The sequence below is a fragment of the Algoriphagus sp. TR-M9 genome, assembly GCF_027594545.1.
Taxonomy (GTDB): Bacteria; Bacteroidota; Bacteroidia; order Cytophagales; family Cyclobacteriaceae; genus Algoriphagus; species Algoriphagus halophytocola.
This window is the reverse complement of record NZ_CP115160.1, coordinates 3,410,215-3,467,885: the sequence shown is the minus strand read 5'-3', so window position 1 is coordinate 3,467,885 and position 57,671 is coordinate 3,410,215. Positions and strand designations below refer to the sequence as shown.

General features: G+C 42.4%; 56 protein-coding genes and 1 CRISPR repeat array (2 of these 57 only partly in view). Of the genes, 29 read left to right on the top strand and 27 right to left on the bottom strand.

Translation table 11 applies throughout. The annotated features are described in order from the left end of the window. From PBT90_RS14435 to PBT90_RS14425, 3 genes are all read right to left on the bottom strand, one after another. Positions 1-811, bottom strand: the 5' portion of a protein-coding gene (locus PBT90_RS14435) for a lytic transglycosylase domain-containing protein (protein ID WP_270129789.1). Its footprint begins 782 nt before the window's first position; 811 of the gene's 1,593 nt are visible here — the first part of the coding sequence; the start codon lies at positions 809-811; its stop codon lies beyond the left edge, outside the window. Between the two features lie 66 nt (positions 812-877). Next, complete coding sequence (locus tag PBT90_RS14430) at positions 878-1,522, bottom strand: O-methyltransferase (RefSeq protein ID WP_264811293.1); 645 nt, start codon at positions 1,520-1,522, stop codon at positions 878-880. A gap of 2 nt (positions 1,523-1,524) precedes the next feature. Further along, positions 1,525-2,754: a M16 family metallopeptidase gene (locus tag PBT90_RS14425; protein ID WP_270129786.1), complete on the bottom strand. Its 1,230-nt coding sequence runs from the start codon at positions 2,752-2,754 to the stop codon at positions 1,525-1,527. A gap of 119 nt (positions 2,755-2,873) precedes the next feature. Here PBT90_RS14425 and PBT90_RS14420 point away from each other — a divergent pair, with 119 nt between their 5' ends. Beyond that, positions 2,874-4,166 carry an aminopeptidase P family protein gene (locus tag PBT90_RS14420; RefSeq protein WP_264811291.1) on the top strand — a complete coding sequence of 431 codons (1,293 nt, stop codon included), beginning with the start codon at positions 2,874-2,876 and terminating at the stop codon, positions 4,164-4,166. Positions 4,167-4,239: 73 nt separating this feature from the next. Here PBT90_RS14420 and tsf read toward each other — a convergent pair whose 3' ends face one another. The 8 genes from tsf to PBT90_RS14380 form a co-directional block, all read right to left on the bottom strand. After that, positions 4,240-5,070, bottom strand: a complete 831-nt coding sequence (gene tsf, locus PBT90_RS14415) for a translation elongation factor Ts (RefSeq protein WP_264811290.1) — start codon at positions 5,068-5,070, stop codon at positions 4,240-4,242. Positions 5,071-5,281: 211 nt separating this feature from the next. After that, the gene (rpsB, locus tag PBT90_RS14410; protein ID WP_264811289.1) at positions 5,282-6,043 is read right to left on the bottom strand and encodes a 30S ribosomal protein S2; all 762 of its coding nucleotides are present in this window, start codon (positions 6,041-6,043) and stop codon (positions 5,282-5,284) included. Between the two features lie 38 nt (positions 6,044-6,081). Continuing rightward, the gene (gene rpsI, locus PBT90_RS14405) at positions 6,082-6,468 is read right to left on the bottom strand and encodes a 30S ribosomal protein S9 (RefSeq protein ID WP_264811288.1); all 387 of its coding nucleotides are present in this window, start codon (positions 6,466-6,468) and stop codon (positions 6,082-6,084) included. Between the two features lie 11 nt (positions 6,469-6,479). Further along, a complete protein-coding gene (rplM, locus tag PBT90_RS14400; protein ID WP_264811287.1) occupies positions 6,480-6,923 on the bottom strand; it encodes a 50S ribosomal protein L13 in 444 nt (147 codons plus the stop codon). Positions 6,924-7,103: 180 nt separating this feature from the next. Next, positions 7,104-7,814, bottom strand: coding sequence for an RluA family pseudouridine synthase (locus tag PBT90_RS14395; RefSeq protein ID WP_270129774.1), 711 nt, complete (start codon positions 7,812-7,814; stop codon positions 7,104-7,106). Between the two features lie 78 nt (positions 7,815-7,892). Further along, complete coding sequence (locus tag PBT90_RS14390; RefSeq protein ID WP_264811285.1) at positions 7,893-8,969, bottom strand: sensor histidine kinase; 1,077 nt, start codon at positions 8,967-8,969, stop codon at positions 7,893-7,895. After that, positions 8,970-9,662: a response regulator transcription factor gene (locus PBT90_RS14385; protein WP_264811284.1), complete on the bottom strand. Its 693-nt coding sequence runs from the start codon at positions 9,660-9,662 to the stop codon at positions 8,970-8,972. It lies immediately after the preceding gene. 151 nt (positions 9,663-9,813) lie between these two features. Further along, on the bottom strand, positions 9,814-10,605 hold the full coding sequence (locus PBT90_RS14380; RefSeq protein WP_264811283.1) for a DUF3108 domain-containing protein: 792 nt from the start codon (positions 10,603-10,605) through the stop codon (positions 9,814-9,816). Between the two features lie 183 nt (positions 10,606-10,788). Between PBT90_RS14380 and recA the strand changes: the two genes are divergently transcribed. Then, entirely contained in the window at positions 10,789-11,820 is a 1,032-nt protein-coding gene (gene recA, locus PBT90_RS14375) for a recombinase RecA (protein WP_264811282.1), read from the top strand. 72 nt (positions 11,821-11,892) lie between these two features. Here the strand turns inward: recA and PBT90_RS14370 are convergent, their stop codons facing one another. Further along, entirely contained in the window at positions 11,893-13,140 is a 1,248-nt protein-coding gene (locus PBT90_RS14370) for an ABC transporter permease (protein ID WP_264811281.1), read from the bottom strand. A gap of 116 nt (positions 13,141-13,256) precedes the next feature. Between PBT90_RS14370 and queA the strand changes: the two genes are divergently transcribed. The 5 genes from queA (at position 13,257) to PBT90_RS14345 (ending at position 17,868) form a co-directional block, all read left to right on the top strand. After that, positions 13,257-14,306 carry a tRNA preQ1(34) S-adenosylmethionine ribosyltransferase-isomerase QueA gene (queA, locus tag PBT90_RS14365; protein WP_264811280.1) on the top strand — a complete coding sequence of 350 codons (1,050 nt, stop codon included), beginning with the start codon at positions 13,257-13,259 and terminating at the stop codon, positions 14,304-14,306. A gap of 105 nt (positions 14,307-14,411) precedes the next feature. Further along, on the top strand, positions 14,412-15,104 hold the full coding sequence (locus PBT90_RS14360; RefSeq protein ID WP_264811279.1) for a 2-C-methyl-D-erythritol 4-phosphate cytidylyltransferase: 693 nt from the start codon (positions 14,412-14,414) through the stop codon (positions 15,102-15,104). 122 nt (positions 15,105-15,226) lie between these two features. After that, on the top strand, positions 15,227-16,075 hold the full coding sequence (locus PBT90_RS14355) for a cell wall-active antibiotics response protein (protein WP_264811278.1): 849 nt from the start codon (positions 15,227-15,229) through the stop codon (positions 16,073-16,075). 30 nt (positions 16,076-16,105) lie between these two features. After that, entirely contained in the window at positions 16,106-17,146 is a 1,041-nt protein-coding gene (locus PBT90_RS14350; protein WP_270129773.1) for a sensor histidine kinase, read from the top strand. Next, positions 17,143-17,868, top strand: a complete 726-nt coding sequence (locus PBT90_RS14345; RefSeq protein WP_264811276.1) for a LytR/AlgR family response regulator transcription factor — start codon at positions 17,143-17,145, stop codon at positions 17,866-17,868. Before PBT90_RS14350 ends, PBT90_RS14345 begins: the two co-directional genes overlap by 4 nt. 189 nt (positions 17,869-18,057) lie before the next feature. On the opposite strand, the gene PBT90_RS14340 is transcribed toward PBT90_RS14345, so the two are convergent. Together PBT90_RS14340 and PBT90_RS14335 are read right to left on the bottom strand one after the other, a co-directional pair. Beyond that, entirely contained in the window at positions 18,058-18,279 is a 222-nt protein-coding gene (locus PBT90_RS14340) for a DUF2795 domain-containing protein (protein WP_024284896.1), read from the bottom strand. A 77-nt stretch (positions 18,280-18,356) separates the two neighbouring features. After that, positions 18,357-19,604: a DUF349 domain-containing protein gene (locus PBT90_RS14335; protein ID WP_264811275.1), complete on the bottom strand. Its 1,248-nt coding sequence runs from the start codon at positions 19,602-19,604 to the stop codon at positions 18,357-18,359. Between the two features lie 132 nt (positions 19,605-19,736). On the opposite strand from PBT90_RS14335, the gene ettA reads away from it, so the two are divergent. Both ettA and PBT90_RS14325 read left to right on the top strand, forming a co-directional pair. Then, a complete protein-coding gene (ettA, locus tag PBT90_RS14330) occupies positions 19,737-21,416 on the top strand; it encodes an energy-dependent translational throttle protein EttA (protein WP_270129772.1) in 1,680 nt (559 codons plus the stop codon). A gap of 168 nt (positions 21,417-21,584) precedes the next feature. Then, complete coding sequence (locus PBT90_RS14325; RefSeq protein WP_270129771.1) at positions 21,585-22,751, top strand: hypothetical protein; 1,167 nt, start codon at positions 21,585-21,587, stop codon at positions 22,749-22,751. Between the two features lie 154 nt (positions 22,752-22,905). On the opposite strand, the gene PBT90_RS14320 is transcribed toward PBT90_RS14325, so the two are convergent. The 5 genes from PBT90_RS14320 to PBT90_RS14300 all read right to left on the bottom strand — a co-directional run bounded on the left by PBT90_RS14320 (position 22,906) and on the right by PBT90_RS14300 (position 25,695). Next, the gene (locus PBT90_RS14320; RefSeq protein ID WP_270129770.1) at positions 22,906-23,550 is read right to left on the bottom strand and encodes a DUF6266 family protein; all 645 of its coding nucleotides are present in this window, start codon (positions 23,548-23,550) and stop codon (positions 22,906-22,908) included. Positions 23,551-23,847: 297 nt separating this feature from the next. Continuing rightward, positions 23,848-24,822, bottom strand: a complete 975-nt coding sequence (locus PBT90_RS14315) for a HEPN domain-containing protein (RefSeq protein ID WP_270129769.1) — start codon at positions 24,820-24,822, stop codon at positions 23,848-23,850. Positions 24,823-24,834: 12 nt separating this feature from the next. Continuing rightward, complete coding sequence (locus PBT90_RS14310; protein WP_264811270.1) at positions 24,835-25,071, bottom strand: hypothetical protein; 237 nt, start codon at positions 25,069-25,071, stop codon at positions 24,835-24,837. A gap of 81 nt (positions 25,072-25,152) precedes the next feature. Next, positions 25,153-25,431: a hypothetical protein gene (locus PBT90_RS14305; protein ID WP_264811269.1), complete on the bottom strand. Its 279-nt coding sequence runs from the start codon at positions 25,429-25,431 to the stop codon at positions 25,153-25,155. A gap of 3 nt (positions 25,432-25,434) precedes the next feature. Then, the gene (locus PBT90_RS14300; RefSeq protein WP_264811268.1) at positions 25,435-25,695 is read right to left on the bottom strand and encodes a hypothetical protein; all 261 of its coding nucleotides are present in this window, start codon (positions 25,693-25,695) and stop codon (positions 25,435-25,437) included. 433 nt (positions 25,696-26,128) lie between these two features. Between PBT90_RS14300 and PBT90_RS14295 the strand changes: the two genes are divergently transcribed. The 5 genes from PBT90_RS14295 to cas2 all read left to right on the top strand — a co-directional run bounded on the left by PBT90_RS14295 (position 26,129) and on the right by cas2 (position 33,584). Continuing rightward, positions 26,129-26,533: a helix-turn-helix transcriptional regulator gene (locus tag PBT90_RS14295; protein ID WP_264811267.1), complete on the top strand. Its 405-nt coding sequence runs from the start codon at positions 26,129-26,131 to the stop codon at positions 26,531-26,533. Between the two features lie 635 nt (positions 26,534-27,168). Continuing rightward, complete coding sequence (gene cas9 / locus PBT90_RS14290; protein WP_264811266.1) at positions 27,169-31,881, top strand: type II CRISPR RNA-guided endonuclease Cas9; 4,713 nt, start codon at positions 27,169-27,171, stop codon at positions 31,879-31,881. Continuing rightward, the gene (locus PBT90_RS14285) at positions 31,878-32,354 is read left to right on the top strand and encodes a nucleotidyltransferase (RefSeq protein ID WP_264811265.1); all 477 of its coding nucleotides are present in this window, start codon (positions 31,878-31,880) and stop codon (positions 32,352-32,354) included. Before cas9 ends, PBT90_RS14285 begins: the two co-directional genes overlap by 4 nt. After that, on the top strand, positions 32,351-33,244 hold the full coding sequence (cas1, locus tag PBT90_RS14280) for a type II CRISPR-associated endonuclease Cas1 (protein WP_264811264.1): 894 nt from the start codon (positions 32,351-32,353) through the stop codon (positions 33,242-33,244). The genes PBT90_RS14285 and cas1 overlap by 4 nt, the downstream gene beginning before the upstream one ends. Further along, on the top strand, positions 33,237-33,584 hold the full coding sequence (gene cas2, locus PBT90_RS14275) for a CRISPR-associated endonuclease Cas2 (protein ID WP_264811263.1): 348 nt from the start codon (positions 33,237-33,239) through the stop codon (positions 33,582-33,584). The genes cas1 and cas2 overlap by 8 nt, the downstream gene beginning before the upstream one ends. Positions 33,585-33,692: 108 nt before the next feature. Continuing rightward, positions 33,693-37,000: direct repeats of the CRISPR family, unit length 46 nt; unit sequence GCTGTGATTCTACTAGTAAAGTACTGATTTGAAAGCAATTCACAAC. A 6-nt stretch (positions 37,001-37,006) separates the two neighbouring features. Here cas2 and PBT90_RS14270 read toward each other — a convergent pair. Continuing rightward, positions 37,007-37,258 (bottom strand): hypothetical protein, encoded by a 252-nt coding sequence (locus PBT90_RS14270; protein ID WP_320055356.1) that lies wholly within the window; start codon positions 37,256-37,258, stop codon positions 37,007-37,009. 171 nt (positions 37,259-37,429) lie between these two features. On the opposite strand from PBT90_RS14270, the gene PBT90_RS14265 reads away from it, so the two are divergent. Then, on the top strand, positions 37,430-37,726 hold the full coding sequence (locus PBT90_RS14265; RefSeq protein ID WP_264811262.1) for a type II toxin-antitoxin system HigB family toxin: 297 nt from the start codon (positions 37,430-37,432) through the stop codon (positions 37,724-37,726). Positions 37,727-37,729: 3 nt separating this feature from the next. Further along, positions 37,730-38,089, top strand: coding sequence for a helix-turn-helix domain-containing protein (locus tag PBT90_RS14260; protein WP_184492546.1), 360 nt, complete (start codon positions 37,730-37,732; stop codon positions 38,087-38,089). A 255-nt stretch (positions 38,090-38,344) separates the two neighbouring features. Here PBT90_RS14260 and PBT90_RS14255 read toward each other — a convergent pair whose 3' ends face one another. Continuing rightward, positions 38,345-39,562, bottom strand: a complete 1,218-nt coding sequence (locus PBT90_RS14255) for a metallophosphoesterase (RefSeq protein WP_270129768.1) — start codon at positions 39,560-39,562, stop codon at positions 38,345-38,347. 304 nt (positions 39,563-39,866) lie between these two features. On the opposite strand from PBT90_RS14255, the gene PBT90_RS14250 reads away from it, so the two are divergent. After that, positions 39,867-40,154, top strand: coding sequence for a hypothetical protein (locus tag PBT90_RS14250; RefSeq protein WP_264811260.1), 288 nt, complete (start codon positions 39,867-39,869; stop codon positions 40,152-40,154). Between the two features lie 29 nt (positions 40,155-40,183). On the opposite strand, the gene PBT90_RS14245 is transcribed toward PBT90_RS14250, so the two are convergent. Next, complete coding sequence (locus tag PBT90_RS14245) at positions 40,184-41,605, bottom strand: sulfatase-like hydrolase/transferase (RefSeq protein WP_270129767.1); 1,422 nt, start codon at positions 41,603-41,605, stop codon at positions 40,184-40,186. Positions 41,606-41,689: 84 nt separating this feature from the next. Further along, positions 41,690-41,887, bottom strand: a complete 198-nt coding sequence (locus PBT90_RS14240; RefSeq protein ID WP_270129766.1) for a hypothetical protein — start codon at positions 41,885-41,887, stop codon at positions 41,690-41,692. A 151-nt stretch (positions 41,888-42,038) separates the two neighbouring features. Between PBT90_RS14240 and PBT90_RS14235 the strand changes: the two genes are divergently transcribed. Beyond that, the gene (locus PBT90_RS14235; protein WP_264811258.1) at positions 42,039-43,340 is read left to right on the top strand and encodes a pyridoxal phosphate-dependent aminotransferase; all 1,302 of its coding nucleotides are present in this window, start codon (positions 42,039-42,041) and stop codon (positions 43,338-43,340) included. Positions 43,341-43,392: 52 nt separating this feature from the next. Here the strand turns inward: PBT90_RS14235 and PBT90_RS14230 are convergent, their stop codons facing one another. After that, entirely contained in the window at positions 43,393-44,328 is a 936-nt protein-coding gene (locus PBT90_RS14230) for a zinc dependent phospholipase C family protein (protein WP_264811257.1), read from the bottom strand. Positions 44,329-44,540: 212 nt separating this feature from the next. Between PBT90_RS14230 and rpsT the strand changes: the two genes are divergently transcribed. From rpsT to PBT90_RS14175, 11 genes are all read left to right on the top strand, one after another. Further along, positions 44,541-44,795: a 30S ribosomal protein S20 gene (gene rpsT / locus PBT90_RS14225; protein WP_264811256.1), complete on the top strand. Its 255-nt coding sequence runs from the start codon at positions 44,541-44,543 to the stop codon at positions 44,793-44,795. 96 nt (positions 44,796-44,891) lie between these two features. Then, positions 44,892-45,587 carry a RadC family protein gene (radC, locus tag PBT90_RS14220; protein ID WP_264811255.1) on the top strand — a complete coding sequence of 232 codons (696 nt, stop codon included), beginning with the start codon at positions 44,892-44,894 and terminating at the stop codon, positions 45,585-45,587. A gap of 4 nt (positions 45,588-45,591) precedes the next feature. Next, on the top strand, positions 45,592-46,209 hold the full coding sequence (locus PBT90_RS14215) for a DUF1684 domain-containing protein (RefSeq protein WP_264811254.1): 618 nt from the start codon (positions 45,592-45,594) through the stop codon (positions 46,207-46,209). Between the two features lie 118 nt (positions 46,210-46,327). Then, positions 46,328-48,739, top strand: a complete 2,412-nt coding sequence (gene pheT, locus PBT90_RS14210; RefSeq protein WP_270129764.1) for a phenylalanine--tRNA ligase subunit beta — start codon at positions 46,328-46,330, stop codon at positions 48,737-48,739. A 2-nt stretch (positions 48,740-48,741) separates the two neighbouring features. Beyond that, positions 48,742-49,026, top strand: a complete 285-nt coding sequence (locus PBT90_RS14205; RefSeq protein WP_264811252.1) for a hypothetical protein — start codon at positions 48,742-48,744, stop codon at positions 49,024-49,026. A gap of 1 nt (position 49,027) precedes the next feature. Further along, entirely contained in the window at positions 49,028-49,312 is a 285-nt protein-coding gene (locus tag PBT90_RS14200; protein ID WP_264811251.1) for a cell division protein ZapA, read from the top strand. A 69-nt stretch (positions 49,313-49,381) separates the two neighbouring features. Next, entirely contained in the window at positions 49,382-50,947 is a 1,566-nt protein-coding gene (gene rny, locus PBT90_RS14195) for a ribonuclease Y (RefSeq protein ID WP_264811250.1), read from the top strand. A 136-nt stretch (positions 50,948-51,083) separates the two neighbouring features. Continuing rightward, complete coding sequence (locus tag PBT90_RS14190) at positions 51,084-51,854, top strand: zinc-dependent peptidase (protein WP_264811249.1); 771 nt, start codon at positions 51,084-51,086, stop codon at positions 51,852-51,854. A gap of 170 nt (positions 51,855-52,024) precedes the next feature. Continuing rightward, a complete protein-coding gene (locus PBT90_RS14185) occupies positions 52,025-52,450 on the top strand; it encodes a hypothetical protein (protein WP_264811248.1) in 426 nt (141 codons plus the stop codon). Between the two features lie 238 nt (positions 52,451-52,688). Next, positions 52,689-53,828, top strand: coding sequence for a glycoside hydrolase family 43 protein (locus PBT90_RS14180; protein WP_264811247.1), 1,140 nt, complete (start codon positions 52,689-52,691; stop codon positions 53,826-53,828). A 149-nt stretch (positions 53,829-53,977) separates the two neighbouring features. Beyond that, the gene (locus tag PBT90_RS14175; protein ID WP_264811246.1) at positions 53,978-54,586 is read left to right on the top strand and encodes a zinc-dependent peptidase; all 609 of its coding nucleotides are present in this window, start codon (positions 53,978-53,980) and stop codon (positions 54,584-54,586) included. On the opposite strand, the gene PBT90_RS14170 is transcribed toward PBT90_RS14175, so the two are convergent. The 3 genes in view from PBT90_RS14170 to PBT90_RS14160 are tightly spaced (at most 13 nt apart) and all read right to left on the bottom strand, a layout consistent with a single transcriptional unit that may run on beyond the window. Then, complete coding sequence (locus PBT90_RS14170; RefSeq protein ID WP_264811245.1) at positions 54,567-55,967, bottom strand: tagaturonate reductase; 1,401 nt, start codon at positions 55,965-55,967, stop codon at positions 54,567-54,569. The genes PBT90_RS14175 and PBT90_RS14170 overlap by 20 nt on opposite strands. Positions 55,968-55,977: 10 nt before the next feature. Further along, positions 55,978-57,402 (bottom strand): glucuronate isomerase, encoded by a 1,425-nt coding sequence (gene uxaC / locus PBT90_RS14165; RefSeq protein ID WP_264811244.1) that lies wholly within the window; start codon positions 57,400-57,402, stop codon positions 55,978-55,980. 13 nt (positions 57,403-57,415) lie between these two features. Next, a protein-coding gene (locus tag PBT90_RS14160) for a LacI family DNA-binding transcriptional regulator (RefSeq protein WP_264811243.1) crosses the window boundary here: on the bottom strand, positions 57,416-57,671 show its 3' portion. Its footprint extends 761 nt past the window's final position; only the last 256 of its 1,017 coding nucleotides appear in the window; its start codon lies off the right edge, out of view; the stop codon is at positions 57,416-57,418.

Below are 57,671 nucleotides of genomic sequence, written 5' to 3'. Positions count from 1 at the left end.
CTTTCACATAGACCACACTATACACCCGGTCGCCAGGGATCTTTCCATTCCTGGTCCACATGTTATATTCCTTCAGGTGATTTTCTGTAACCCCTAATTTCTTAGCCAGGCTACTCAGGGAAGTGGGACCTTGCACCCGTTCTTCGGCCAGGTATTGCTCATTGCTGGCTAGCACTCCTATCTGATTTTCGAAGGCGATTTTATGGGCCAGGTATTTTTTGAAATACCAGTGTGAGTTTCTGTCCACATCCACCACCTGCTTGCCATTATATTGGGTGCCAAAATAAGCTTTGGCTCCGCCTAATCCCATCTGATAGGAGACTAGTGCACACATCCAGTTGTCAAATGAATTGTTGTGTTTTTTGAGGTAAAGGGCAGCCCCTCTGGTGGAGGAAACTATGTTTTTTCGCTCATCTACCTGTCCATCCACTCTCAAGAATACCTCCTCGGCAGTTCCCTGTTTGAATTGCCAAAATCCCACTGCATTGGAGGTGGAGACTGCATCTGCGATCAAGCCACTTTCCTGAATCACTAAATATTTCAAGTCCAGGGGGACTCCTGCATTTTGAAGCTCTCTTTCTATGATCGGCATGTAGAGATTGACCCGGTCTCTTTTCACCTTGAAATAGGTAGGGTTTCTGTACTGGGCATCTACATCCAGTTGGATTTCACGCCTTGCTTGGGGGTTGATGCGCACGATGAGATCTGCGAATTGTAATTCTGCGGGTACCTGGGGGATTTGTGCCAAGGCAGTACTGCCGGAGAATAAGGCCAAGATGAAAAAAAGGTAGGGGAATTTATTTGTATTCATTCGAAAATGGCTTTCATCATAGGTTCAGGCACATTTTAGCAAAAATGATTCCCCTTTTGGATTCTCTTATATTTTTCTTGCCATCATGACTCCATCCCGTATGGGCAGCAGGGCATTTTCCACTCTGGGGTCTTGTTGAATCATGGTATTGAAATCCAAAATCGCCTGAGTATCCTTGTCAATTTTTTGACCTTCATCTACCAGTATTTTTCCGGACCAGAGCACATTGTCAGCGAGTATAATGCCTCCAGTGCTCACCTTGTCTATGACCAGATCGTAATAGTTGGCGTAGTTTTTTTTGTCTGCATCTATAAATACCAAGTCGAATGGACCTGTTAGTTCCGGGATGAGTTCCAGGGCATTGCCCAGCCTATAGTCGATCTGCCCGGAAAGGCCGCTTTCCTCAAAAAACCCACGGACCATGGTCTCCAGCTCGTCATTGATGTCCAGGGTGATGAGTTTGCCGTCTTTTGACAGTCCTCTTGCCATACAGATACCTGAGTAACCCGTATAGGTGCCGATTTCCAAGACTGTTTTAGGATTGAGCATTTTGACAAAAAGCTCCAGCATTTTTCCCTGAAGGTGACCCGAGATCATCCTTGGCATGAGGACTTTTGCCTGTGTTTCCCGCGTGATTTTCTTCAGTAAGGCATCTTCTTCACTGCTGTGCGCTTCGCAATAGGCAAGGAGGGAGGGATCTATAAATTCCATGATCAATTAGGCTTGTAAGTGAGGAAAGTCAATTCCTCCGGGTTGAAAATTTCCACAGCGATTTCCTGCAGTTCTTCTGCGGTGGTGCACCTGATTTGCTCGAAAATACTTTCCAGGGGGTCGATTTTATTGTGATCTAGCAGGCTTTTGCCATACACCAGCATCAGTGCCGCATAGTTTTCTTCAGCCATGGCCATTTGTCCTATGGCTTGTTCCTTGGCCATGTGCAGCTGCACGGTTCCGAGCTTTTTGACCACCAGCCTGTTCATTTCCTTGAGTACAAGGGCCTGGGCTTTTTTGAGGGTTTTTTCTTCGGTGCCAAAGTACACCCCGAAAAATCCCACGTCCGAAAAGGGCTGATAACTGGATTCTATGCTGTAGACATAGCCATGCTTTTCACGTAGCATTAGATTCAATCTGCTGTTCATGCTCGGTCCACCCAGGATGTTATTGAGCAGGTAAAACTTAAATCTACTGGGATGATACAGGGAGAAAGCGGGTCGTCCTATCGCGCAAAGGGACTGGGTGACCTCTCGCTCCTGGATTTTGGTTTTAGGGCTGTAGCTGGTGAAATTGCTTCGTACATATAAGCTTCTTTTGGGCTGTATCTGAGTCAGCTGACCTTCGATGGCACGCAGGGCTTTTTTGAAAGGGATATTTCCGACTACAGAAAATATCAACTTGGAAGTGTCTAGTCTGCTGGAGATAAAATCAAAGAAATCCTGCTGGGAAAAGCTGCCCACGGTAGCCTCCGTGCCTAGGATGTTCCTGCCCATGGCATGGTTTTCAAACACCATTTCATCGAGTTCATCCTGAATGGCATCATCAGGTGAATCCCGGTACATGGCCATTTCCTCCAGGATGACCTGCCGCTCTTTTTCGATTTGCTTTTCGGGAAACACACTGTTGAACGTGATGTCATACAGGAGTTCGGCAGATTTAGCGTAATGCTCTTTAAGGGTGGAGGCATAGAAGCAGATTTTTTCTTTGGTCGTGTAGGCATTGAGCTCTCCGCCCAGCGATTCCAGGCGGTTGAGAATATGGAATGTTTTGCGCTTTTTGGTGCCTTTGAAAGCCATGTGCTCCCAAAAATGAGCCAAGCCCTCCTGCTCCTTAGTCTCATCTCTGCTGCCAATATCTAGGATAAATCCGCAGTGAACTAGTCTGGTGTGGGTAACTTCCTGATGGACAATACGGATGCCGTTACTTAATTCTTTAATGTTTAATTCCATGCGATGTTTTACCCTTTCGGAAATATACAAAGTAAATGAGGAAATTGTTTCCACGGGGTGTTTTCCCAATTTTTCAGGTTAGAATTAGTAACTTTCCTATTCAGTACAAAATTTAAACTATGAAATACAATCCTCTACCAAGCAGTCTATACATTAAAAACCGTGAGAAATTTGGCTATAAAATGGCTGAAAGTAGCGTGGCGGTTTTCAACTCCAATGACATCATGCCTACCAATGCAGACGGGACCATGAAGTTTAGACAAAACAATGACCTGTTTTATCTCACCGGAATAGACCAAGAGGAGACCATTTTGCTTCTAGCGCCAGATTGCCCTAATCCAAACATGAGAGAAGTGCTGTTCCTTCGGGAAACCAACGAGCATATCGCGGTTTGGGAAGGTCATAAATACACGAAGGAAGAAGCAGAGGCAGCTTCAGGGATCAAAAACATCCAATGGCTTTCCAGCTTTGATCAAATCTTCAATACGGTCATGGCTTTGAGCTGCAATATCTACCTGAACACCAATGAGCATTTGCGTGCCGGAGTGCTGGTAGAGACCCAGGACGCCCGGTTTATCAAACAGTGTAAGGAGCGTTTTCCACTGCATGTGTACCATAGGGCTGCCCCCATCATGCATAAGCTCCGGGCGGCAAAGGAGCAGGAGGAGATTGATCAGTTGCAGATTGCCTGTGATATTACCGAAAAGGGTTTTCGCCGCATCTTGTCCTTTGTAAAGCCTGGTGTGACCGAGTATGAGATTGAAGCAGAGTACTTACATGAGTTTGTGCGAAATAGGAGCAAAGGCTTTGCTTATGAGCCTATCATTGCCTCTGGGCCTTCAGCATGTGTGCTCCACTATCTGGAGAACAATAAGGCGTGCAAGGAAGGTGAATTATTGCTCATGGACGTAGGGGCTGAGTACGGCAATTACAATGCTGATATGACGCGGACTATACCGGTAAGTGGGCGCTATAGCGATCGTCAAAGGAAGGTGTATGACGCTGTACTGAGGGTACAAAAAGAGGCCGCGCATATTTTGCGAATCGGTACGAATATTCAGGATTATCATAAGGAAGTCGGTCTGATCATGCAAAGTGAATTGCTAGGGTTGGGGCTGATAGACAAGACAGCTATCAAAAACCAGGATCCAAACTGGCCAGCCTATAAAAAGTACTTCATGCATGGCACTTCCCATCATCTAGGGCTGGATGTGCATGATGTAGGGACCATGCACGGGCCGATCAAGGCAGGAATGGTGTTTACCGTGGAGCCAGGTATTTATATTCCTGAGGAGGGTTTTGGGATCAGGCTGGAAAACAATATCGTGATCAAGCCGGAAAAAGGATACTTTGACCTGATGCGTAATATTCCGATTGAGGCAGAGGAGATTGAGGAATTGATGAACGCTTGATTTTCAGGCCAAATAAAAACCCCTTCAAAATGAATTTGAAGGGGTTTTTAATAGTATTTGGATTCCTTAAGGATTAACCTATAGAAACTCTTTTGAAAGCAGAAACTGTCAAGCCTTTGCTTACGCTATCCAGGTACTGAGAGATAGATTTGCTGCTGTCTTTTACGAAAGTCTGGCTAAGCAAAGTATTCTCTTTGTAGAATTTGTTCAGTTTACCGGTAGCGATTTTTTCAAGCATTTCTTCCGGCTTACCTTCAGCTCTTGCTTGCTCTTTACCTACTTGGATTTCTCTTTCTACTACAGAAGCGTCTACACCGTCTTTGTCCAGTGCTACTGGGTTCATAGCTGCGATCTGCATAGCTACGTCTTTTCCGGCTTCGTCTACGTCTGTTCCGTTGGTGTTAGTCAAACCTACCAATACACCCAGTTTTCCGTTGGAGTGGATGTAAGGGACTACAGTGTCTGCAGTGATCACTTCGTAATGAGAGATGTCGATTTTCTCACCGATTTTACCGGTCATTTCAGTGATTTTTTCTGCTACGGTGATATCATCAAAAGGAAGAGCAAGGATTTCTTCGATAGATGAAGCGTTATTTTCTACTGCAAGGTCAAGCAGGGTGTTTGCAAAAGTTCCAAACTCTTCGTTTTTAGCTACGAAGTCAGTTTCACAAGTCAAAGTAAGCAATGTGCCTTTAGCTCCATTTTCAGTTACTTTAGTCACAGCTACACCTTCTTTGGTCTCACGGTCAGCTCTGGAAGCAGATACTTTTTGACCTTTTTTTCTGAGGATGTCTACAGCTTTTTCGAAATCGCCTTCAGCTTCGGTAAGGGCTTTTTTACAGTCCATCATACCGGCACCGGTCATTTGTCTCAGTTTGTTTACTTCTTGTGCAGTGATTGCCATTGTATTGTCAGTTTAAAATTAAACGGATTATGTTTTGTTTTGAAAAAACTTCTGGGTCTTGGGCTAGACCTTCGAGGTTTTCTTTTAGGTAATGGGGAGCATTTGATTCCATTGAGAAACCTCAAAGGACAAATGCAGTTAAAACAAAAAAATTGAACATAGGCCGAAACCTGATGTTCAATTTTTAATTTATTTCAAATCAAGTTGTGGATTATTCTTTTGTTTCAGCGTCCACAGCTTTCTTAGCTTCTTCCTCTTCAGAAAGTTTAGCTTCTTCTTTGTCTTTCTTGCGCTCTGAAAGACCTTCTTCGATTGCTGCGCCGAACGCTTTAACTAGTAAAGAAACGGACTTGAAAGCATCGTCATTGGCTGGGATAGGGAATTCCACCTCGTTAGGGTTGGAGTTTGTATCTACCAATGCGAAAACAGGGATACCAAGCTTTTGTGCTTCAGCAATTGCGATGTGTTCTCTTTTGATGTCCACGATGAAAAGCGCTGCAGGAAGTCTGCTCAGGTCAGCGATACCGCCCAGTACAGATTCCATTTTGTCTTTCTGACGGGAAACCATCAATCTCTCTTTTTTCGCAAGGTTCTTGTAAGCGTCTTCCTTCATCAACTTGTCCAGACCGGACATTTTCTTCAGGGACTTACGGATAGTAGCGAAGTTAGTCAACATCCCACCTAACCATCTTTCGGTTACGTAAGGCATGTTCAGTCTTTTCGCTTCCGTAGCTACAAGGTCTTTGGCTTGCTTTTTAGTGGCGACGAACATCACCTTCTTGCCGGAGCGTACGATTTGCTTGATAGCATTAGATGCTTCGTCGAGGCTAGCAAGCGTTTTGTTTAGATCGATAATGTGGATACCGTTTTTCTCCATGAAAATGTATGGAGCCATTCTCGGATCCCACTTTCTCGTCAAGTGTCCGAAGTGAACACCAGCATCTAGTAAGTCTTTATATTCTAATTTGGCCATTATAAATGTGTTTTTCTATATAAGGAAGAGTCTCCAGATTAACGTTTAGAGAACTGGAATCTTCTTCTTGCTTTTCTACGTCCTGGCTTCTTACGTTCTACCATTCTAGGGTCACGGGTAAGGAAGCCTTCTTTTTTCAATGGACCTCTGTGCTCTTCGTCAAATTCGCACAAAGCTCTGGAGATAGCCATACGGGCAGCTTCTGCCTGTCCTTTGATTCCTCCACCGTCTACATTGATCTGGATATCGTAGCTACCATCCACACCTACTAGGTTCAATGGCTGCTTTACGACGATCTGGTGTAGATCGAAAGGGAAGTAAACTTCCAAGGATCTGTTGTTTACGGTGATTTCACCTTTTCCCGGAGCCATGTAAATTCTGGCTACAGAGGTTTTTCTTCTACCGATTTTGTTGATCATTTCCATACAATAGACGATTAAAGATTGATGGTTTTAGGCTGCTGTGCTGCATGAGGATGCTCTGCTCCTTCATATACATACAGGTTGCCATATAATTTTCTTCCCAGTCTGTTTTTTGGCAGCATGCCTCTTACGGCTTTTTCTACCAAGATCGCTGAAGATTTGTCCTTCAATAGTCTCGGAGTAGAAATACGCTGTCCTCCCGGATAGCCAGTGTGTCTCACATAAACTTTGGAGTCCCACTTGTCACCAGTCAGTCTGATTTTGTCTGCATTGATCACGATGACGTTGTCACCACAATCAGCATGAGGTGTGAAGCTTGGCTTCGTCTTACCTCTCAAGATTTTCGCTACCTCACTAGCCAATCTACCTAAAACTGCTGCTTGGGCATCCACTACCACCCATTGCTTGTCTGCAGTCGCGGAATTGGCCGATACGGTCTTATAGCTCAAAGTATCCACTGTGTAACTGTTTAATTTTTAGCTTGTTAAATTTATTTCACCCTCAAAAAGGGACACAAAGATAGGAGTATTATTTTTTTCATGCAAAATAAATCCAATACTAAGTCCTAATTTTCACTGGCTTAGCTTTTTACCTCCCCTTTTTCAAGGTGTTTTTCTACCTGATTTTCAGCTGGATTCCTAGGCGGTTTTTTCGAGTTGATTCACCAAAACCTTGAAATCCTTGGGATAGGGCGCATTTACCATGAGCTGCTTGCCGTCCACACCTTCAAATCCAATAGAAAACGCATGCAGGGAAACCCGCTGCATGATGGGTAATTCTTCTGTCTCTTTTTTTAAATTGAAGCGGCGCTTGATAGAAGAAAGGTACAAAGGCTTGCCTCCATATAAGGTGTCACCGCAAATGGGAGCCTTGAGCCATGCTAAATGCACTCTGATCTGGTGCAGTCTGCCCGTAATGGGCTTGCACTCGACCAGGGTATGTGCACGGTACGTCTTCACGGTATTGAATACCGTTTGGGCGGGCTTTCCGTCCTTGCTGACCTTGGCGATTCCTTTGTTGGTGGAAGCGAGATTACGGTCTACCAGCTCTTGGCTGTATTCCCTGATCCCTTCTACCACTGCATGGTAGACCTTGGTTACTTTTCTGTTTTCAAACTGCATGGCCAAATGCCTGTAGGCCACTGGATTCTTGGCAATCACTAGACATCCTGAGGTTTCCTTGTCCAATCTATGGCACAGTTGGGCATCGGGGGTGTGTGCCTTGGCCAGGTCCAGGATGTTCTGCGCTTCGTGCCTATCGTCTAAGCTTGATAGATACGGCGGTTTATTGATTACCAGGTAATCCTCGTTTTCAAACAGAATAAGATCTTCAAAATCTACTTTCTTCATGGATTCTCCTGCCTCTTCAATTGAGGCTGCAAAAGTAGGGGAAAAAGCGTTGATAAAAAATTGTTGGCTGGTATATTCTCAGGAACTCACCACTTTAAGCTTCTCTTCAGAGGGGTCTCTTTTTACCATTGGCAATGAAAAACTGAAAATTGAGCCTTTGCCCACGGTAGAACTTACAGAAATCTTGCTTTTATGTCCTTCCAGGATATGTTTCACAATGGCTAGTCCCAGTCCTGTGCCGCCTTCTTTTTTGTTTCGGCTTTTCTCCACTCTGTAAAAACGCTCAAATATGCGCTTCAGATCCTCTGGTGGGATTCCGTGCCCATTGTCTTTGACATCCACCTGGATGCTGTTTTTATGCGTGGACATGGTGATGGTCACTTCTCCGCCATTGTGGTTGTATTTCATGGCATTGAAGATCAGGTTTTGACATACCCGGTAGATTTTTTGCCTGTCCCCATTGGTCCAGTAGCTTTTGTCTGCTTCAAAATCAAACTTGATGTGCATGTCACGCTTGGAAGCTTTATGCTCCAGCTCCTCTATGACCTCGTCTATAAGCTCCTTCAGGTTGAATTCAGAAAATGAAAACCGGATCACCCCACTTTCCATCTGGTTTAAGGTGAGGAGATCCTGTACCAAAATATCCAGGGAATCCAGACTTTTTGCGGCCCGCTTCAGAAACCTCATCCTTACCTGCTTGTCGTCAATGGCTCCGTCCAATAAGGTGTGAATGTACCCTTGGGTAGCAAAGATGGGCGTTTTCAATTCGTGGGATATGTCTGCGATGAATTCGCGACGAAACTCCGCGTTCTTCTGGAGGGTGTCGATTTCCTTTTGCCTCGCTATTGCATAGGAGTTGATGACCTTGTTGATTTTGCGAAGCGGTGAAAGCGAGCCCTTTCTCCCTTTGTCCTTGATTTCCGAGAGATCTTTGCGCTGGATTTTTTCCAGCAAGGTATAGATTTCTCCTATTTCCTTAAAGACAAGATACTCCAGCGTAAAAGAAATCAATAGGTATGCTGCTGAGAAGGAAACGCCCCAGGCTACCAGAAGTATCAGTAGATTTGCCTGCTCCATCAGGGACAAAAATGCCAATACCAATGCTGATATGGCAACGGACAAAATCAAAGAAATCCCTCTGGAAGTGGTAAACATTTACTGGCCCAATTCGAACTTATAACCTACACCTTTCACGGTAGTAATGTAATCTTCCCCTATTTTTTCCCGCACCTTACGGATGTGAACATCCACTGTACGAGCCAATACAAAAACATCTGCTCCCCAGATGTTTTGGAGAAGTTCATCTCTACTGAAAACGATATTAGGGTTTTTGGCCAGGAAATACAACAGTTCAAACTCCTTCTTTGGAAGGGTGATGGTCTTGCCGGCTTTGTCTATGGTGTAGCTACTGCGGTCTATGACCAGATCACGGATACTGATCTTAGACTGCTCTTGCTCCTTTTTTGATTCCCTGCGGAAAAGTGCAGCGATGCGGCTCATCAGTGCCCGGGGCTTGATCGGCTTGGTGATGTAGTCATCCGCTCCCACATCAAAAGCAGCCACTTCGGAGTATTCTTCCATCCTTGCAGTAAGGAAGATAATGAAGGTGTTTTTGAGCTCTGGGATTTGACGGAGCTGAAGGCAGGTTTCCACGCCATCTTGATGAGGCATCATGATGTCCAACAGTATGACATCTGGAAGAAACTTTCCGGCGGTCTTGACGCCTTTCATGCCATCTTCTGCAGTGGCTACCTCATATCCTTCCTTTTCTAGGTTGTACTTTAGAATTTCAACAATATCCGGTTCGTCGTCTACTACTAGAACTTTGATTTTTTGCTTTTCGCTCATCAGGCTTTTCTTAATGGTTGGATCAAAATTAAGGAATATTTAAAGACTGAAACCAAATAATAATTTGCCTTGCAGGCCATCTTCCTTAAAAAGTAGGCAATGTCGTGCTGAATGTCAATACAATGTTAATTTCAGGTTACGGGAATGTTAATTAGTAGTTTTTCAGACCCTTGGCAGAGACTATGTCCAGATCCAGTGAGCCTATGAATAGTTTGGCCTGGATTTTCACCGGAATTTTGTTTTCATCTTTGGTAACCCAGACTTTGACCGGGTATTCGCCCCGGAAGAGTTTATTCTTTGGTAACTGTGGGGAGAAAATGTAAGTTTCTTTGACTCCGAGATTGGTTTCTATTTTCTCCGTGCCCTCGTAGATTAACTTTATGTTATATATCTCTTTGTCAAAAAATCCTCTGATAGCTACACTTTCTCCTTCGTTCAGGTTTCTCAGGTCTTGTGTACGTAAAAAGTAAAATCCACTGACCAGATCCTGTACTTGACCGGGTAGGTCAAACTCCTTGGTCTCCTTCAGTCTTTTGTTATCCCTATCGTAGAGCTCCATGGTGGCGGTCTGCTGGTTCTGGTCAAAGTAAACCAACTCATGCTTGCGGTACTTTCCTTCCTCAATGTGCCTGTAGGCAAGGGTAGGGAGCTTAGTGTCCATGTCCACGTAGGTTCCCCAGTTGTCATTTACCTTTCCAAATATGGTGGCAGCGCCTTTGGTTTTTCCAAATACATCAATCTTGTAATGGGGTTTGTCATTGTTTTCCAAAGTCTCACGGGACACCAGCATTTTGGCGTCAGCCAGATTGAGCCAGCCATAGGACACCTCAAAGTTGAGCTCCTCACCAAAGGTGTAGGGTGCTGGGATTTCAGGTTGCTGAGCAGAAAGCCGGGAAAGACCTAAAAAAATCAAAGGAAGTAGTGATCCGAGGATTCGTTTCATAAATTTATACGACAATACCTGACGATTTTTACTTGTTTGTATAAGGTATTACGAAAAAACGTGCCGAAAGGCGATTAAAATTACGAATTTGCCTATCCAAAACAAGAACATCTGGTCATGTTGGTTATACTGGCCTGTTTATTTTACATTCATATATATCATAGATCCTAATATAAGAAGAGCATGAGCAATAACGCTGAAAAATTAAAAGCGCTTCAACTGACCATTGACAAGTTGGAGAAATCATACGGTAAAGGAACCGTGATGAAGTTGAGCGATAATAAGGTACAGGATGTGCCGGCAATTTCTACCGGTTCGCTGGGGTTGGATATTGCACTAGGTGTGGGGGGAATCCCAAGAGGAAGAGTAGTGGAGGTGTATGGGCCTGAATCATCGGGTAAAACCACCCTGACCATGCACTGCATCGCTGAGGCTCAAAAGGCCGGTGGTCTGGCAGCATTTATTGATGCTGAGCATGCGTTTGACAAAACTTATGCGGAGAAACTGGGGATTGATACTGAAAACCTGCTGATTTCACAGCCAGACAATGGGGAGCAAGCCCTGGAGATCGCCGAGCACCTGATCAGATCAGGCGCCATAGACATCATCGTGATTGACTCCGTGGCTGCATTGGTACCCAAAGGAGAACTGGAGGGGGATATGGGTGACAGCAAGATGGGACTTCAGGCTAGATTGATGTCTCAGGCTTTGCGTAAGCTGACCGGAGCGATCAACAAAACCGGTTGTGCCTGTATTTTTATCAATCAGTTGAGAGAAAAAATCGGCGTAATGTTCGGTAATCCAGAAACCACCACCGGAGGTAATGCCTTGAAATTTTACGCCTCAGTAAGGCTGGATATCCGTAGAATCGGGCAGATCAAAGAAAGCGCTGATAGTATTTTGGGCAATAGAACCAAAGTGAAGGTGGTCAAAAACAAAGTGGCTCCTCCATTTAAAGTAGTGGAGTTTGACATCATGTACGGGCAAGGGATTTCCAAAGTAGGGGAAGTGATCGATCTCGGTGTGGAATTGGATATAGTGAAAAAAGCAGGTTCTTGGTTCTCTTATAATGGCGAGAAACTAGGACAGGGAAGGGAGTCTGTAAAAACTATCCTTTTGGATAATCCGGAATTGATGGAGGAATTAGAGCAAAAAATAAAAGCGGCATCTGGCTTGACTGCTCCTAGCAAGGAGGCAGAGGCCGGAGAAGAATAATTTCTGCTGCCATTGATCAAAAAAAAGAGGCTGTTGCTAGTAAGTGACAGCCTCTTTTTTGTGTTCAGGTGATTAGTTTGTACGGATGGCTTCCACAGGGTCCATTCGGGCAGCGAGTGTAGCAGGAACTATCCCTGATACCACTCCAATAATGGTGGATACGCCTAGGCCCAGCATGATGTTTTTGAAAGAAAGCACGATTTCCAAACTGCCGAGCTGTATAAAGCTGAGCAAGAATACAATGAAAATCCCCGTGATTCCTCCAATGAGACTGAGGCAAACCGATTCAAAAAGAAATTGGAATAAGATGAAGAAATTCTTGGCTCCAAGAGATTTTTGAATCCCGATGATATTAGTCCGTTCTCTGACAGATACAAACATGATATTGGCTATGCCAAAGCCGCCGACAAGAATGGAGAATCCACCGATTACCCATCCCGCTATGGAGATCACATCAAAGATAGATCCTATGGCATTTTGGATAAACTCCGTCTTGTTCAGTGCAAAATTGTCTTCTTCAGTGGGGCGCAAACCACGCTTAGCTCGTAGCAGCCCGGTCATTTCATTTTCTAAGGAGACTAGCCCAATATCTTCTTCCATTCCCTTGGCTGCGATGGTCGGCTCCAGTCCGTTTCTACCTGTGTAGTACATTTTGGTAAATGCTCCATAAGGGATAATGCATGCTTCGTCCTTAGATGGAGCATCAAATAGTCCTTCCCCCTCCTCTTCAAATACGCCGATTACGGTAAACTTCATCCCGCGGATTTTGATCTGTTTTCCGATGATTTCCTGATTCGGATAAAGGGTGTTTGCGATTATTCTCCCTATGATGGCCAGGTTTCTGGAGGCGTTGATTTCGGACTCGGTAAAAAACCGGCCCTCTTCCAGGGGAATGTCATACACATCAGGATAAGTGTAGGCCACTCCGGTGAGTGCCATGCCCTGGTAGGCATTGCTGCCTGCTTTTACGGTGGTGTTTGAGGAAGCGGAGATGGTGATAGCCTCTGCAGATGTCAGCCTTTCTTTCAAAAACTCGTATTCAGCTATTGTGCCGGGCGGTCTGCGGAAGTATTTCCACCAAGGGTAATCCTGCGGCCCACTGGCAAAAGGAAAGCGATCAACCCGCATCACATTGGTTCCGAGGAAAGAAAAGGAAGATTTGATATTATTTTCCAGCGAATCCACGAGGGTAAACACTGCGATAATAGCAAAAATCCCCACTGTGACGCCCAGCAGGGACAAAATCGTCCGTGTCAGATTGGTCTTCAGCGCGGAAATTGCGAAGCGAAAACTTTCCCAGGATAGCTTGAAAAAAAGCATACTTTGAATAGTTGGTTAAAACAATTTGTCAAGTTAGCTGATTTTAGCAGTTATTGTTATTATCTTTGCATTTTTTAGAGTTATTCTAAATCACTCAATACATCTAAAGCTTCTCTATGAAATTATCAGATTTCAAATTTGACGTTCCTAAAAAACTCATTTCACTTTATCCCTCTCATAATAGGGATGAATCCAGACTGATGGTCGTCCATCGGGATACAGGGAAAATCGAACATCGGGTTTTCAAAGATATCACCGAATACTTCGGAGAGGGTGATGTATTTGTAACCAATGACACCAAGGTGTTTCCAGCTAGACTGTATGGTAACAAGGAAAAAACCGGTGCAGAAATCGAAGTGTTCTTGCTTAGAGAGCTGAACCCTGAGCTGAAGCTATGGGATGTCTTGGTGGATCCGGCCCGTAAAATCCGAGTAGGCAACAAGCTCTACTTTGGGGATTCGGATCTGGTGGCTGAGGTCATCGATAATACTACCTCCAGGGGTAGAACGATCAGATTCTTGTTTGATGGCACAGAGGAGGAGTTCCATAAGACTATAGATACTTTGGGTGAAACTCCCCTGCTGAAGGAATTCATCGAGCGAAAAGTAGAAGCTGAAGATAGAGAGAGATACCAGACCGTTTTTGCCAAAAATGTAGGAGCTGTAGCAGCACCTACGGCAGGGCTGCACTTTACCCCGCACCTGCTGAAAAGGCTGGAGCTTCAAGGCGTAGAGGTGACTCCTATCACCCTGCATGTTGGGCTAGGGACTTTCCGTCAGGTAGACGTGGAAGATCTGACCAAGCATAAAATGGACTCTGAAAATTACAGCATTCCTTCCGAGACTGTGAAATTGGTTAATAAGTCTTTGGACGAAAAGAAAAGAGTGGTCTCCGTAGGGACTACCACTTTGAAGACGGTAGAGTCCTCAGTGACTGCCAATGGAAGGTTGAAAGAATCCAGTGGATGGACTGATAAGTTTATTATTCCTCCTTATGAATTTAAAATTGCCAATGCATTGATTACCAATTTCCACCTTCCAGAGTCTACTTTGCTGATGACTGCAGCTGCATTTGGGGGGTATGACCTGGTAATGAAAGCCTATAAAGAAGCGATAAAAGAAAAATATAGATTCTTCTCCTACGGAGACGCGATGTTGATTCTTTAAAAGCAAAGACGATCAAAAAAGCTCCTCAGGGAGCTTTTTTTATTCATACAGATATAACTTTGGCATAAAACCAATAGAAGTTAGAATTTCTACTTTTGCCCCGAAATGCAAATGACTACAAAAGCCGCTATCCTTGTTGCGGGAGGTCGAGGTGCCCGTATGGGTAGCCCCATCTCGAAGCAGTATTTACCCATTGCCGGACAACCTGTATTGATGCGTACCCTTACTGTTTTTTATACTTTGGATCCCGGCATAGATCTGATTTTGGTTTTACCGGAAAGTGATTTCACTTATTGGAATGAACTCTGTGAGGACTATAAGTTTACAGTGCCGCATAGGCTAGTGGCTGGAGGAAACTCCAGGTTTCAATCTGTGAGAAATGGTCTTAAAGCTTTGCATAGTGGTACTGAATTAGTCGCAATTCACGATGGAGTCAGGCCTTTTGTGGCTCAGGATGTGATACAAGAGAGCTATGAGGTAGCGGAGAGGCACGGTAGTGCAGTGGCGGTAGTAGCCTTGAAAGATTCTATACGTAAGCTTACAGATACCGGAAAATCCTTTTTTGAGGAGCGTCAGTACTTTAGACTGGTGCAGACCCCGCAGACTTTTCAGGTGGGCAAGATCCAAAAAGCCTTTGAAGTCACCGAACTCCAGCAGTTTACCGACGATGCCACTGTATTTGAAAATCAGGGCTGGCAGGTTACCTTAATTTCAGGAAATCCAGAAAACATCAAAATCACCACTCCGGAAGACTTGGAGTATGCGGAGTTTCTGATTTCCAGAAAGCAAAAAGCGTAAAGCTTACATTTTCACCGACTTTTTCGGGGCGTTTACCGACTTTTGGGGTAGGCTCACCTTTTGAATGTTTTGTGACAGTGCTCCTCTTCTTACTTTCGGTCATTACTTAAACTCACAAAGAAATGAAACGAAACGTAAGACCTAACAACGATGGAGGAATAATCTTCGGGTTTATTATACTAGCCGTAGGAGTGCTGATCTTGCTTAAAAAGCTAGATGTTTTTTATCCTGACTGGTTGCTTTCCTGGCCTATGATTTTGATCGCGATAGGAGTGATCACTTTAGTAAAGCATGAGTTCAAGAGCTTTTTCGGTGTGGTGATGCTTTCTCTGGGTGCGTATTTTCTGCTAGAGCGGGAATTTGGACTGGACTTCGGAATTCAACGATTTATTTTTCCTATAGCTCTGATTGGTCTGGGTATTTACCTGATTACCCAGAAGCGAAAGGAGCAACAAGTTATGAACGATATCCAAGATCAAATCAGGTCCAAGTCTAAAGTAGGGGCCTCCTCCGGTTCCTCTTATGCCTCCAGTTCTTCTTCAGAGGACAATGAAAGTGTCGGAGCCACTTATAATCAATCGGGTCAGAATAAATCCTATTCAGGAATGTCCGGAGTGTCAGGAACCAGTTTTTCTGACAGTGTATCTATTGACTCCATCATGAGTGGTATCAATAAGAGAATGCTGACGAAAAACTTCCAAGGAGGGAAACTGACCGCAGCTTTTGGAGGAATAGACCTTGACCTGACGCAGACGGATTTCACGGGTATGGTTACCTTACAGGTGGATGTGATTTTCGGAGGGATAAAATTAGTGGTGCCTCCTCATTGGGATGTGCGAGTAGAGGTCACCAACATAGCGGCAGGGGTAGAGGACAAAAGAGTTTACCGACAGACTGAAGTGGATTCTGATAAGGTGATGGTGATCAAAGGAACGGTCTTCTTTGGAGGCTTGGAAATTAAGTCATATTGACGAACTTCCTCCATCTAAATACGCATAGGTTTGTTTTCAAAAGCATTTTCAAATCCCGCCAAAGGTAACTGGATCATTCAAGGAGCCGGAGTAATCTGGTTCCTTGCTACCTTTGGTTTGCTCAGCTACTATGGGATAAACCAAGCTACTGCTCTGGTAGATGCGCTGGTTTTTGCTCTCCTATTTGTCTTTGGGGTGAGTATCATAGAAAGAACCTTTGATTTTTATGTGCCCACAGGCAGGAATAACAGCATGCTACTGATCTTTCCCTTGCTGTATAGTTTTCTGGCACTTTACCTACATTTTCAGCTGTTGAAGTGGATCTTTGATCAGGATGAAATGTATGCTGTTTTTCTCAGAGATGTCTTCCTGCTTCGCTGGGCTATCCTGGGCATGGCAGAGGTCCTGGTGGCTTTGTTGGCTTTGGCAGTCTCCAAACTGGAAGAGCAAAAGGAAGCGAAAAACAGGGAAGTAATGATGAACGAACTGGCAAAGGAGGCAGAGCTTTCCCATCTGAGGCAGCAGCTCCAGCCGCATTTTCTATTTAATAGTTTGAATTCCATTAATGCATTGGTGGTGTCCCAGCCCCAAAAAGCCAGAGAGATGGTTTTGCAACTCTCTGATTTTCTGCGCGGAACTATTCGAAAAGACCATCAAAAGTGGATAGCTTTGGAAGAAGAGCTGACTTACTTGAGAATGTATCTGGACATAGAAAGAGTAAGGTTTGGGCACCGGCTGCAAGTGGATTTCTCTATAGAAGAGGATGCTAAAATGCTTAAGGTCCCCCAGTTGCTGATTCAGCCCTTACTTGAAAATGCGATCAAGCATGGCCTTTATGGAATCACCGAAGATGTAAAAATCAGATTGGAAGCGGTGAAGAATCAGAATTATCTGCTCGTGAAAATCGAGAACCCTTTTGATCCGGATGCAAATACTCCTCAGGGTGCAGGTTTTGGCTTGAGTTCAGTGGAGCGAAGACTGTTTTTACTTTTTGGGAGGAAGGATCTGCTCCTAAGCGAACGTGAAGGCTCCCTTTTTACTGTAGTTTTAAAAATTCCCCAACCAAAATGATTAAAACCATACTCATAGATGATGAGCCCTTGGCTTCCAGTGTTTTGCGGGAGTATCTCGAACCTTACCCGCAGTTTGAAATCCTCGCAGTATGCCAGGATGGTTTTCAGGGCTTAAAAGCAATTCAGGCTCATCAGCCTGATTTAATTTTTCTGGATGTGCAAATGCCCAAAATCACCGGGTTTGAGATGCTGGAGCTGCTAGAAGAGCCACCGGCAGTGATTTTTACCACGGCTTTTGACCAGTATGCCCTGAAGGCTTTTGATGCCATGGCTGTAGATTACTTGTTGAAGCCCTTTTCTACAGCTCGTTTTGCCAAGGCCATAGAAAAATACCTTCAGACCAGATCTGAGGAGAGACTGCCTGCTGGGGAACTTGGGAATATGGCAGAAAAGAGCAATAGATTGGTGGTAAGAGTGAAAAATGAAATCAAGATAATTCCTACCCGGGAGGTCTCATTCTTTGAAGCGGAAGACGATTACATAGCGATCCATTGCCCATCAGGAAAATACCTGAAGAAAATGACCATGAAGTCTCTGGAGGAGGCGCTGGACCCAAGTAAGTTTGTGAGGGTTCATAGATCCTTTTTGGTGAATCTGAATGAAGTAAGCAAAATTGAGCCTTATGAGCGGGATAATCACCTGGTTTTGCTTCGTGGAGGAGAGAAAGTGCCTGTGAGCAAGACTGGCTATGGGAGGTTGAGACAGGTGCTGGGCTTGTAGTTTTCAGTTCTCAGTCCCAATGAATGGCGCAATTCTTCAGGCTTGTGCCTTTATAGCTGTAGTCTTCTGACTGCATCTTTAATTAAAGCTGCCAAAATGAAAGGCAGTCTGAAGAATGCAGTACTTGGGGTGACTTGAACCAAACGGCATTTAAAGATAAAAGCCCCGATCACTCAGGGCTTTTGGTAATTAATATTCGTCTTCGTTGAAGAAGAAGTCGTCTTTGGTAGGATAATCCGGCCAAATCTCTTCGATGGTCTCATAAGGTTCTCCATCGTCTTCTAATTCTTGTAAGTTTTCTACTACTTCCATGGGGGCGCCTGATCGGATGGCATAATCGATTAATTCATCCTTGGTGGCTGGCCATGGGGCATCCTCTAAATAGGAAGCTAATTCAAGTGTCCAGTACATAGTGTTTATTTTAAGTAGTTCCGGAGATTAAGGGTTGCAAAATTATTCTTTTTTTTAAATAATAACTGATCTACTGATTATTTAAAAGAAAGTTGTTTTAAAATGTAATTTTTTACATCAACTTTTCTTTTGATGCCGAATAATTTTTTCTTCATCATCATGTCAAAGTCATTGGATTTCACACGGAAATTCTCAGCATTTTCCTGAGCAGATTCCAGTTCCGCTTGATCTCTTTTCAATAAGTCTTTGAGTAAAGCAGTTTTGATCTGAATTTGTTCCGATTCGGGTTTTTCATCAAAATCAGGATATTTTCCATGAACCAGTTTTTCCAGAAATGCTTTCTCAAATACGATGTCGGAGAAAAACTGAAATGATCTGGCCAGCAGATTTGCCTCGCGAGGCTTTCTAGCGGGTAGTTTTCTCCACTCACCTTGTATTTCTTTGGCCCGGCCGATCAGTTCATAGCTGCTTGGCTTACCGGCCAGTCCTTTGATTTCCTCTGTCAATGCCTCCACTCTACGCATGAGTTCACGGGGGTTCATCTGCGGGGCAGACTGCAGGGTTCTTTTGTACCTGGAGAAGATCCTATTGTTCAGCCTGGAAAATTCATCCCAAAGCGGTTGACGCTTTTCAGCTGGCACTTTCCCGGCGGATTTCCATTCTTTTTGGATTTTCTTGCTGATTTCAAAAGCGGTTTTGGCATCTGGGAAGTCATGCGCTTCCCTCGCCTGCACCACCAGAGCCTCATACACCTTGATGTTTTCTTCGGCCTGTAGCGCCAGTCCCTCGAAGAAATGTCTTCTGTTTTCGAAGAAGTGCTGGACTATGTCGTTGAAGGTGGTTTCGATTTCCTCCTGATGCTCTTTGTCCACCGGCCCGGTTTTGATCCATCGGAGCTTGAGCTCTTTGTAAAATTCTGTGGTTTCTTTCCAGTCGGTGTCGTCTTTCTTGGTTTCAGCTTCCTGAATCAAAGCCCTCTTGATCTCAAGGTTCTTGGTTCGGTTGGACTGGATAATCTCATTGAGGTACTCTTCCTGAGCGGAAAGGTCTTCAATCAATTTAACGAAGTCTCCCAGTGCATCAGCTTGCATAAGGGATTCACGTAGGTGAATGAGTTTCATTAAGAAAGAACCCTTGTTTTGGTTCTCAGCGATGTCTTGCTTGAGTTTCTCTACTTTCTCCTTGAGCTGGTCAAATCTGCCCTCAAAGTAGGCAATGGTAGAGGCCTCATCTTCTTTTACTTCACCGATTATTCTGTCTTCCTGACCCAAAAAACCCTTTATATAGACTTTGTTTTCCTTGATGTATCCATACGGATGTTCCATTCTTATACAGTAGGTTAGTTGGCGGTTTGTGATTTTCCGCAAATTAATTAATTCAAAAGCACTTATCCTAAGAAAGCGGTTTTTTTGCCATCTTTGATTCTTAAGTGCAATTTTAAAGTAAAAATATAACGCATGAGTTCAGAAAAAATCATCTTTTCCATGGCGGGAGTTTCAAAAATTTATCCGCCGCAGAAAAAAGTCCTCAAAGATATCTATCTCTCATTTTTTTATGGTGCCAAAATCGGAGTCCTAGGTCTGAACGGTTCAGGAAAGTCTTCTCTTTTGAAAATCATCGCCGGTATGGATAAGGAATTCCAGGGCCAAGTGGTCTGGTCGCCAGGCTACTCCGTGGGTATGCTGGAGCAAGAGCCCAAGCTGGATCCCGGCAAAACCGTCAAGGAAGTGGTAGAAGAAGCTGTGTCAGAGACAGTAGGATTGCTCAAGGAGTTTGAAGAAATCAACGAGAAATTCATGGATCCTGCCCTTATGGAAGATCCTGATGCCATGAACAAACTCATAGAGCGCCAGGGTGAAGTACAGGAGAAGCTGGATGCTGCCAACGCATGGGAACTGGATGTGATGCTGGATAAGGCCATGGACGCGCTGCGCCTGCCGCCTAGCGATGCCATAGTCGAGAATCTGTCCGGTGGTGAAAAAAGAAGGGTAGCGCTTTGTAGACTCCTGCTGCAGGAGCCAGATGTGTTGCTTCTCGATGAACCTACCAACCACCTGGATGCGGAATCTGTGCATTGGCTGGAGCAGCACTTGCAGAATTATAAGGGAACTGTCATTGCGGTGACCCACGATAGATATTTCTTGGATAATGTAGCCGGTTGGATTCTTGAGCTGGATCGTGGCGAAGGTATTCCCTGGAAAGGAAATTATTCTTCCTGGCTGGATCAGAAGCAGAATAGATTGAAGCAGGAAGAGAAGACAGAGTCCAAGCGTCAGAAGACCTTGGAGCGGGAACTGGAATGGATCAGAATGACACCTAAGGCAAGACAGGCGAAAGGTAAAGCCCGTCTGAGTGCCTATGATAAGCTGGTAGGAGAGGAAGCCAAGGAGAAGGAGGCCAAGCTGGAGTTGTTCATCCCACCAGGACCTAGGTTGGGAGCCAAAGTCATAGAAGTGAATGGGGTGTCCAAAGCTTACGGGGACAAGTTGCTGTTCGAAGATCTTTCATTTGCTTTGCCACAGGGCGGAATAGTAGGTGTGATCGGACCAAACGGAGCAGGTAAATCCACTCTTTTCAAACTGATAACAGGTCAAGAGAAACCGGACTCTGGGAATTTCGAAGTGGGTGAAACGGTGCAGCTAGCCTACGTGGATCAAGGACATGATATACTAGATCCCAATAAGTCGGTTTACGAGACCATATCTGAAGGAAATGAGCTGATGAAACTGGGAAATAAGGAAGTGAATGCCAGAGCCTATGTATCCAAGTTTAATTTTGGAGGTGCTGACCAAGAAAAGAAAGTAGGCGTACTTTCCGGTGGAGAGCGAAACCGGGTTCACTTGGCCTTGACGCTGAAAGAAGGCGGGAATCTCTTGCTTCTCGATGAGCCTACCAATGATTTGGATGTGAACACCCTGCGTGCTCTGGAAGAAGCCTTGGAAAACTTCGGTGGATGCGCAGTAGTCATTTCCCACGATAGATGGTTCCTGGATAGAATCTGTACGCATATTCTGGCCTTTGAAGGGGATTCTCAGGTGGTTTGGTTTGAGGGTAACTTCTCCGACTATGAAGAGAACAAGAAGAAGCGTCTGGGCGATGTGGAACCGAGGAGGATTCGGTATAAGAATTTGAAATAAAGTCTGAAAGCTGAATTCAAAAAGCTGAAAATTGTTTCGTCACAGCGAGGTACGAAGCAGTCTAAAACAAAACCTCTTTCAATCTTGCTAATCAGGATTGGGGGAGGTTTTTTTATGTTGACTTGCTTTGTTACGAAAATTTAATAGATTAGCTAAAAATACAATTGTATGAAGTTTAAATTCTTTTCTATAGGTCTTTTATTCATAATTTTTTCATGTGGAGTAAAGACATTGAAATCCGATGAAAACCGGGAATTTGAATTCGTGAAGGTAGATTCACTCGTCACGGATATTCTGGAGACAGTTCGGATTCTTGACTATCATCATGAAAAAGAATTGTACCTGATCGTGAAGCAGATGAGCATGGAAGGACATTACATGCTCCTGGATAAAAATGGGGAAATAGTAGCAGAAAATAAGCTGTCCGAAGGGCCAGACGCATTTGGGATGGTTCTACTCAGAGCAGGGTTTGTTGGGGATGAGATTATGTTTGTCTCAGATGGAAAGGCTTTTGTCTATGATCTTGACTTCAAGCAATTGAGGAAATTTCCATTTGAGCAAAACCCGAGAGTGAAATTGGTTCATTTCTCCTTGGATAATCTCAGCACTTTTAAATCTTCAAATGGTGAGTTAAGTGCTATCGCAAATCTAAATGATGGCTATTACCAGCCTTATCCTTTGGATTATTATGATACCCTTAACATGGTTCATTTGCTGGATGTTCGTACTGGGTCTGTTTCAAAAGGAGGAAAGTTGAATGAAAATGGGAAATTTCGTTCGGGTAGGTTTTATCCTTTTATGGATAAACCGGTCTATTTTTCTGACCTTCAATCGAAGTACATTTCCACCATTTTACGCGGTGATACCACCTTGTATCAACTAGACCCAAATCAAAATTTCAAAGTGGTAAATCAAATCCAGCTGAAAAGAATACAGCCTGATGTTATCAAAGATATTCCCATGGAAGAGGCTTCCTTTACTAGCGTAAAAGAGTATAGGTCTGAAAATGTCAGGCTGGGAGGGGCTTTTGATGAAATGATGGGAAATGGGGATGAGGTCTTAGTTGGATACCAAACCGGGGACGATTTGGATTTGGCAGCTTTAAATGCAGGCAAAAAGGATGGCGAGAAATTAATTCATACCAAAAAGAGATTTTACTTTTTAATTAGGAATGGAAAATTACTAGGGAAAGAGATCGAGTGGACATTGCCGGGAAGTCTTAAGTTAAATGTGGGGCCAAATAGGTATTTACAATACGGAGATCAAGCCGAACTTCATGAGTTTGAGAAGGATTATCAGTGCTATTATATTTATGAGCTGAGGGAAATGGAGTAGCAGAATTCTTTCCCTGTTCCTAAGCTCTTCGAATCCCAATGAATATCGCGGATGCAATCTTGAAGCTCATTCTAAAGATTTAAAACCTTCGAGGTTTTAAAAACCTCAAAGGTTATCAGATGTCGATTCCTGAATAGCGGGATGCACAACACTCCTATACTCTTCCCAGGTAAATAGAATCAGAGATTATAATTTTTTTGGTATTCAGAGGTCTATGAAAAGCCAAGTATACTTCCCATTCATTTTCCGAATCTACAGCATCAAGTTGTACCAAGGCTTGTAGCTCATTTCTTCTTCCTGCCTCTTTAATCCATATATGCTTTTGCAACTCCGGTTGGTTTAAAAGGATCATGACACTGTCTCCTTCACTGGCATTGCCCTCTAGTGAATTGTCCTTCCAGGATATTGAAATACCCTCCTCGGTTCGGAAAGCCAATGGAGATTCTGCTCCCAATAAACTTCCCCTGCTTATTTGTAAAAAGGCAGGATTGATTCTAGGATTAGCTTTATGATTATATCCTTTGGTGGATACATTGGTGTGAGCCCAATTCATCCCTGTCTTTTGATCAAGATAGTTCTGGTATCCAAAATCCAGAACCCTTGAAAGCGGACGGAGATAGTCATTGACTTCTGCCAGTCGGTTTTGATACACTTTCTGCAATGGTGTAGGGTTAGTTCCGTTCTTATGTGGAGCCCTAGGCAAACTTCTCATAATGATCTTCCCATTGAGCTTGTAGAAAGTAAAACCGCCCACTTTTCCTTGAGGCTGGATTACGCTTGTATCTGAAAGAGTAGCCATAGTTGTTAGAATATGAAGTAAAACTACATCCAATTTAGCTAAATCATTTAAAAAAGCAAATGGTAAAGCATCTAATGGTCAATGTTTTAGCTGGTATTGTTCAGTGTTTATTCATAAATTTTTTGTATAAAATCTGTTTAATACTTGTATTAACCTTGGATAAACCCTGTATAAACTTTTACTTCTGTCAACTTTTTTATAAGCCTTTAGCTAATTGTGAACTAACGCTACAGCCCGTGGAAAAGCATTCTATACTCCAGCTTTTGAAGCTTGAATTGGGGTTTTGAATACGAGAATTCAATTTGCAAGAAGCTCATTGCTCAACTTCTCTCTTTCCAATAAGCATAGGTTTAGGATCTGCCCCACCATTGCATTTATCTTTTCTGTGGCAGATGTGCAGCAATTGAATTGGGGTTTGTATCTGGATTGAGAATAGGACTTATCAAGAAGACTTAAGAAGGTTAACTCTTCCTCAGACTGAAACAATTCTGTAAGCTCTGGGATATATTTACCGGCATAGCGGAGTAAGACCCGGATTTCATGTGTTTTCTTTTCCTGCATTTCCCAAGCCTGTAGGATAGTTCGTAGGGAGAGCTCGGCTGCCTGGTGCAATAAAAATACTTTCATTTCTGTCTTACAGGACTGAGCTTGCTTCATCAATTCCTCTGCTTTCTTCATCCCTGAATCATAGCGTATCAGAGCTTTTTTTTGGATCTCTGTCCAGGTCCTTTTTGAAAGTTCGGGAAGGCCTTTAAAATCCGCCGATTGATAGACTGGCTGGGTTTGGGAAAACTCTTTCCAAAAGTATGGAGTCCCTTCTTCGAGTTGTTTGGACAGATAGCTGTAGGCAATGCTATGGATGTGAAATTCAGAGGAGGAACTACAAAGAAAGCCCATGGTCTTTTCTACCTCGTCGTGCTGATCCGGTGATAGATTAGGCAGGAGTAAATAGAAGTCCGCAAAATCATTCCCTTTTTTCCAATAAATGGCTTTGGGTTGGATGAGTAATTCCAATGCCTTGCAGAGCTCTTGGTTTTTTTCATTCATGGAGCGATTGAATCTGGCGTGAAACAGCTCCATTTGCTTGTTTACTTGTGTGATGAGCAATTCAAAAAAGAAAAGCCTACTGCTGATTTCCAGATCTGTAAGATCCTTCTTTGCTATCTCCAGCAACCAGCTTTGATGCATTTCCCAGAGGTAGGCATTGATATCTTCCTCATAATAGGAATCAAAAATTTCTTCGGGGCTGTGTTTGAAATTAAGTTGGAACATATGTCAGTGGTTTTAAATGGGAGAATACCTTGAATGGATCAAATAACAAGCCTCTGTCAGTTTGAGAAAGTAGTTGAAGTCTTCTAGGTATTCACCTTCGTCTCCATCAAAGATGGAATAGCTATAAAAGGCCATCTCCCGGAACTGATTCCAGCGTCTGATCCATTTTTTAAGTGAGTGTTTGAGGTAAAACTTTCGAAGAAAATCAGATGGGTTTAAAACCTCTTCTACAGAAAGCGTCCTGGGCAAATGCTTCAGTAATTGAGGTATCGTTAATATTCCAGATTGCTTTCTAAACAAACTTTCTGTCCAGCCATCAGCTATGTGCTCTCAGGATAGGTCATGCTTTTTTATCTCTGGGAATTCCTGTAAATGAATTCCAGAATAAATGATTTTTAGGATGAGTTGGCCAGAATAGATCATGGAGTCAGGGGGTGACTTTTCAAAGTCAATTTCATGGTTGAATACGGCCCATTGTATCTCCTCTATTTTTCTGATCCAGTGTGTAATGTCTCCAATATTCTGAAAGAGTTCTTTTAAGGTGACAAATGCCTGGTGCTGATTGCTGCAGCAGAAGGCTTTCCGGCAGGTGCTAAAAGTGTTTTCCATAGTTTAGGGATTGAGTAATTGACTGACTTGATATTCCAGTTCTTTCTGTTTGTTGACCAAAGCCTGAACAGTGCTGTACATTTCAGATTCTGAGGCCCAGTCTTTATTCATCGCTGCAATCAGTGCCCGGTTGATTTCGAGTGCCTGTAGCAAATATTCCAAGGTTAGGGATGGGTTTGATTGAAGAATAGAGGAAATAGATTCTCCCAATGAAATAGGGGAGTAGTAGATGTCGGAGAGATGAAGGTGCAAGTTGAGTTCCATTTGGTTTTTTATTTTGTGATGGTTTCAAATTGATGAATAGCCTTGGGATAGGGTATTCCGAAAAGGGATAGTTTAGAAAGGGGGTTGGGATAAAATATTCATGCCCAGGCAAAAAGGACGCAGGTAACCGATAGAATTCGACAAATTATATCTTCCGTCCCTTTGGGACTGATAAATGATATGGTGGGAATAATGCCGTAGGCATGAGCGATGCGCTAGCCGGTCATTTCAATAGCTGGAATATGGGTTTTGATAGGATTTCAAAAATGGCGTAGGCAAGGCCGATATCATTTAGAATTGGTACCCATACGACATATTTTGTCAGGATTTTTTAATCATTCCGGCGATATCCTTGTTCCATTCCCAGAAATGGAATAATTTAGTTAGAGGACTTAGAATAGAATTTTCTATTTTCCAATACACTTAGCAGACTATGAACGAGAAGATCCACCACGGCAGAAATATCAAGAGATTCAGGGAAATGATGGGCATCAAGCAAGAGGCCTTGGCTTTTGAACTGGGGGAGGACTGGTCTCAGAAGAAGGTCAGTTTACTGGAGCAAAAGGAAGAAGTGGAGGAGGACCTGCTGAGGCAGGTGGCCGAGATCTTAAAAGTACCTGCGGAGGCGATTAAGAGTTTTTCAGAAGAGCATGCCATAAACATTATTTCGAGTACTCTTCATGATAATGCAGGATCTATAAATAATCAATGTTCTTTAAATTTTAATCCAATCGACAAATGGGTAGAAGCACTTGAAGAAAACAAAAAGCTCTACGAGCGGCTGTTGGAATCGGAGCGGGAGAAGGTTGAGATTATGAAGAGGATGTTGGAGAAGTAAGTAATTGGTCTTATTGAGATGTCAGTGAGCAAAGACTTTTAGAAAAAAAAGTGCCCGATGTAGGGTGTTTTATACATTCGAAAATCAATTCATAGCAATGTTCAAATAGACACCTGGATTTATCATTCATCCGGGGCTGGTATTTCAAATCTCAGCCAGCCAGTCGAAATGAAATTTTGCCTAAAATCAGTAATGGCGATAAGGAACTTTTTGATTTCAACTTGACAAAATGGGGTTCAGAAAATTCTGCCAATAGTCTGAAAAGCATCGTAATTTCTTTGAAATACCTATTATTTTCCAACAAAATACCCTGTACAGGGTATGTTTTCATGTCTTTTTATTCCTTTTCTTGCATTCAGCCACTAAGGTTTTGGAAATAATCAACTTTCTTCAGGTTACTAGAAACTTTAGTGGTAGGAGCTGCTTCAGTGACTTGTCCGGATAATTTATGTTTGAAATCCAAGGCGAAAAGCTGTCAGAAATTCTTGATTTGGAGAGAAAATAATGGGATTAAAAAGAAAAGCCCCGGAGATAGCCGAGGCACTACATGTTTTCACAACGGAATAATCCTTATTGTGAATTGCTTTTAAATCAGTTACTCAAAGTAAGTAGAAACAATAGACTTTCAAAATAATATGAAAAAGATTTTAGGACTGGATTTGGGGACTAATTCGATTGGATGGAGCTTGATTTCGCAGGATTTTGAAAAGAAGGAAGGTAAGATAGATGGGATGGGTGTAAGGATAATACCCATGGGGCAGGATGTGTTGGGTAAATTTGATGCCGGCCAATCTTTTTCGCAAACTGCTGAAAGAACAGGATATAGGGGGATTCGAAGGTTATATGAGCGAGACAATTTAAGGAGAGATAGGCTACACCGAGTATTGAATGTTTTGGGATTTTTACCAGAACACTATGCTGATGGCATCGATTTTCAAAAGAAGTTGGGTCAGTTTAAGAACGAGACTGAGGTTAAACTGAATTACAGGAGGAATGAATTAGGGAAAAATGATTTTCTTTTTATGAATTCCTTTCATGAAATGGTCGAGGAGTTTCAAAATGCGCGACCAGAGTTATTCTATACAAAGTCCAACGGAGAGGAAACCAAAATTCCCTATGATTGGACTATATATTATTTAAGAAAGAAAGCTCTTCGAGAGAAAATCAGCAAAGAGGAGTTCGCATGGCTGATTCTTAATTTTAATCAGAAGAGGGGTTATTATCAATTGAGGGGGGAAGAAGTAGAAGAGAAGAGAGACAGGAGGTTTGTCGTTCTGAAAGTCAAATCGGTTTTGGATTCGGGTGAAAAAGTCAAAGGAAAGATTCTTTACGATGTTGTTTTTGAAAATGGGTGGCCATATGATCGACAGATCACCAAGATAGAAGATTGGGTAGGGAGGTCCAAAGAGTTTATTGTGACTATTTCGACATTGAAAAGTGGCGAAACTAAGTATTCCTATAAATCGGTAGATTCAGAAAAGGACTGGATAGCCATCAAAGCTAAGACAGAGCAGGATATTGAACAGTCTGGAAAGACAGTTGGTGAATATATTTATGATACACTTTTGCGGGATCCTAAGCAAAAGATAAGGGGAAAACTGGTCAAAACAGTCGAGAGAAAATTTTATAAGTCTGAGCTCGGAAAGATATTATCCAAGCAGATTGAATTGCAACCTGCGCTATTTTCGGTTAAACTGTATCAGGAATGTATCGAAGAGCTATATCCTAGAAATGAAGGTCATCAAAATAGGTTGAGAGGGGAAGGTTTTGAGCATTTGTTTTTAGAGGATATTATTTTTTATCAAAGACCTCTCAAAAGCCAAAAATCTAATATTTCGGGTTGTCAGTTTGAGTCGAGAGCTTTTCAAAAGAAAAACTCCGAGACAGGTAGGATAGAGAGAAAGATTGAGCCTATTCCCGTTATTTCAAAGTCTCATCCTCTTTATCAAGAATTCAGGTTGTGGCAATGGATCCAGAATTTGAGGATTTTCAATTCTGAAAAAATTGAAAACGGAAAACTGGAAGATGTAACCACACATCTATTGCCTAATGAGGATGCTTTCGTGGATCTTTTCGAGTTTTTGAATACAAAGCAAACGATTGAATCTAAACAGTTAATCGACTTTTTCGTCAAAAAGAAATTGATCGAAAAAAGCCAGAAAGATAAGTATAGATGGAATTACGTCTATGACGATCAGAAGAAGGAGTCCAAAAAGTATCCAATGGCTGAGACGAGAGTTCAGTTTGTCAACCGTCTAGAAAAAGTAGTAGGATTGGAGGAGCCTGCCAGATTTCTTGCAGAAAAGACATCAAATGGCAATGCCTTACTGAGTCGAGAAGAGCAGCTATGGCATATTATCTATTCGGTTTCCGATATAGAAGAATATAAAAAGGCCTTGACAAAATTTGCCTGCAAGCATGAGATTGATCAAGAATCGTTTCTGGAAAACTTCATTAAGTTTCCTCCATTCGATAGCGAATATGGAAGTTATTCCAAAAAGGCATTGCTAAAACTCGTGCCTCTGATGCGAATGGGGAGGTATTGGAGCCAAGACATAATTCCTCAAGCTGTCAGAGAACGAGCCGATTCTATCATGGAAAGAGTGAACGCATTGCCGATAAACAAAGAATCATCCGATAGAGATAATAAAGAAGCTTTGGCTAAGGTGAGTGATGATGATATCACAAAGCAATTGGTCAAAAGTTTTGTTCCACTCAAAGGCAAAAATCCTCTTAAAGGGCTGAACACTTTTCAAGCTGCTTACTTGGTTTATGAAAGACATTCAGAAATAGGTGAAGTACAACAATGGAAAAGTCCTGATGATATAGATAGATACCTTAAAGAGTTCAAACAGCATTCATTGAGGAACCCTATCGTGGAACAAATAGTGACCGAAACGCTACGGGTAGTTCGGGATATATGGAAATATTATGGCAATGGAGCGGGTCATTTCTTCGATGAAATTCATGTGGAATTGGGTAGGGAAATGAAGAACCCAGCTAAAAAGCGAGAAGAAATCGCCAAAAGGAATGCAGAGAATGAAAACACCAACCATCGGATCAAAGAACTATTGAAAGAAATGATGGATGATCCGGAAGTAAGGGGAGACATAAGGTTTTTTTCTCCTAGTCATCAAGAACTATTGAAGTTATATGAAGAGGGTGTTTACTCAAGTCCGGATGTAAAGTACGATAAAGTAAGCGAAGACGAAATCTCAAAAATTCGGAGAAACATCACTCCTAGCCAAAGGGAAATACAAAGGTACAGACTTTGGCTAGATCAAGGTTATATCTCTCCCTATACTGGAAAGACTATCCCACTTACCAAGTTGTTTACACACGAATATGAGGTAGAGCATATAATTCCCAGGTCGCGCTATTTTGACAATTCCTTGACCAACAAAATCATTTGTGAAAGTGCTGTAAATTCAGACAAGGACAATCAAACAGCTTTTGAGTATTTCAATAACAAAGGTGGCAGTATAGTCGGTGGCCACCAATTGTTAAGTTTAGACCAATATGAAAATCATGTCAATAGGTATTTCAGAACCAACAGAGCTAAGCTGAAAAATCTATTGAGTCTTGAAATTCCAGAAGGCTTTATCAATCGCCAGATGAATGACAGTAGATATATCAGCAGTCTGGTCAAGGGCTTATTAAGTAACCTTGTGAGAGAGGATGGAGAACGTGAAGCCACTTCGAAAAACTTAGTGCCTGTAATAGGAACTATCACTTCTAAGTTAAAGCAAGATTGGGGCTTGCATGACAAATGGAATGAAATAGTGGCACCGCGATTTAAAAGGCTAAATGAATTGACCCAAAGCGAAGACTTTGGCAACTGGGACTCCAGGATCAATGCTTTCAGGATTCAGGTTCCGGAGGAGTTTAATAAAGGGTTTAATGTGAAACGTATTGATCATAGACATCATGCTTTGGATGCATTGGTAGTTGCATGTACAACAAGAAATCATACCCACTATCTAAGTGCCTTGAATGCTGAAAAAGAGAATTTCGGCTTGAAAGATAAACTTTTAATAAAAAATGAATACGGGCACTATACCAAGACATTCTTGATGCCTTGGCCAGATTTTACGATAGAAACCAAAGATGCCTTGGAGAAAACCATCATTAGTTTTAAGCAAAACCTTCGTGTGATCAATAAGGCAAATAATAAATTCTGGTCCTACCGAAATGAGGAAGGGGAGTTGAATTTGGATTCAAATGGCAAGCCGAAGAAAAAATTGAGAAAGCAAACTAAAGGTGATAATTGGGCAATAAGAAAGCCACTACACAAAGAGACTGTTTCGGGTATTTATAGAATAGATACGCCTAAAGGCAAGATTGCTACTGCTGTAAGGACTTCATTGTCTGAAATCAAAACAGATAAACATTTGGCAAAGGTCACTGATGAAAGAATAAGAGAAGTTATTCTGCCAAATCATCTGGCAAAATATCGGACTGGGGAGGATAAACCAGATTATGAGCGTGCATTCAGTTCTGAAGGCATAGAAGATTTGAACAAGAATATCCGAGAGTTGAATAACGGTAAGTGCCACCAGCCAATCTTCAAGGTGAAAATGTTTGAGGTTGGCTCCAAGTTTCTAGTCGGAGAAAGGGGGAACAAGACATCTAAATACGTCGAGGCTGCAAAAGGGACGAATTTGTTTTTTGCAGTCTATTGGGATAAAGGTAAACAGAAAAGGAATTTCGAAACTGTGCCTCTTAATGAAGTAATTGCTCATCAAAAGCAAGTTGCTCATATGCCTAAAGCACAACGGACTCCAATCCAACCTAAACCGGAATTAGGGGCTTTGCTATTTACCCTTTCACCAAATGATTTGGTTTATGTTCCTTCTGATGAGGAACTTGAAAATGGAGGAGTTAGAACTATTAATTCTTCGGATAAAGATCAAATAGCAAGGATTTATAAAATCGTGAGTTTTACTGGAGCTAGGCTTTATGCGGTTCCAATGTCCACTGCTAAATCAATCGCGAATAAGGTCGAATATACTCAACTAAATAAAATTGAGTTTATCGGTGAAAAGGCGATTTGCATCAAATTGCTTGTTGATCGACTGGGAAATATCATTTTTCCCAATAAGCCAACTGATCCCGATGGAAACCCAGGAAATGGAAATCCAGTATTAAATGAACCTATGGCAGCATATAAAACAGAAAAAAAGATCCAAATCTCAAAATCCTTGGAGGATTCTGGCAACTCCCAATTGAGCTATTGGGCGATGCAGAATCCCAATCAGCGGTTCAGGGATTTTGCAGAATTGATGAATCGCTTTTACGAATTTGTGGATCCCAACTGGAAGGGTAAGAAAATTATTCTAGATCGATGAACTTCACCCATCCAGCCCATCAGGAAATGGTTTTTGCCCTGATTGATAACCAAGTTGAATTTTTGTTGATTGGAGGTTACGCGGTTATATTCCATGGATATGTCCGTACTACAGGAGATTTGGATATCTGGATTCGGCCTAATGAACATAACAAGGGCAAACTTCTGGATACTTTCAGAAAAATGGAATTTGATGAGGAAAGTATTCAGGCTTTGGAAAAATTGGATTTTAGGGAAGTAGTGGTATTTCATATCGGCATGGAACCGGAACGAATTGATTTTCTAAGCAAAGTACAAGGGCTTGACTTTGACTCTGCTTTTGAGAATCGCGTGTTTTTGGAATTGGATGCCTATAAAATTCCCTTTTTACGACTCAATGACTTAATTGTCAGCAAATTATTTGCGAATCGCTTGAAGGATCAAGCCGATGTAGAGTATTTGAAAAAAATCTCTGATATCCGAAAAAAGAAATGATCAAACGTACCCTTTTCTTCGGTAACCCAGCCTACCTGAGCACCAAAAATGAACAGCTCTTAGTGAGTTTTCCTGACGATAAGCCAGACCGGACAGTCCCCATTGAGGATATAGGAATGCTTGTTTTAGAAAACCAGCAGATCACCATTACCAATGGTCTTTTATGCAAGCTCACTGACAGAAAAGTGGCGGTGGTATCTTGCAATGCACAGCATTTGCCCGATGGTCTTCTCTTACCCATGCAGGGCCATACCGAACAGACCGAGCGGGTACGCTACCAGTTGGAAGCTTCCCAACCGCTCAAAAAGAATCTTTGGCAGCAAACTGTGTCGGCAAAGATCAAAAACCAGTATTGCTTGCTGAAGGAAAAGGGGAAGGAATCCAAGCGAATGGAGTATCTCTATAAAAATGTCAGTTCCGGGGATTCAGGAAATAATGAAGCCCAGGCAGCAGCGATTTATTGGCAGTCACTGTTTGATTTTCCGGATTTCAATAGGGGACAAAACGGGATTCCTCCCAATAACCTGCTTAACTATGGCTATGCAATACTCCGTGCAGTGATCGCTAGGGCATTGGTTTCATCCGGAATGCTACCGGGTGTGGGGATCTGGCACCGGAATAAATATAATGCTTATTGTCTGGCAGATGACATTATGGAGCCTTACCGTCCTTATGTGGATTTGGTAGTGGCTTTTATCGTGGAAAATAACGATCAAATTGAGGAAATTACCACTGACTTAAAGAAGGAACTATTGGCTATTCCAGCACTGGACGTAATAATTGATGGGCAGAAAAGCCCATTGATGGTGGCCGCCAGCAGAACAAGTTCCTCCTTATTTGAGTGTTTTGCAGGGATCAGAAGAAAAATTGTTTACCCCGACTATGGATGAAAAATTTTTCTCCAGACTTAACCAATACAGGACTTTGTGGGTGTTAGTATTTTTTGACCTGCCCACCGAGACGAAAAAGGACCGGAAAATCGCCAGCTCTTTTCGTAAGAAACTATTGGATGATGGTTTTTCCATGTTCCAGTTTTCCATTTATACCAGGTTTTGCGCCAGCAGGGAAAATGCCGACGTCCACATCAAGCGTACCAAAATAAACTTGCCACCTAAGGGCAAAGTAGGAATTATGTCAATTACAGATAAGCAATTTGGGATGATGGAGATTTTTTACGGAAAAAAAGTGGTGGAGCAGGAAAAGCCAAGCCAGCAATTGGAGCTTTTTTGAATCATTAAAACCGAAGGGCAACTGACTCTAATTCAAAACCTGGTCCATTTTTTTATATTCAAAATTTGGATGTAAAAAACAGCATACCAGCCACTTATCGTGGGGTATGCTGTGATTCTACTAGTAAAGTACTGATTTGAAAGCAATTCACAACTAGATCTTTCAGGATTGATTTTTACCTCAAGCTGTGATTCTACTAGTAAAGTACTGATTTGAAAGCAATTCACAACGAAAAGCAAATGCAAAACCTTGTCCGCGCCGCTGTGATTCTACTAGTAAAGTACTGATTTGAAAGCAATTCACAACGGAAATCGAAAACCAAGATAAGTTGATTCAGCTGTGATTCTACTAGTAAAGTACTGATTTGAAAGCAATTCACAACCGATCAAGGGTGTGAAGAATCCGCCCCAGAGCTGTGATTCTACTAGTAAAGTACTGATTTGAAAGCAATTCACAACACTACAAGACGATCAACGAAAAGACTTACGCTGTGATTCTACTAGTAAAGTACTGATTTGAAAGCAATTCACAACTTTTTAGTAGCGTCCTGTACCAAGTATCTAGCTGTGATTCTACTAGTAAAGTACTGATTTGAAAGCAATTCACAACAGCTTTAGCTCTTTCCATATTCTTTCTCGTGCTGTGATTCTACTAGTAAAGTACTGATTTGAAAGCAATTCACAACCCTGTAAATACTTTTCAAATGCCTGTGGATGCTGTGATTCTACTAGTAAAGTACTGATTTGAAAGCAATTCACAACAACACCAAGCATCTAATCTGAATATTATCGCTGTGATTCTACTAGTAAAGTACTGATTTGAAAGCAATTCACAACGAAGTAGTTAGCCATCCACGCGCGAACCTGGCTGTGATTCTACTAGTAAAGTACTGATTTGAAAGCAATTCACAACCCCTTGCCGCTACTATTGCTTCTTCCTGTCGCTGTGATTCTACTAGTAAAGTACTGATTTGAAAGCAATTCACAACATATACTAACTATCTATATTTCAGCAAGTTGCTGTGATTCTACTAGTAAAGTACTGATTTGAAAGCAATTCACAACACGTAAGAGCGGCGGCTATTATGACTACTGGCTGTGATTCTACTAGTAAAGTACTGATTTGAAAGCAATTCACAACCCGCGTACTGAGTCAGGGACGAAGCCTAAAGCTGTGATTCTACTAGTAAAGTACTGATTTGAAAGCAATTCACAACACTTTTCTATTCCGGTGTATATAGATTACTGCTGTGATTCTACTAGTAAAGTACTGATTTGAAAGCAATTCACAACGGGTGAGACAGATGCGCAATATGAGAAAAGGCTGTGATTCTACTAGTAAAGTACTGATTTGAAAGCAATTCACAACTTGGATTACCTGAAATCAAATAGGTATAAGCTGTGATTCTACTAGTAAAGTACTGATTTGAAAGCAATTCACAACATATCCAAGAATCACCCTTTCCCATCTCTAGCTGTGATTCTACTAGTAAAGTACTGATTTGAAAGCAATTCACAACTCGATTCGTTCTTTGATTCCGTTAGGCAGGGCTGTGATTCTACTAGTAAAGTACTGATTTGAAAGCAATTCACAACACTGAAGTACTATTGATCTTTTTGCAATCCGCTGTGATTCTACTAGTAAAGTACTGATTTGAAAGCAATTCACAACCCAGCTGGGGATGAGTATTCTTTCCAGTTAGCTGTGATTCTACTAGTAAAGTACTGATTTGAAAGCAATTCACAACAGATATTCTTGGCGAAGTTGATCCAATCGGCTGTGATTCTACTAGTAAAGTACTGATTTGAAAGCAATTCACAACCCTTAGCCGCATCTATGGTGATGGTTTTCTGCTGTGATTCTACTAGTAAAGTACTGATTTGAAAGCAATTCACAACTAACAAGCTTCTGAAGTCTAAGGAGTATGGGCTGTGATTCTACTAGTAAAGTACTGATTTGAAAGCAATTCACAACATATTGAGCCGGTTAAAAAAGGTAAAGATGCTGTGATTCTACTAGTAAAGTACTGATTTGAAAGCAATTCACAACTCCTCGGATAGTACTGCAAGAGCTGCCTCAGCTGTGATTCTACTAGTAAAGTACTGATTTGAAAGCAATTCACAACGCCATAGGAGACTCTTTCCAATTTACTTCCGCTGTGATTCTACTAGTAAAGTACTGATTTGAAAGCAATTCACAACAGTATTGATACCCGGTCATTATCCACTCTGCTGTGATTCTACTAGTAAAGTACTGATTTGAAAGCAATTCACAACAGTTCGGGGCGGTACTTTTTCACTTTGCCGGCTGTGATTCTACTAGTAAAGTACTGATTTGAAAGCAATTCACAACCGAGGTAGGGAATAGGGTAAACAAACAATCGCTGTGATTCTACTAGTAAAGTACTGATTTGAAAGCAATTCACAACCTGAGAAGTCGTAGAAGTTCTTCTCTGTGAGCTGTGATTCTACTAGTAAAGTACTGATTTGAAAGCAATTCACAACATTTTAGCCTGGTATTCTGTGATGATTTCTGCTGTGATTCTACTAGTAAAGTACTGATTTGAAAGCAATTCACAACGATATTGCACCTGATTGCATCTCAGTAGTAGCTGTGATTCTACTAGTAAAGTACTGATTTGAAAGCAATTCACAACGGTGGTCAGCGTACTGCAAGGGCCATCCGTGCTGTGATTCTACTAGTAAAGTACTGATTTGAAAGCAATTCACAACAGGTTTGATATCTTCCCCAGCTTCTTTAATGCTGTGATTCTACTAGTAAAGTACTGATTTGAAAGCAATTCACAACCCTCCTTTGCTGCTATGTCTTTCGACGATTGCTGTGATTCTACTAGTAAAGTACTGATTTGAAAGCAATTCACAACTGTGGGTACTTGGGCATTTGAAGGTTCAACGCTGTGATTCTACTAGTAAAGTACTGATTTGAAAGCAATTCACAACCCTGAAGACCCGCAAAAGATTGCGGACAAAGCTGTGATTCTACTAGTAAAGTACTGATTTGAAAGCAATTCACAACTGTACTTGTTGTACTTATCGAAAATACTTCGCTGTGATTCTACTAGTAAAGTACTGATTTGAAAGCAATTCACAACATATTCTTGTGGCTAAATTAAAAGAGGCAGGCTGTGATTCTACTAGTAAAGTACTGATTTGAAAGCAATTCACAACCCTCCTTTGCTGCTATGTCTTTCGACGATTGCTGTGATTCTACTAGTAAAGTACTGATTTGAAAGCAATTCACAACCCTGAAGACCCGCAAAAGATTGCGGACAAAGCTGTGATTCTACTAGTAAAGTACTGATTTGAAAGCAATTCACAACGACTTGTAGTTCTTATCGAATCGCAGGGCTGCTGTGATTCTACTAGTAAAGTACTGATTTGAAAGCAATTCACAACACGTTCTTAAGGTGGCCAGATCCCCACCTTCTCTGGAAAGACCAAGAATCCAACCCCACGGTTGATATGCAGGTAGCGGCCAAGTTCCTCATACAGTCCAGCCCATTTCGGGTAGAGAAGGGAGGCCGGACTCCATTTGATAACCCCTGGAATCTCGATCCCAAACTGCATTCCATGGGTAAACCCACTTAGCATAAGATGGATGAACTGGGAGAAGTTTTTCGCCTGTTCGTCAAAATGGGAAGGATCATGACTCATGAGTATTTTAAAGCTGCGGTAGTGTGGGACTTGGTTTAAGCTTAAAATTTAAGTGAGTACCTAATTGACAAATTGTACCACATTTAAAAATCTCTTGAAGACCAGTTTTGTATTAGCTAATGAATTACAATATCCGTAACTTTGTTCTATAAAATAGAATTTCTCAAGGAAATGAGGATTGTTACTTTTAAGCGGATTCAGGAGTTTTCAGAGAAACATGCCGATGCAGATACTCCGCTTCGCTTTTGGTACACCGTGACTAGCAAAAAAGAATGGGAATCTCTAAATGACATCAAAAAGGATTTCAACTCGGTAGATTACGTTGGGAACCATCGATTTGTCTTCAATATTAAAGGAAACTCCTATAGGCTGATTGCAATCATTTCCTTCAATGCAAAGAAAGTTTATATCCGGTTCATCGGAACTCATGCCGAATACGATAAAATCAAGGACATCCAAAACATTTGAGGTATGATTAAATCAGAAAAAGAATACAAAGCCATTCAGGGAAGGATCGAGGAACTTCTTGCTGATGCTGATAATATTGAAAATCCAGAGGCGAAAGGATTTGTGGAGTTGAATCTACTTTCGGATATGGTTGCTGATTATGAAGAATCTCATTTTACAGTTTTGCCACCTTCTCTACCTGAAGCGATCAAATTGAGAATGAATGAACGTGGTTTAACTCAAAAAGCTTTATCAGAATTTTTGGGAGTGAGTACTTCGCGTATCAGCGAATATTTAAATGGGAAGAGTGAGCCAACTTTAAAAATTGCCAGAGAAATTAGTCGTAAGCTTGATATTGAAGCATCTATCGTACTGGGAGTTTGAGAATCTGAGCAAAGATCCATCGGCTCTTCTGCTCTTCAAGTCCAGATGAATACCGTGGAATGTCAAAAACAGGCTTTCACCTTATCCAATTCTTTTCTGTGAAAGTCTCTATGGTTCCCGCAGATGATCGCTGAAATGGATGCAGACCTTCGCAGATTGCATAGTACAGAAGTTGAACTTTTATTTTAGTTTGTGAAGTCCTGATTCATGAATGTTTTCTCAGACTTTGTCACTTCAGCTTTCTGACTTATAAAACTACCTCTTACTCTTCAACCTAATCACAGTAATCTCCGGCCAGATTCCAACTCTTCCCGGAAATGCCAAAAATCCAAAACCCCGATTGACGTGGAGGTAACGTCCCAATTCCTCATACAATCCCGCCCATTTAGGGTAGCGAAGAGATGCCGGACTCCACTTGATAACACCAGGGATCTCGATCCCAAACTGCATTCCATGGGTGTGGCCACTCAAGGTTAGATGAATAAATTGAGAGAACTTCTTTACTTCTTCATCAAAGTGTGAGGGATCATGGCTCATCAGGATTTTAAAGCTTTTATCGCTCAGGTTTGCTGTAGCTTTCTTTAGGTCTCCATATTGTCCAAATCCCTTTCCCCAATTCTCCACCCCGATCAGGTCAATGCTTGCTCCAGGTCTTTCGATTTTGATATTTTCATTTCGCAAAAGCTTGAATCCCAATTCCCGCTGAATTTCATAAAGCCGCTGCATATTTGCTTCTTTGGCCTCCTTGCTGGGCCATGATACATAATCTCCATAATCATGATTGCCCAAAATAGAATACTTTCCCATGGGAGCCTCTAGCTTTTTGAAGGTCTCTATCCAAGGCTCCATCTCCTCCGCCTGGTTATTGACCAAGTCGCCAGTAAATAGAATAACATCAGATTTTTGCTGATTGATTAGCTCAATGCCGTATTCCAGCTTCTTCTTATTGTCAAAACTCCCGGAATGGATATCTGAGATTTGGGTGATCGTAAATCCATCAAACTCCTCGGGTAGGTCATCAAACTCCAGTGTGTGATTGATGACACGATAACGGTATTTGCCGATTAAAACTCCATGTAGAATTCCCAAAAATGGGATGGAAGATAGAATTAAGGCTGTTTGGCTGATAAATTTTCTCCGGTCAGGTAGGAAATCACCTTCTCGGTGGCCAGCGACGGAATAAAAAATCCCGGTAAATACACGCAGGATATCCTCTCCGAACATAAAACCCAAGACGATGAGCTTTGGAATAAGAGACAACACCAGTATGGAAATCATTTTTCCAAAGCTCAGGCTGAGATTTCCCCGGGTGAAAGTCAGGAAACCATAGGCTACAAAGAGATAGACGAAAACCGAAAAGACCCAAAACACGATCCTAATCCAGTTTTGCTCAGGGAAAGCTGTTTTGAAAGCCTGATAGGAATACCAATCGATAAGGAATACAAAAACTAGGAAGAGTAGAATACGGATCACTTGAGAAGGTTTTATCTAGTGGACGATCCCGGAAAGTTAGATCGGTATCTTTTAATACAAAAGATTCTGGATTGAAGCTTGTACGAATTAGATGCCTCTTTGGGTGTATTCAAGTTAAGTTTTTTGGCTCTTCGAGATTTGTAATCTCGAAGGGTGTTCCCGAAGGGTTGAAATCTTCATAATTAGCTCTGATCTCTTACTATGTCGGGTTTGAAGTCCTATGGGATTGGGTCATGAGGTTCAGGATTACAAATCCTGAACAGCTGAGATATCAATTTTTTGCCGATGGTAGCTGATTTATTTTATGGGAGCAGGTGTTAACTTTGTATTAATAAAATATATCAGTACTATACCAATAGAAAGTATTAAAGGAAGTATGAAAAGATCCAATCAATTTGAACAAACCGTCAAAATAGCCAAGCCGTTGAGGATGACTGGCTCAATTCTTTTCATGATTCTAATGCTTATGTGGCTTGATGTACTGGAGTTTGAGTATGAAGGATATTATAGTTTATTGGTGATGGCTGTATTGTTAACTTACGTAGTTTGGGCTATGATTTTTTATACTAAGCAACTGAAATCTCAAGATTGAGTTTCACCTATCAGGTATTACTTTCCAGCTTACTTCACTTCCGGCTGCTTCAATTGATACTCATGATCATACAATCCCAACTGACGCTTTTTCCAAACGGCTCCTTCCAAAAACACCGGGTGGGGTAGGTTCACATCCCATTTCCCTAGCTTTTTCAATAAATAGGTGGCCTTGTCAATATGCTGCAGCGCCAAGTCATTTTGCTCGGCAGGGTCTTCAGCGAGGTTGTAGAGCATGGGCATTCTGTCAGGAATACTTACCAGTTTCCAATCCCCTTCTCGGATAGCTCTGCTGATGGTGAATTTCCAGGTCATCTCTCTGTCGGCAAGGGGAGCGCTTTCCCCTGTTAAGTGAGGAATTAAATCAACTCCTGTGAAAATACCCATGTCTGTTTCTGTGTCGCCTGCTAAAGCCAGAAATGTAGGAACGACATCTAGCGAAGTGATTTGCTCCTCGTAGATTAGACCTTTTGGAAGTAAACCCGGTAAATTCATCACAAAAGGAACGTGGATTCCTCCTTCCAGCAAGATCCCTTTTTGTCCCCGGTAAGGAGCATTGATAGAGGCATTGCTGTCAGTTGGACCTCCGTTATCGCTAAAGAATACCACCAAGGTATTTTCTGCTAATCCTTGATCCTCCAGGCTTTGCATGATTTTCCCTACGTTCAGATCCAGCCGGTGAACCATCGCAGCATAGGTGCGGCGCTTTTTATCTTCTATATGTTGGTATAATGCCAAATCTTCCTCTAATGCCTGCATTGGGGTATGAGGTGCGTTGAATGCTGCAAAAAGGAAAAAAGGCTCGTCTTTGTGTCTTTCGATGAAATCCACACTTTCGTTTCCCACATCGTCGGTGATATAAGTGATAGGATCCGGCGTTTTGAAATTGCTTTCCAACGGTTCCTTATAGCCTTTTCCGTTTGGCAGGGACTCAAAATAATCATGACCACCACCTGTGTATCCCCAGAATTCGTCGAAACCTCTTTTCAAGGGGTGGAATTGTGGTTCTTTTCCCAGATGCCATTTTCCGATCAGACCATTGACGTAGCCCAATTTATTTAAGTGATCTGCAATGGTTTTTTGGCTAAGCGGCATCCCATTGTATTCCACATCAAAACCAGGTTCCACCCCAGCTAGATTATTGTCATGACCAAACTCTACCTGATTGATTCCGGTGATAAATCCGGCTCTAGATGGACTGCAAACAGCCGATGAAACGTAGCCCTGGTTGAAAGTGACACCGCTAGCCGCCAATTGGTCTAGATGTGGTGTTTTGATCTGAGTGCTTCCCGTGAACCCCAAATCACCATAGCCTAAATCATCTGCTACAATCAAGACTAAGTTGTAATGGGTCGGTTTTGCCGGATGAGGAAGTGAGTCGATTTCAGCTTGAGCGAAAAATGGGCTCAGAGTAAGGGTGAAGGTGCAGAGTAGGGTTAGAAAGAGTTTCATTATAAGAGTTTCAGGTACTATGAACAAACCCAATGTGCATTCAGCATTGGGTTTTAGGGGTTGATTTTGCTTGCAAAGCTGAATTTAGGATTTTTGCCCTAATGGTGCAATTTTAGTTTTCTTTGTCACAAAGTCAGGGCATTTTTCATCAAATTTTGTAACAAAGTAAAGGCAAATATTATTTGGTTGCTTTTCATCCAAGGAGAATTGGTCAGTATTTTTGGCTTTATTCGGCTCTTCGAGATTTGTAATCTCGACGCTTAAAACATTTGAGCCCTTCATTATTAGATCTGGTTTTCCTAAACTCGGATTTCAAATCCTGAACAGCCGAACCTCAATAGAAAAATTCAGTATTTCGGTGCTGGGAGTTACTTTCATTCCTCTTTTTTGTTTCTTTACGCTCAAATTATTTTGTAGTCAGCCTATCAAACCTATGAGACAGTTACTCCTCAGACCCGGAGCGGAAGAATTATCCTATGAAATTCGTGGAATCGTGAAGAAAGCACGGCAAGTGGAGGCCTTAGGCTATGCCATGACCTGGGAGAATATCGGGGATCCTATCCAGAAGAGCAATCATGTACCGGAGTGGATGAAGGAGATCATCGCTGATCTGATGAAAGACGATAAGACTTATGGGTATGCAGACTCCAAAGGAATGCTGGAAACCCGTCAGTTTCTCGCTGACCTAAACAACGAAAGAGGAGGGACGCAGATCACGGCCGAGGATATTTTGTTCTTCAATGGCTTGGGTGATGCTATCGCAAAACTGTATCAGTTTCTGATTCCTACGGCGCGAATCATTGGGCCTTCTCCTGCTTATAGCACGCACAGTTCTGCGGAGGCTGCCCATGCCAATGCTGCTCCGATTACTTACAAACTAGATCCAGACAATCAATGGCTTCCGGATATGGAGGACTTGTATTTGAAGGTTCGCTATAATCCATCTATAGTCGGAATCTTGATTATCAATCCGGATAATCCTACCGGGATGGTGTATCCTCGGGAGGTTTTGGAGGCTTTTGTGAAAATTGCGGAAGAATTCAACCTGCTCTTGATTACCGATGAGATCTATCAGAATATAACGTACAATGGAATTACGGCTGTTCCCTTAGCTGAGGTGATTGGCGATAGACCTGCGATTTCGCTCAAAGGAATCTCCAAGGAATTCCCTTGGCCTGGATCTAGGTGTGGCTGGATGGAATTCTATAATAGAGAGTCTTCCAAAGAATTCTCAAAACTTTGTCAGACGCTGGAAAATGCCAAGATGATCGAGGTTTGTTCTACCATTTTGCCCCAGCTGGCCATCCCGAAAATCATGAAGCATCCTGCCTATTTAAAGTACCGGGAAGAAGCAAATGCCCAAATCGGAAAGCGTAGTGATTGGATGCGGGAGATCTTAGGAGATATTCCAGGAATCAAATTTAACCCGACCCAAGGTGCTTTTTATAACACCATAGTTTTTGATGAAGGGGTTTTGAAGGAAGATCAGTTTCTGCCGATTGAAGATGAGAATCTAAAAGCCTTGCTGGATTCTTGGTTGAAGGAAAAGGATATGCCTATGGACAAGCGATTTGTGTATAACCTGTTGGCAGCTGAGCAGATCTGCGTAGTGCCGATTTCTTCCTTTTGCTCAGATTTGAGAGGTTTTCGAGTGACCCTTTTGGAGGAAAATGAGGAGGTTTTTAAGGATACGTTTAGGAGACTTGGAAAAGCGATTCAGAGTTATTTGAAGTAGTGAAATGAACTCTCTGAGGGTTCTAAAACCCTCGGAGGGTACCTTCACATTTTCAATGATCTCTCACTTTAAGCTTTGAATCTGGAACAATAAGCTCTTCTTCCATCGGTTCTTGATCAAAGGTTGACAAATCCGGCTGTCCGGCATTCACCCAGGCGGTGAACCAAAAATCAGCGATCATCTTGATGGACTTCCTCATTTGCCGCTCTACTTGGCTGTCCAATGCAAGTGCATAGGCTTCTGTGAATGCTCTAGAGTAAACGCGGACCGTTAGATTATTCCGCTCTTCATAGCTGTATTTTTGATCTGCAGAGAAGTTCTCCGTTAGCTCTTTTTCTATACTCAGTACACTATCCACTTGAGTATGAGCGGCTGCGACAGCATCCCAAAGTGCCTGCTGCGGATCGTCCACATATTCGGCCTGCCCTGCCCAAAGTGGATAATCTTTTGCCTGAAGCTCAGGAACCCTGCTTTCCCAGAAGCCGTGTATCCCGACTTGATCTGTCAGCTGCCCGTTATAATTCACCGTGGTGTGAAGCGGGACATTCAGATCGCCAATGTAGTGCCCCAAGTCTGCGGAAAGCCGCAGGATGGCAGGGGAGTTTTTGTCCTCAAATGCTTTAGTCAGATTGAGGAAAGTAAAATAGGCGGACCAAGGTCCAATTCCATTTTTTCTTAAGCTGTCTTCTGAAAATTTTTCTACGGCTTCATTCCAATATTTGGGAAGGATGCTTAGTGCCGAATCCCCATAAAAATCCAGATCTATGTAATGTTTTTCGGCCTCGCCTTCGACAGCATATCTTCTACGATCTGGATTGACAGCATTCTCAGTAATGTACTGGATCTGAGGTTTGTAAAATGTGATCATTTCTACAGGAAGAGAAAATACAGCTAAGCGATTGATGAGGGAATGGGCGTAAAAACCCCAGTGAGTCGGTTGGTTTCCTAGAAAAATGATAGGAAAAAGACAGATTAGAAAAGTTTTCATTTCTAAAAATAATCAAAATATCCAATGCGTGATAGTAGTGAAAATCGGTATATTTGCCCCTTGAAGGCATGAAATTCCATAGTATTGAATTTAAAAAAGCTGCTAGGCAAAAGGAATGTTTAAAAATCCTTTGGCGGTATTAATAAATTACAATAACTTTGCACTCCGATTTGGAATAGGGATAAGTATAGAAATTCAATTATAAATAAGATATGGCAAATCACAAATCAGCTCTGAAGAGAATTCGTGCTAACGAAGCTAAGCGTTTGAGAAACAGATATCAGGCTAAAACAACAAGAACTTTCATCAAAAGATTGAAAGCATCTACAGACAAGGTAGAGGCATCTGAGCTTTACAAGAAAGTGTCTTCTATGTTGGACAAGTTGGCTAAGAAGAATGTGATTCACAAAAACAACGCAAACAACAAAAAATCAAGATTGGCCAAGTTTGTAGCAACTTTAGGTTAATCCTTACCGATTTTAATTCTCTAAAACCTCGCTTGTCGGGGTTTTTTTTATGCCTGAATGTGAGTAGATTAAGGATTCATTTTTTAGTCAAAGACTATGGATTCTTACTCATCTATCAAGATTTCCCAGCTCGCAGAGGAAGACCGGCCTAGGGAAAAACTTCTGCTCAAAGGCAAGTCCTCACTCACAGATGCCGAATTGATCGCAATATTAATAGGCTCAGGAACTCCATCCGTGAGCGCGGTTGATCTATCGAAGCATATCCTTGCTGCAGTTAATTATGACCTGCGAGCGCTTGCCCGGCTATCTATACAGGATCTGAAAAAATTTAAAGGCATAGGAGAGGCTAAAGCCATTTCCATAATAGCGGCCATGGAGCTTGCCAGACGAAGGAAGGATTCAGAGCCGGTTAGCAAGCCAGTGATCACTTGTTCTCAGGATATCTATGAGTTGATGAAGCCTGAACTTCAGGATGAGCAAATTGAGCATTTCTACCTGATATTACTCACGAGAAGGAATCAAGTGATGAGAAAACATCTGGTGTCTCAGGGAGGTACTGCGGGCACCATAGTAGACGCGAAGATAGTTTTTAAAATTGCCTTGGAGTACTTGGCGCAATCTGTCATTTTGATTCACAACCATCCCAGTGGAAGTCTTCATCCTTCGGACCAGGACATAAAACTCACTGATCGTCTGGTGAAAGTAGGACGAGAGCTAGATTTACCTGTGTTGGATCATTTGATTTTTACAGATGTTGGCTACTTTAGCTTCGCCGATGAGGGCATACTGTGAGTCTATGAAAAACAATACGATTATACTCTTGATGATTTCCGTGGTAGTCCTGGCTGCGGTAGTGTACACCATGACCGGAGGAGAGAGCCCCGAAGACTATATAGAAAAGATTGAAGCTGAGCGGGAAAGGCAGTTTAAATTTATACGGTTCAATTATGAATCACCCCTGACTGAGGAGCAGAAGCAGTCTTTTACTAAGCTGAACTTTTATCCCATAGATCCTGAATATAAAGTCAAGGCCAGGCTGCTTCCCATAGAGGAGAAGAAAATGAGGGAAGTACCGCTCACTGACGGAACCAAGGAAAAGTACTTAGAGCATAGCTGGGCTGAATTCGAATTAAATGGGAAAACGCAGCGGCTGCTGCTGCTTCAAGCGCTGGACGAACCTGATAAACGTAATTTTTTCCTGGCCTTTGCTGATGAGACCAGCGCAGTGGAGACTTATGGCGGGGGGAGATATATCAATGCCCGGCAGGATGGCAAAAACAGTATAACTATAGATTTTAATCTGGCTTACAATCCCTATTGTGCTTACAATCCAGATTATGGCTGTCCGCTTCCGCCCAAGGAGAATTTGCTGGATATCCCTATTCCGGTGGGGGAGAAAAATTACGGGAAATAGCCTTTTTGCCTAGCTCAAATCTCTTAAATTTGTGCGTACTATTCGATAAAATGGGGTTTTCGAACCCCTTTTGTTTATCACGCAGCTCTAGTTTGGTCTGCTTTATTATAGAATACTGATGAAAATCTCAATCAATAGATTAAAAAAATACATTCCTCATACTGAATCTGCAGAAGAAATCGGCGCATTGCTGACCCAATCTGGTTTGGAAGTAGAGGGGATAGAGGAGTTTGTCTCCGTAAAAGGAGGCTTGGAAGGAATTGTGATCGGTGAGGTTTTGACCTGTGAAAAGCATCCCAATGCTGATAAGCTGAGCATTACCACTGTTGATATTGGTACAGGAGTTTCGCCTATTGTATGTGGAGCGCCAAATGTAGCCAAAGGTCAAAAGGTGTTGGTCGCCACGGTGGGCGCTACCCTATATCCTTCAGAGGGTGATTCCTTTCAGATCAAAAAAGCCAAGATCAGAGGAGAGGTTTCGGAAGGAATGATATGCGCGGAGGATGAACTTGGACTTGGATCCAGCCATGCTGGGATTATGGTATTGGATACGGACCTGCCAAATGGTACTCCTGCTTCAGAATTCATTGAGATCGGACAGGATGAGGTGCTGGAAATAGGTTTGACACCAAACCGTGCGGACGCAGCTTCCCATCTGGGAGTTGCCCGTGATTTGAAGGCTCTACTGGGCAAGGATATAGAGATTGAAACCGCTCCTGAGTTGAAGGTGGAGGCTGCCGGTCCAGCTATACAGGTGGAGGTAGAAAATAGCGCAGACTGCCCACGCTATGCAGGAGTGGTGATTACAGACCTGAAAATAGCACCTTCCCCCGCATGGCTACAGAACTTTTTGAAGGCTTTGGATCTGGAGCCCATCAATAATGTGGTAGATATTACCAATTTCATTTTACATGACCTGGGACAGCCGCTGCATGCTTTTGATGCAGATAAGATTTCCGAAGGAAAAATCATTGTAGGCAAACTGCCAAAGGACAGCAAGTTCACCACCTTGGACGAAAAAGAGCGAAAGCTATCCGGGGAAGAATTGATGATCAAAGATCCAAAAGGAGGCTTGTGTATCGCTGGGGTTTTTGGAGGCGAGGGCTCAGGCGTGACGGATAGCACTACTTCGATATTTCTGGAATCGGCTTATTTCTCTCCTGATATTGTGAGAAAGGGCAGCCAGTTTCATGGATTGAAGACGGATGCTTCTTTCCGCTTCGAAAGAGGTACAGATCCCAATATGCCTGTTTACGCGCTGAAAATGGCGGTTAAGCTTCTTCAGGAAATCGCAGGAGGAAAAGTAAGCTCTGAACTGATTGATATTTATCCTGAGCCGGTTCAGGACTTTGTGATAGATGTCAAATACGGACATGTCAACAGGCTGATCGGTAAGAAAATTGAGCCTTCTCAGGTGAAGTCAATTCTGGAGAGTTTGGATATTAAAGTAGAAAATGAAACCGAAGAAGGGTTCACAGCTATAGCTAAGCCTTACCGTGTAGACGTGATCCGGGAGGCAGATATCATAGAGGAGATATTGCGGATCTACGGCTTTCACAATGTAGAACTTGCCGAAAACCTACAGACTAGTTACCTCGCCGAGCATCCGGTCAAAGACCTCAATAAACTTCAGTACAAACTCACAGAATTATTGACGGGCCAGGGATACTATGAGATGATCACCAATAGTCTGACCAAATCCACCTATGCTGAGAAATCAGGTTTCTTGGACCCTAAGGATAGTGTGGTGATCTACAATAAGCTGAGTGAGGATTTGGATGTGATGCGTCAAACCTTATTGTACACGGGGCTGGAGGTTTTGGCCAGAAATATCAATAGACGGCAAACAGATTTGAAATACTTTGAGTTTGGGACCGTTTATCAAAAGACTGAGGAGGGATATGCTGAAGGGAAGAGGCTGGCACTATTCCTAACGGGAAACAGGTCTGCGGAAAGCTGGTTGGAGCCCTCTAAATCCTTTGCCTTTGCGGATATTTACGCTACCGTAGAGGGCATTCTGGAAAAACTGAATGTGCAGGCGGGTGATATCTCAGTGGTAGAGCATGCGCCATTTGCTTATGGCTTGAAAATTATGCTGGGGCAAAAAGAATTGGGGACTATAGGTCTGGTAGATGAGAAAGCCCTGAAGCAAGCTGAAGTTCGGCAGGAAGTTTTCTATGCCGAGTTGAACTGGGATTTGCTTTGCAAAAAAGCTTCCGGTCTGAAAAAGTATGAGGAAATTTCGAAATTTCCGGAGGTACGCAGGGATCTTTCGCTGGTAATAGATAAAAAAATAGCCTATGATCAGGTGAAAACTGTAGCCAATAAGGCTGGAGGGAAGTTACTGAAGCGGGTAGGGGTATTTGATGTCTACCAAGGGGATAAGATCGAAGCTGGCAAAAAAGCCTATGCCTTAAGTTTTCACCTGCAGGATCAGGAAAAAACTTTGACGGATAAGGTAATTGACAAAACTATGAGTAAATTGATTCAAGCCTTTGAGAAAGAGGTAGGTGCTTTGATAAGAACATAGAAATGATTCAAGAGGAACTGCAAAAATTAGAGAAACTGGCCCAGAGTGCTAGTCAGAGATTGCTGGAATTGAATGAGGAGAACCAGCAATTGAAGCAAAAATTAGCTGAAGTAAATCTTACTTTGGGTAAAAAAGAGCAGGAAATCGAACATTTTAAAAATAAAATTAAAATTAGTAACATTGTGGACAACCGACCGGTAAGCCCGGAAGAGTCTGCTGAAATGAGTGACTTAATCAATAATTATATACAAGAGATCGACCATTTGATCACATACTTATCCGAGTGATATGGATACACTAGCTATACGTTTGAAAATTGGGGCGAGAGAATACCCTATGCGAGTGAAGCTCGAAGACGAAGCCAAGATCCGGCATGCGGGTAAGTTGATTAATGAAAAATTGAGAAAGTATAAAGAGGAGTTTGGACTGGATGATAATCAGGATTTGCTGGCGATGGTAGCCTTTGACTGCATGGTGGAGTCACTGGAAACCAATGCTGTAAACGCAGAGGATTCTGAGCACATCAAATCCACGATTTCTCATATCAATTCTATGCTTTCTAAGAGTTTGTAACCTATTGTTGCCCACACATTCAGAAGATTTTTTTAGGCTTCCCCGGTTCAATTATATCCAAAAAAACCTATGGGAGACATACTATATATTGTCCTCGCAGCCCTGGTAGGGACTGGTGCAGGAGCGGCTATTGCCGGCGCATTGATCAAAAATAAAAACGCTAAACTGGAGGAGGAAACCCGCGACAAGGTGAAATCCATGCTTCGGGAAGCAGAAATCAATGCCGAATCAATCAAAAAGGATAAAATCCTAGAAGCCAAAGAGAAATACCTTAAGCTCAAGGCGGATTTTGACGAAGAGGTGAGTAATAAAAAGAATATTATCATCACCAATGAAAACAAAGTCAAGCAGCGCGAGCAGCAGCTAGCTAAAGAAATGCAGCAAGTGAAGCGAAAGGAAGCAGAACTTGACAGTAAGAAAGAAAACCTCGATGCGCAGCTGCATGCGATGAAAGTGAAAAGGGAGGAGCTAGACCGGGTGACCAACCAGCGAATAGCTGACCTGGAAAAAGTAGCCAACCTTACCCGTGAAGAAGCCCGTGAGCAATTGGTAACCATGCTGACCGAAGAAGCACAATCCAAAGCATCTTCGCAGATCAAGGATATTCTGGACGAAGCCAAACTTTCGGCCACTAAGCAGGCAAAGAAGATTGTACTGGACACCATACAGCGTACAGCCACCGAGCATGCGGTAGAAAACTGCGTGTCTGTATTTAACATCGACAGTGACGATATCAAAGGGAAAATCATTGGTAGAGAAGGTAGAAACATTCGAGCGCTGGAAGCGGCCACTGGGGTGGAAATCGTGGTAGATGATACCCCTGAGGCAATCATCATTTCTGGATTTGACCCGGTAAGAAGGGAAGTGGCTAGGCTATCTCTACACAGATTGGTGCAGGATGGGCGTATCCACCCGGCCAGAATCGAAGAGGTAGTGGCCAAAACCGAGAAAAACATAGATGAGGAGATCGTAGAGATAGGCGAAAGAACCTGTATAGATCTAGGAATTCATGGTCTGCACCCTGAATTGATCAGAATGGTGGGGCGTATGAGATTCAGGTCTTCGTATGGTCAAAACCTTTTGCAACACTCCAGAGAAGTGGCAAAACTCTCAGCTACCATGGCTGCAGAAATGGGCTTAAATGCCAAGATGGCCAAGCGGGCCGGCTTGCTTCATGATATTGGTAAGGTGTGGCCCGAGGAGCAGGAACTTCCTCACGCTATCCTGGGTATGGAGCTGGCTAAGCGATACAAGGAACATCCTGAAATCTGCAATGCCATAGGAGCTCACCATGACGAAATCGAGATGACCTCCATGATCTCGCCTATAGTTCAGGCTTCTGATGCGATTTCTGGTGCCAGACCGGGCGCAAGAAGGGAAGTGATGGACAGCTACATTAAGCGTCTCAAGGAGCTGGAAGAGCTAGCATTGAGCTTTGAAGGTGTGAACAAATGCTTTGCAATGCAGGCTGGGCGAGAACTTCGCGTCTTGGTAGATGCGGATCATGTGGATGACTCCACTGCAGGAAACCTTTCCTTTGATATTTCTCAGAAAATCGAGAAGGAAATGCAGTATCCGGGACAAATCAAAATCACCGTTATTCGTGAGATGCGTGCGGTGAATTACGCGAGATAGAAATAGGCTTGAAGACAAGAACCAAAAGGCCGATGTAGGGTGAGAATCATCTAACTACTCCAGGTATTTGGCTATATTTAGGCTATTAAAATAACGGCAGTTACTGATTGGTAGCTGCCTTTTTTATTCAAAAACTATGATGCCTTTGTATAGAAAGAACAGTCTGGCAAGTTTGATCGAGGAACTTCGAATATTGTTTGGGAAAACCCGCCTGACAAAGCTGGAAATGCAGATTCTTGAGCAGGAATTTCCGTACTATGCCAGGCTTTCAGAAAAGCATAAAAAGGAATTCAGAGACAAGCTAGAAGTAATTCTTACCACCAAGTCTTTTATGGGAAGAGGGGGACTGAAAATTGTCACTTCTGAAATGAAAATCCTGATCGGAGCCACCATAGTGATGGTTACTTTCGGATGGAAAGACCTTCGGCTGCCTCATTTTAGCAAGATTCTAATTTACCCTGATACTTATTACAGTACGATATCCAGACAGTATCACAGGGGTGAAGTGAATCCAAGGTATGGGATAATAGTGATGTCTTGGAATTGTTTTTTAAATGGAATGGAAAACCAGAAGGATGAAGTGAATCTAGGTATACATGAAGTAGCCCATGCCCTCAAACTGGAAAATCAGATTTACTACAACGACGAATGTGAATTCTTCAACCCCGAGGTTTATCGATCTTTTCAAGTGCTTGCCAGTGAAGAAATCCAAAAGATTAAAGCTGGAGACCAAACCGTTTTCAGGTCAAATGGTGGAATAGATCATGATGAGTTTTTTGCGGTAGGATTGGAGACTTTCTTTGAAAAACCCCACGAGTTTTTTGAGTATAATCCTGAACTGTATGGGACATTGGTGAGATTAATGCGACAGGATCCTAGGGTTTGGGTTCAAGCAAGTGTCAGATAGGTGAAGTCATTGGTGTGTCTGAAGACAAAGGCATTGTCCTATCTAGATAATTTGGGAAAAATAATTATTAGTTTTTCATAAGTAGCTGGGCAATAGTTATTTGTGTTGTTTGCTGATATTCACTAAATTCACCACACAAACTAGTAGTTACAGCAAACCCATTTATTGCTATGTATATTTATCTGTATGTTTTTTTTGTTTCTATATTTAATTCAGACCCTGATTTGATTTTAGGGAAATGGAAAATAGTAGAACTTGAAGCAATAGAATCTATCCGAAATTCTGATGGATACCTATTAGCTGATTTTGAAACACAGTCTTTAGCTGATCAAAAATTTCAATTAGCCCTTGACAGTACTACTTATGAATTCAAAAGAGATACTTTGTATTATACTGATATAGATGGTTTGAGTATAGTTCATAGAAGGGCTATATGGAAATTAATTGGAGACACCATATTTGTAAAGGAGATAGACAGGGTTTATCTAAGAAAATATTTTCTAAGGAATGTGAATCAGGATTCTTTGATTTTCAGTTCAATTTTTAATGGTAAAGTGGCGAAAAAGCGATACCTATTTGCCAGAGATGAAAATTGAGAAAGATGTTGTAAATCAAAATGTTCAAAAGGTTACCCATGCCCTAAAACCCGAGAAATAGATTTACTACAAAGAGGGTTGTAAATCCTTCAATTCTGAGATTTTCAGAGCAAGAGCAGTTTTTTTTAGATTATGAGTATTTGCTGTTGCCTTGGAGACATTCTTTGAAAAAACCCAAGAACTTTTTTCACAAAAGAATATACTTTGGGAGTTTAGAAAAGTAATAATGTGTCAAGACATGAGAATTTCACTTAAGTATATTGGAGTCGTATTACTGGTTTTAATAGGTTTAGAGTCCTGTAGTAGCAGGGAAAATAAGCTAGAGGAATCATCTCCTGAGTTGGATGAGGAGACGTATGCAAATCCATTGGCTGTGGCATTTGGCGATCCCTTTATATTGAATGATGGGGATGGGAAGTACTATATGTACGGAACAGGTGGTGGAGCAAAGGATGGCTTCGCGGCTTATTCCTCAGCTAATCTGGTTGATTGGAAATTTGAAGGACAGGTCTATCAGGGCAACACGGAAGACAGCTGGGCAAGCAAATTCTTCTGGGCGCCGGAAGTTTACAAAATTGAGGGGAAATATTACATGTTTTTCAGTGCCCAGTGGAAAGTCAATCCAACCAACGAAGAGGAGAATTTCATGATTGGTGTGGCTGAATCAGATAGTCCGACTGGACCTTTTACCGAGATGTACGACAAGCCTGTTTTTGATCCTGGCTATCCGATTATTGATGCGAATGTCTATTGGGAAAATGGGAAATATTACCTCTATTATTCAAGAGCATGCTATAAGCATCCTGTTGAAAGCGAAGTAGCAGACTGGGCGAAAGAGAAAGGCTGGTATGAGGAGATAGAAGAGAGCTGGGTGTACGGAGTTGAGCTGAAGCCTGATTTCTCGGGAGTAATCGGCGAGCCAGTGCTTTGCCTGCGTCCTCCTGTGAAAATGGATGATGCCCAAGCTGAGTGGGAAAGTAGATCGGTCACCAAGCAGGAAATCAATAGAAGATGGACAGAAGGATCTGTGATCTTCAAACATGAGGACATCTACTACATGATGTATTCGAGCAACTATTACGCAGGAGAAAATTATGCTGTTGGGTATGCAACTTCCAAGAGTCCATTAGGTCCTTTTACCAAAGCGGAAAACAATCCTGTTTTGGAACTCAACACGCACAAAGGCGGGGAGGTGACTGGTACTGGTCACAATAACATTGTTTTCATGGATAATGGAGACATGTATTGTGTTTATCATGGTCGTACCATGGAATCCAGACAGGAGCGCGTTGTGTTTCTCGATAAAATGGAAATCAAATCTGACGGCACTTTGGTGGTCCATGGGCCGACGACTACACCGCAGGCTATGCCCCTTTAAGGATTGCTAATTAATAGAAAGGGAAAGCACAAGTTATGCTTTTCCTTTCTTCTTTATAAAAACAAAGCCTTAAATCTTTACCGTGGTCTGTGTCTCACAGACCGAATGACAGTGAGTGGTGAGTGGTCTGTGGGACACAGACCAAGGTGTTGGAAGTAATTCTTACCACCAAGTCTTTTATGGGAAGAGGGGGACTGAAAATTGTCACTTCTGAAATGAAAATCCTGATCGGTGCCACCATAGTGATGGTTACTTTCGGATGGAAAGACCTTCGGCTGCCTCATTTTAGCAAGATTCTAATCTATCCGGACAGCTACTACAGCAGTATCAGTAAAATGTATCACAATGGAGAGGTAAATCCCAGGTACGGCATTATAGTGGTTTCCTGGGCTGCATTTCAGGCAGGAATGGATGATTTGCAAGATGGAAGAAACCTTGGTATTCATGAAGTAGCACATGCCTTGCATTTGGAAAACCTGATTAGGAATAATCAAGAAAGTGATTTTTTCAACCCTAAAGTCTGGGCAAACTTCCAACATCTGGCGCAGATGGAAATGCAGCATAAAGATGGTGAAGCTCTCCCATGGTTAGGTGAGAGAGCTTCGGTGGATTTGCATGAATTTTTTGCTGTGGCCTTAGAGCACTTTTTCGAAAAACCCCATGAGTTTTTCCGGCAAGCTCCCGAACTCTATGGTGTATTGGTCAGGCTGCTCCGGCAGGATCCTAGGGTATGGATACCTAAGTCAGAAGAGCATTGACTTCCTGAGTTACTTTTTCAGTAAGCCCCGGCAATACAGAAAGATCCTGTCCCCAGAATTCTTTATTGCTCAATAGTTGCTGTACTGTTTTTTCGGGATTCGGCTCTTCCCAGGCTTTTTTACAAGCTTGCAGTACCTCTGCTGAATCGTTGAGCGGAAGGGTTTCTCCTTTGTATTCCCCTCTATAAAAGACCAGAAGTGCAGCTAGGGAAGTCGTTAACCTTTCAGGCCAAACTTGATTGACATCATAATATCCGAGCAAAGAAGGCAAAACCCTCACCTTGAATTTTGAGATACTATTCAGGGCAATAGATTTTAACTCATGTACTATAAATGGATTGGCGAATCGCTCTAAGACGTCATTTGCAAATTTCTCCAGTTCTTCCTTAGGCATGTCCAGGGTAGGAATGATTTCATCGAAGATGGCCTCCCTCAAGAAAGTCCCAACTAAGGGATCTTCTACTGATTCCCGTACCGTTCTCAGGCCTTTTAGGTAGGCAAATGGTACCATGGATGTGTGTCCACCGTTGAGGATTCTCACCTTTCTGGTCCGGAATGGCGTCTGGTCTTTGACAAATTTCACCTCCAGTCCAATTTGATCTAGGGGGAATTCCTGCTGCACCTCATCCGGTGCCTCGATTACCCAAAGGTGAAAAGGCTCTGCCATCACTACCAAATTGTCTTCGTAGTCCAATTCCTTCTGTATCTCGTTGATTTTATCTTTTGGAAATCCAGGTACTATTCTGTCCACTAGTGTGTTACAGAATATGGAATGGCTCTCTAGCCAATCGGAAAATGCCATAGGAAGCTTCCAGAGTGTAGCGTATTTATCTATGCAGTCTTTGAGGTTTTCCCCGTTTTTGTCGATTAGTTCGCAGGGAATAAAAATCAAACCTTTATCAGCAGCACCCTCAAAAAACTGAAATCGTCTGTAGAGTAATGCGCACAACTTTCCTGGGAAAGTAAGGGGGAGGTTGCTGTAGCCTGTGTCATTGGCGTCAAACTGGATTCCAGCCTCAGTAGTGTTTGAAATCACAAATCTCATATCTGGATTTTCACCGAGCCTCAGATACTCTTCATAGGAATCCGCGGGATTGAGTATGTCTTCTATGCAGGTGATAAGCCTACTTTCCTCTACTTGTTTCCCTTCCTGAAGCCCCTGTAAAAGCACGTGATAGAGGGAGTCCTGTTTTTTGATCAGATCAATGAGCCCGTTGCCTAGAGGTTGGACCATTTGAACATTTCCATCAAAAACACCCTTTTCATTGGCCAGATCGATCATCCAGTCTACAAAGCCCCGAAGGAAGTTGCCTTCTCCAAATTGCAATACTTTTGTGGGACGGGATTTTAGGTTTAATGAGTCTTTAGTAAGAGATTTCATTTGAATTTGATTAGTTGAACTGAAAAAACTCCTTTGCATTGTGGTAGCAGATATCTGAGACTATTTTGCCAAGCCATTTTTCATCGGCCGGAAGCTCTCCGCTTGCCACATCTTTGCCGATCAGGTTACAAAGTGTTCTTCTGAAATATTCATGCCTGGGAAAAGAGAGAAAGCTTCTGGAATCTGTGAGCATTCCTACGAAGCAACTGAGCATTCCCATATTAGAAAGCGCATTGAGCTGTTTTTCCATGCCGTCTTTTTGATCCAAAAACCACCAGCCAGAGCCAAATTGCACTTTTCCTTTGGTAGATCCATCATTGAAGTTTCCTGTCATGGTGGCAAAAACCTCATTGTCTCTGGGATTGAGGTTGTAGAGAATGGTTTTGGCGAGCTGATCGGTTTTGTCCAGTTCGTTTAAAAATCCTGCGAGTGGTACTGCCTGTTCAAAATCCCCGATCGAATCGAAACCCGTGTCCGGTCCAAGCTGGGAAAGCATTCGCTCATTGGTGTTGCGAAGTGCACCCAGATGAAACTGCTGCGTCCAGTTTTTCTGATGATACATCTTGCAGAGATGGATCAGTGTTTTGAATTTGAAAAACTCTATTTCTGTCTGATTGAGCTCATTGCCACGGATCACGCGCTGGAAAAGAGTCTCCACGTTAAACTGGTCAGTTTGGAAGAAGTATAGTCTCTCCATGCCATGGTCGGACAGTTTGCAGCCCATTTCATCAAAGAAATCTACTCTGGCTTGAAGGGCGGACAGCAAATCTTCATAGCTATTAATTTCTAGCTTGGCAGCTTTTCCCAATGTTTCCAGATAGGCTTTGTATGCAGTGGGGTTTTCTACTGCAAAAGCTTTATCCGGGCGAAACGCCGGATACAATGCTAAGCCGTTTAGGTTTCCTTTTGCGGCAGCATGGTATTTCAGATCATCTGCAGGATCATCTGTGGAGCAAACCACTTTGACATTCATCTGTCCCAAAAGCCCCTGCGCGGTGAAATTTGGTTTTCTGAGTTGATAGGTGCAGCTTTCGTAGACTTCCTGAGCGTTTTCCCCGCTTAACAGTTCATCTATACCGAAGTACCGCTTGAGTTCGAGATGGGTCCAGTGATAGAGTGGATTTCTAAGGGTATAAGGCACGGTTTCTCCCCATTTTTGGAACTTCTGCTCCGGGAGGGAGTCTCCAGTGATGTATTTCTCATCAATTCCTAAAGTCCGCATGGCTCTCCATTTATAGTGATCACCTCCTAGCCAAGCGTCAGAGACATTTGAAAATTGCCGGTTTTCAGCGATGTCTTTAGGAGAAAGGTGGCAATGGTAATCTATGATAGGCTGATGTGCTGCGTATTGATGGTATAGGTTTTTTGCGAATTCATTTTGAAGCAGAAAATCTTCTGAAATGAAATCCGTCTTCGGAGCTGTTAAAGTGGACATGTCTGTTGTTCATCTACAGGGATGAGTCCCTGATAATTAGTTCTGGTTTTAAAATGGTTTTCTTACCCATGACATTGTTGCCATCGGAATTTAGAATTTCGAAAAAGGTTTCCGCAGTGATTTGTCCCATGGGGACACTTTTTTGATCTACGGTGGTGATGGACGGTTCGGTAAAGGAGGTGAATGGCTCATTTCCAAAACCGGCAAGCTTGATGTCTTCGGGGATCTTGAAACCCTTTTCTTTGAGTACTTGCATGGCTCCCATGATG

Excerpts from the sequence above, each read along its gene's own strand:
- PBT90_RS14430 (WP_264811293.1), bottom strand. The coding sequence starts at position 1,522 with ATGGAATTTATAGATCCCTCCCTCCTTGCCTATTGCGAAGCGCACAGC.
- PBT90_RS14425 (WP_270129786.1), bottom strand. The coding sequence starts at position 2,754 with ATGGAATTAAACATTAAAGAATTAAGTAACGGCATCCGTATTGTCCAT.
- PBT90_RS14420 (WP_264811291.1), top strand. The coding sequence starts at position 2,874 with ATGAAATACAATCCTCTACCAAGCAGTCTATACATTAAAAACCGTGAG.
- tsf (WP_264811290.1), bottom strand. The coding sequence starts at position 5,070 with ATGGCAATCACTGCACAAGAAGTAAACAAACTGAGACAAATGACCGGT.
- rpsB (WP_264811289.1), bottom strand. The coding sequence starts at position 6,043 with ATGGCCAAATTAGAATATAAAGACTTACTAGATGCTGGTGTTCACTTC.
- rpsI (WP_264811288.1), bottom strand. The coding sequence starts at position 6,468 with ATGGAAATGATCAACAAAATCGGTAGAAGAAAAACCTCTGTAGCCAGA.
- PBT90_RS14395 (WP_270129774.1), bottom strand. The coding sequence starts at position 7,814 with ATGAAGAAAGTAGATTTTGAAGATCTTATTCTGTTTGAAAACGAGGAT.
- PBT90_RS14390 (WP_264811285.1), bottom strand. The coding sequence starts at position 8,969 with ATGTTTACCACTTCCAGAGGGATTTCTTTGATTTTGTCCGTTGCCATA.
- PBT90_RS14385 (WP_264811284.1), bottom strand. The coding sequence starts at position 9,662 with ATGAGCGAAAAGCAAAAAATCAAAGTTCTAGTAGTAGACGACGAACCG.
- PBT90_RS14380 (WP_264811283.1), bottom strand. The coding sequence starts at position 10,605 with ATGAAACGAATCCTCGGATCACTACTTCCTTTGATTTTTTTAGGTCTT.
- recA (WP_264811282.1), top strand. The coding sequence starts at position 10,789 with ATGAGCAATAACGCTGAAAAATTAAAAGCGCTTCAACTGACCATTGAC.
- PBT90_RS14370 (WP_264811281.1), bottom strand. The coding sequence starts at position 13,140 with ATGCTTTTTTTCAAGCTATCCTGGGAAAGTTTTCGCTTCGCAATTTCC.
- queA (WP_264811280.1), top strand. The coding sequence starts at position 13,257 with ATGAAATTATCAGATTTCAAATTTGACGTTCCTAAAAAACTCATTTCA.
- PBT90_RS14360 (WP_264811279.1), top strand. The coding sequence starts at position 14,412 with ATGCAAATGACTACAAAAGCCGCTATCCTTGTTGCGGGAGGTCGAGGT.
- PBT90_RS14355 (WP_264811278.1), top strand. The coding sequence starts at position 15,227 with ATGAAACGAAACGTAAGACCTAACAACGATGGAGGAATAATCTTCGGG.
- PBT90_RS14345 (WP_264811276.1), top strand. The coding sequence starts at position 17,143 with ATGATTAAAACCATACTCATAGATGATGAGCCCTTGGCTTCCAGTGTT.
- PBT90_RS14340 (WP_024284896.1), bottom strand. The coding sequence starts at position 18,279 with ATGTACTGGACACTTGAATTAGCTTCCTATTTAGAGGATGCCCCATGG.
- PBT90_RS14335 (WP_264811275.1), bottom strand. The coding sequence starts at position 19,604 with ATGGAACATCCGTATGGATACATCAAGGAAAACAAAGTCTATATAAAG.
- ettA (WP_270129772.1), top strand. The coding sequence starts at position 19,737 with ATGAGTTCAGAAAAAATCATCTTTTCCATGGCGGGAGTTTCAAAAATT.
- PBT90_RS14325 (WP_270129771.1), top strand. The coding sequence starts at position 21,585 with ATGAAGTTTAAATTCTTTTCTATAGGTCTTTTATTCATAATTTTTTCA.
- PBT90_RS14320 (WP_270129770.1), bottom strand. The coding sequence starts at position 23,550 with ATGGCTACTCTTTCAGATACAAGCGTAATCCAGCCTCAAGGAAAAGTG.
- PBT90_RS14315 (WP_270129769.1), bottom strand. The coding sequence starts at position 24,822 with ATGTTCCAACTTAATTTCAAACACAGCCCCGAAGAAATTTTTGATTCC.
- PBT90_RS14305 (WP_264811269.1), bottom strand. The coding sequence starts at position 25,431 with ATGGAAAACACTTTTAGCACCTGCCGGAAAGCCTTCTGCTGCAGCAAT.
- PBT90_RS14300 (WP_264811268.1), bottom strand. The coding sequence starts at position 25,695 with ATGGAACTCAACTTGCACCTTCATCTCTCCGACATCTACTACTCCCCT.
- PBT90_RS14295 (WP_264811267.1), top strand. The coding sequence starts at position 26,129 with ATGAACGAGAAGATCCACCACGGCAGAAATATCAAGAGATTCAGGGAA.
- cas9 (WP_264811266.1), top strand. The coding sequence starts at position 27,169 with ATGAAAAAGATTTTAGGACTGGATTTGGGGACTAATTCGATTGGATGG.
- PBT90_RS14285 (WP_264811265.1), top strand. The coding sequence starts at position 31,878 with ATGAACTTCACCCATCCAGCCCATCAGGAAATGGTTTTTGCCCTGATT.
- cas1 (WP_264811264.1), top strand. The coding sequence starts at position 32,351 with ATGATCAAACGTACCCTTTTCTTCGGTAACCCAGCCTACCTGAGCACC.
- cas2 (WP_264811263.1), top strand. The coding sequence starts at position 33,237 with ATGGATGAAAAATTTTTCTCCAGACTTAACCAATACAGGACTTTGTGG.
- PBT90_RS14270 (WP_320055356.1), bottom strand. The coding sequence starts at position 37,258 with ATGAGTCATGATCCTTCCCATTTTGACGAACAGGCGAAAAACTTCTCC.
- PBT90_RS14265 (WP_264811262.1), top strand. The coding sequence starts at position 37,430 with ATGAGGATTGTTACTTTTAAGCGGATTCAGGAGTTTTCAGAGAAACAT.
- PBT90_RS14260 (WP_184492546.1), top strand. The coding sequence starts at position 37,730 with ATGATTAAATCAGAAAAAGAATACAAAGCCATTCAGGGAAGGATCGAG.
- PBT90_RS14250 (WP_264811260.1), top strand. The coding sequence starts at position 39,867 with ATGGGAGCAGGTGTTAACTTTGTATTAATAAAATATATCAGTACTATA.
- PBT90_RS14245 (WP_270129767.1), bottom strand. The coding sequence starts at position 41,605 with ATGAAACTCTTTCTAACCCTACTCTGCACCTTCACCCTTACTCTGAGC.
- PBT90_RS14240 (WP_270129766.1), bottom strand. The coding sequence starts at position 41,887 with ATGAAGGGCTCAAATGTTTTAAGCGTCGAGATTACAAATCTCGAAGAG.
- PBT90_RS14235 (WP_264811258.1), top strand. The coding sequence starts at position 42,039 with ATGAGACAGTTACTCCTCAGACCCGGAGCGGAAGAATTATCCTATGAA.
- PBT90_RS14230 (WP_264811257.1), bottom strand. The coding sequence starts at position 44,328 with ATGAAAACTTTTCTAATCTGTCTTTTTCCTATCATTTTTCTAGGAAAC.
- rpsT (WP_264811256.1), top strand. The coding sequence starts at position 44,541 with ATGGCAAATCACAAATCAGCTCTGAAGAGAATTCGTGCTAACGAAGCT.
- radC (WP_264811255.1), top strand. The coding sequence starts at position 44,892 with ATGGATTCTTACTCATCTATCAAGATTTCCCAGCTCGCAGAGGAAGAC.
- PBT90_RS14215 (WP_264811254.1), top strand. The coding sequence starts at position 45,592 with ATGAAAAACAATACGATTATACTCTTGATGATTTCCGTGGTAGTCCTG.
- pheT (WP_270129764.1), top strand. The coding sequence starts at position 46,328 with ATGAAAATCTCAATCAATAGATTAAAAAAATACATTCCTCATACTGAA.
- PBT90_RS14205 (WP_264811252.1), top strand. The coding sequence starts at position 48,742 with ATGATTCAAGAGGAACTGCAAAAATTAGAGAAACTGGCCCAGAGTGCT.
- PBT90_RS14200 (WP_264811251.1), top strand. The coding sequence starts at position 49,028 with ATGGATACACTAGCTATACGTTTGAAAATTGGGGCGAGAGAATACCCT.
- rny (WP_264811250.1), top strand. The coding sequence starts at position 49,382 with ATGGGAGACATACTATATATTGTCCTCGCAGCCCTGGTAGGGACTGGT.
- PBT90_RS14190 (WP_264811249.1), top strand. The coding sequence starts at position 51,084 with ATGATGCCTTTGTATAGAAAGAACAGTCTGGCAAGTTTGATCGAGGAA.
- PBT90_RS14185 (WP_264811248.1), top strand. The coding sequence starts at position 52,025 with ATGTATATTTATCTGTATGTTTTTTTTGTTTCTATATTTAATTCAGAC.
- PBT90_RS14180 (WP_264811247.1), top strand. The coding sequence starts at position 52,689 with ATGAGAATTTCACTTAAGTATATTGGAGTCGTATTACTGGTTTTAATA.
- PBT90_RS14170 (WP_264811245.1), bottom strand. The coding sequence starts at position 55,967 with ATGAAATCTCTTACTAAAGACTCATTAAACCTAAAATCCCGTCCCACA.
- uxaC (WP_264811244.1), bottom strand. The coding sequence starts at position 57,402 with ATGTCCACTTTAACAGCTCCGAAGACGGATTTCATTTCAGAAGATTTT.